Raw genomic sequence first — 55,155 nt, 5'->3', positions numbered from 1 at the left:
AGCGCCGGTTGGGGCCAGTTCCTCGACCACCTGGATCCGGAGGCCTTCGCCTACGCCTTCCCGGACTACCGCGGCTACGGCGAACGGCGAGACGTGGAGGGCGAGTTCACCCTCGCCGAGATCGCGTCGGACGCGCTCGCCCTGGCCGACCGGCTGGGCTGGGACGGCTTCTCCGTGGTCGGCCACTCGATGGGCGGAAAGGCGGCGCAGCGCGTCCTCGCCGAGGCGCCCGGCCGGGTGCGGAAGCTGGTCGGGGTGGCTCCGGTCCCGGCGAGCGCCTTCCCGCTGGAGGGCGATGCGTACGACCTCTTCCACGGTGCGGCCGAGCACCCGGCCAACCGGCGGGCCATCCTCGACCTGGTCACCGGGAACCGCGCCTGCGCGCGCTGGCTGGACGCGATGACGGCCCGCTCGGTGGCCGGCTCCCGCCCGGAGGCGGTGGCCGGCTACCTCCAGGACTGGACCACGCAGGACTTCGCGGCCAAGGTCGCCGGGAGCACCCTCCCGGTCAAGGTCTTCGTCGGCGAGCACGACCCGGCCCTGTCCGCCGAGGTGATGCGGCAGACCTGGCTGGCGCACTACCCGCAGGCGGAGCTGGAGGTCCTCACCAACTCCGGCCACTACCCGATGCACGAGGTGCCGGTGGCCTTCGCCACCGCGCTGGAGGCCTTCCTGAAGGCCTGAGCGGCCCCCTCCGCGACAGCCGCCGGGCGCGCCGCCGACCCGCCGCCTACGTCCGACCGCCGGGTCCGCCGACCCTCCGGGACGGCCGCCCGGCGGGCCGGCCCGCCCTCGCCCCTCCCGCCGGGCGGTTCGCAGGCGTACGGTGGCCACACGGTGACGCGCAGCCCGGCGGCGCGCCCGACCGGCCCGGTACGGCGGCGTCACCGCCCCGCCTTGGCACGCCCTGCCGGAGACCGCGATGGCTGATTCCATGGCCGACCGCATGGCCTTCTTCACCACGCCCCGCCGCGCGCGCGAGCGCCGGCCGCCGCAGGAGCGGCTGGGGGACTGGCACGAGGTCTACCGGGAGGGGGCGCTGCTGCCGGTCATCGGCGCCCAGGCCGCCCGCTGCATGGACTGCGGCCTGCCGTTCTGCCACCACGCCTGTCCGCTGGGCAACGTCATCCCCGACTGGAACACCCTGGTCGCCCATGACGACTGGGGCGCGGCCGCCGCGCGACTGCTGGCGACCAACAACTTCCCGGAGTTCACCGGACGGCTCTGCCCCGCCCCCTGCGAGAGCGCCTGCGTGCTGGCGATCGACGCCGAGGCCGTGACGATCAAGAACGTGGAGCTGGCGATCGCCGACCGGGCCTGGGAGGACGGCTACGACCGGCCGCAGCCGCCGGAGCGGATGAGCGGCCTGCGGGTGGCGGTGGTCGGTTCGGGGCCGGCCGGCCTGGCCGCCGCCCAGCAGCTGACCCGGGCGGGGCACACCACGACCGTGTACGAGCGCGCCGACCGGATCGGCGGGCTCCTGCGGTACGGCATCCCGCCGTTCCGGCTGGAGAAGCACCGACTGGACCGGCGGATCGACCAGATGGCGGCGGAGGGCACCCGGTTCCGCACCGGGGTGGCGGTCGGCCGGGACGTGTCCGCGGACGGCCTGCGCGCCCGGTGCGACGCGCTGGTGGTCGCGGTCGGCGCCACCGCCTGCCGGGACCTCCCGGTGCCCGGCCGCCGGCTGCCCGGGGTGCACCAGGCGATCACCTATCTGACCCTGGCCAACCGGGTCGACGAGGGCGACTGCCAGGCCTCCCCGCTGAGCGCCGAGGGGCGCAGCGTGGTGATCGTCGGCGGCGGCGACACCGCCGCCGACTGCCTGGGTACGGTGCTGCGCCAACGGGCCGCCGCCGTCACCCAGTTCGACATCAACCCGCGGCCGCCGGAGCGCCGCGCGCCGGGTCAGCCCTGGCCCGTCCACCCCAAGGTGTACCGGGTGACGACCTCGCACGAGGAGGCCGGGGGCTCGGCGGCCGAGCCGCGGGTGTTCGCGGCGGCCACGGTGGGGTTCGAGGCGGGCGCGGACGGTCGGCTGGCGGCGGTCCGCTTCGCCGAGGCGCTGCCCGGCGACCGCCGTCCCCGGCCGGGGACGGAGCGGACCCTCCCGGTCGAGCTGGCCCTGCTGGCCCTCGGCTTCAACGGCCCGGGGCGCAGGACCGGCCTGGCCCGCCAACTCGGCCTGGCCGCCGACCGGCAGGGCCGGCTCACCCGGGACGAGGGCTTCGCGGCCGGGACGGAGGGCGTGTTCGTCGCGGGCGACGCCGGGCGCGGGCAGTCGCTGATCGTCTGGGCGGTAGCCGAGGGCCGGGCGGTGGCCGCGGCCGTCGACCGCTACCTGCGTGGCAGTACCGACCTCCCGGCCCCGGTCGCCCCCTCGGACGGGCCGCTCACCGTCTGAGGGGGCGGAGCGGTCAGACCAGTTCGAGGACGAGCTTGCCGGTGTTCTCGCCGCGGAAGAGCATCTGCAGGGTCTGCGGGAAGTCGTCGACGGTGCCCTTGACCACGTGCTCCAGGACCTTGATCTGCCCGGAGGCGATCCAGCCGCCGATCTCCCGGGCGGCCTCGGTGAAGCGCGGCGCGTAGTCGAAGACCACGAAGCCCTCCATCCGGGCCCGGCACACCAGCAGCGACAGGTAGTTCGACGGGCCCTGGACGCCCGTGGTGGTGTTGTACTGGCTGATGGCGCCGCAGACCACCACCCGTGCGCGCATCGCCAGGTTGGCCAGGGCGGCGTCCAGGATCTCGCCGCCGACGTTGTCGAAGTAGACGTCGATGCCGTCCGGCGCATGGGTGCGCAGCGCCTTCTTGACGTTCTCGGTGCGGTAGTCGACGGCGGCGTCGAAGCCGAGTTCGTCGGTCAGCAGGGCGCACTTCTCGGCCCCGCCTGCGATGCCGACGACCCGGCAGCCCTTCGCCTTGGCGATCTGGCCGGCCATGGTACCGACGGCGCCCGCGGCGCCCGAGACCACGACCGTCTCGCCCTCCTTGAGTGCCCCGACGTCCAGCAGCCCGAAGTAGGCCGTCATGCCGGGCATGCCCAGCGCGCCCAGGAAGGTCGACGGCGAGGCGGCGGACGCGTCGATCTTCAGTGTGCCCTTGCCGTCGGAGACCACGTGCGACTGGACGCCGAAGGTGCCGGCGACCAGGTCGCCGATCCGGAAGCCCGGGTGGTTGGACTCGGTCACCTCGACCACCGAGCCGGCCCGCATCACCTCGCCGAGGCCGACCGGCGGCAGGTAGGAGGGGCGGTCGTCCAGCCAGCCGCGCATCGCCGGGTCGAGCGAGACGAACCTGGTCCGCCCGGCGAACTGCCCCTCGCCGGGCGCCGCGGCCGCCTCGGTGACGTGCTCCCAGTCCTCGGGCCCGACCTCGCCCACCGGGCGCCGGGCGAGGCGGATCTGACGGTTCTCTGCGGACAACATGGCGGCTCCCGATGGCTGGACGTACGACGGAGCCGATTCTAAGCAAGCGCTTAGTCAGTGCGCCAGGGGCAATCGTCAACCCCTACCGATCCATGACTGATTCCGGCCCGCCCGCGCGCCCGTACCGTCGTAGCCGAGCCGGAAACCGGAACTCGCAGCCGGGAACCCGGCACCCGCAGCCCATGGCCCACCGCCCCGGAGCGTGACGTCCGGGACCGCCCAGAGGAGCAGCAATGACCGCCTACGCGCTGGCCCAGGTCCACTCGGTCGAGTTCGGCCCGGACATCGTCGAATACCTGGAGCGCATCGACGCCACCCTCGACCTCTTCGACGGCCGCTTCCTCGCCCACGGGGGCGACGTCGAGACGGTCGAAGGGGCCTGGGGCCAGGGCCTCATCATCATCGAGTTCCCCGACCGCGAGCGGCTGCGCGCCTGGTACGACTCGCCCGCCTACCGGGAGATCCTGACGCTGCGCACCCGGCACATGGTGGCCGACGTGGTGTTCGCCCAGGGTGTGCCGGCGGGTTACCGGGGCGCGGACGCGTTGAAGCACTGAGCGCCGGGCCCGACCCGTGCGAGCCCCTCCGCGGCGCGCTTCCCGTCCCGTTTACTGTCCCGCTTCCCGCCTCGCCTTCCGGGGCACCGGCCGACCGGGTCGGCCCGGTGGGCGGTACGGGCGAGGCGCCACGGTCGGGCGGAGGCGGACGGCTACGTTCGGGCGGGGGCCGACCGAGCGACGTCCACGGGAGAGCCATGACTTCGAACCGGCCTGAGGGCGGCGTACGCGCCTGGCAGGTGCTGCGCAACCCCAAGGTCTGGATGGTGCCGACGATCATCACCGGCACGGTGGCGTTCCTGTTGTCGCTGCTCTACATGGGCGGCATCATCAACCCGCGCGCCGACCTGGACCGGCTGCCGATCGGCCTGGTCAACTCCGACGGGGGCGCCGTCGTGGGCGGGCAGCAGCAGAACCTCGGCGCGCAGATCACCGCCGGCATCGCCACCGCGCCGGACCCGAAGGGGCAGATCGACTGGCGGGTGCTCGACCGGGCCGGCGCCGACGAGCAGCTGTCCTCGGGCAAGCTCGCGGGCGCGCTGGAGGTCCCCGCCGGCTTCACCGCCGCCGTGGCGGCGATGGGTGCCCCGGCCGGGCCGCAGCCGCCGGCCCGCCCGACGATGACCGTCCTGACCAACCCCGGGGTGGGCAGTCTGGCCTCCTCGCTGGCCTCCTCGATCTCCCAGGCGGCCGCGCAGCAGGCCTCGGCGCAGCTCGGCAAGACCCTCACCGCGCAGGCCCAGGCGCAGGCCAAGGCCCAGCCACCGGGCCAGCCGCCCGCCCAGGGGGGCGCGGCGACCAACGCGGCGGCGCTCCAACTGGCGGACCCGGTGACGGTCGATGTCCAGGTCGGCCACCCCATCGGCCCGCACAGCGGCCTCGGCCTGACCGCGTTCTACTACACGCTGCTGCTCGTCCTCTGCGGCTTCCTGGGCGCGAACGTGATCAGCAACGGTGTCGACGTGGCCCTCGGCTACGCGGCCAGCGAGCTGGGCCCGCTGCGCACCCAGCGGCCGCTGGTGCGGATCAGCCGCACCCAGACGCTGGTCGTCACCAACGTGATGTCGGTCGGACTGGCCCTGCTGACGTCCAGCCTGGTGATGCTGGCGACGGTGGTGGTCCTCGGGATGGACGCCTCGCACCTGCCGCTGCTCTGGGTCTTCTCGGTCTGCGCCAGCGCGGCGGTGGGGCTCGGCGCGCAGGCGCTGATCGCCGCGTTCGGCGGGATCGGGCAGCTGATCAGCATGTTCGTCTTCATCGCGCTGTCGCTGCCGTCCTCCGGGGCGACCATTCCGCTGCAGGCGCTGCCGGACTTCTACCAGGGGCTGGCGGTGTTCGAGCCGATGCGCCAGCTCAGCGACGGCGTCCGGTCGATCCTGTACTTCGACGCGCGCGCCGACGCGGGGCTGGCCCGGGCCTGGATCATGATCGCGATCGGGACGGTGGCGGCGCTGGTCTTCGGCTTCGCGATGACCAGGTACTACGACCGCAAGGGCCTGCACCGCTTCCACCCCGAGGTGAGCTGAGCGGCACCCGGGATGTCCCTCCGGGACTCATGTCCCCGCGGGACATCCCGAGTGTACGGCGGGCGGCGTGAGCATCGAGACGGCCACGGCCACCGGGGAGGCCCCCGAGCGGCGGCGCGACCGCAAGGCCCGCCGGACCCGGGAGTCGCTGGCCGCCGGCGCCCTCCGACTGGTGCTGGAACGGGGCCTGGCCGCCGTCTCCGTCGAGGACATCACCGACCTCGCCGACGTCTCCCGGCGCACCTTCAGCCGGTACTTCCCCTCCCGGGAGGACGCCGTGCTGGACTGCCTGCGGGCCGACTTCGCCCGCATCAACGCCGCCCTGGCCGCCCGCCCCGCGGCCGAACCCCCGCTGACCGCGTACCGCGAGGCCCTTCACGCCTGGCTCCGGGACGACCGGGACCCGGCCTGGCACCGGCGTCCGGGCGTGCGGGAGCTGTTCGGCCTGATCGTCGAGGAGCCCACGCTGACCGCCGCCTACCGGCGGATCTGCGTCGACGAGGAGGAGGCGTCCATCCGGATCGCGGCCGCGCGGCTCGGCCTGGACGCCGACCGAGACCTGCGCCCCGCCGTCGCCGTCGGCCTCGGTGCCGCCGCCCTCCAGGCCGCCTCGCGCGCCTGGGTCCGGCACCCCGCGGCCGGCGCCGCCCCCGACCTTCCGGACCTCCTCGACCAGGCCTTCGACGTGCTCGCCGCCGAGCCGGTACCCGACGGCCGCGCCGCACCCCTCCCGGGCCCGGCCTGGGTGGGACCGCGGGAGGAGCGAGGCCGGTCGGGTGGTCCCGGAGACGGAGAAGGACTCCGTCCTGCGGGCGGATGGCGGGCCGCGCGGGGCGCCGTATCGTCGCTGTCATGAGCCGACCGCTGCACTTGGCCGCCTACCTGCTGGCCTTCGACACCCGGGCCCAGGCCCTCCAGGACCGCACCCGGGCCGGCTTCCTGCTGCGCGCGGCCGCCCTGGCCGAACTCGCCCACCGGGGCGACCTCGCCGAGGACAGGACCGGCCGGGTCCGGGTCGTGGCGACCGCCCCCGCGGAGGACCGCGTCCTCGACGCGGTGCTCGCCGAGCTGGACTCCCGCCCGCGCAGCTGGAAGTCGTGGATCAGACGGAGCCGGGACGAGACGCTGGAGGCCGTCGAGCAACAGCTCGCGGTGCTCGGCGTGCTGACGGTGCAGGACCGCAACCCCTACGGCGCGGTCGAGCCGCTGCGCCCGGTGGCCCTGGCGGATCCGCGCGAGGCCCAGGACCTCCAGCTGAGGGCGGCGGAGGTCGTCCGCGGCGGCGGCCCGGTCGGCGCGGTCCCGTTCGCCGACGCCGTGCTGGCGGCGCTGGCGGCACACGGGCACCTGCGGCTGGTCGTCTCCCGGCAGGACCGGCGGGACCACGCCGAGCGGGTCGCGGCGCTCACCGGCCGGCTGGCCGAGGAGGCACCGGGCCTGGCCCGGGCGGTGGCCGGCCTGGGGATGACGATGGTCGCCGCACAGGGCGGGATGGGGAGCGGCGGCTGACGGCCTCGCGCTGGCGGCCCCGCGCTGGCGGTCCCGCGCACCCGGGCCTGCCCGGCGATCAACCTCCAGCGGCGGACGGCACCGACGTCAGGGAGCGAGATCAGGGACTGGCCTCACCTCGGCCGGCCCGGGCCCGACGGACTTCGTCCAGGTGCCTCGCCTGCCGCCGCGCGAGCAGCTCGTCGACGGGCTCGAGCACGCGATCCCACGCCCGTTCAGCGTCCGCCGAGCCGACGGGCGTTCGCGCACACTCCCGGGCTGCGGTGATGGCCCGGTCGTAGAGGGCCTGGTCCTCCGGCGGCGCGGCCGACCGCTCGCGCCGGAACCACGTGATCAGCCACGGCATGTCCCGGGGCCAGTTCGGGTTCGCCAGCGAACGCACGCGCAGATACCCCAACCGGTCCCACCAGCGGCGGCTGTGCCACTTCCGCGAGTTCGCCGGCGGCAGGCCGTGAGGGAGGTCCTTCATGGACGCATCCTCTCCGGTGGCGGCGCCGTCGGGCTACGAGTTTTCCCGCTCGCCCAGGACGGCGGCCCCGGTGCCCGAGAGCGGGGGCCGGCGTGGCCGCGGGCCCTGTCGCCTGCGGCGTTGTCGGTACCGTCTGACAGGGTCTGCTCCGGCGGGACGACCGCCGATTCGCACACCACGAAGGGCCGGACGCATGGGCACGACTGCGGAAGCGACCGCCACCGACCTGCCGTCGATGACCTGGGCGCGGTTCTGGGAGCTGGTCGAGCTGCTCGGCGGCGAGGCCGGCACCGCGACCTGTGCAGGCATCGAGGCAGGTTGCGAGCGGCTGACCGAGGCGCTGGCCGCCGGAACGGTGGGTCAGATCATCGGCTTCGGCGAGCGCCTCGCGGAGGCGCTGTACCGGATCGACCAGGAGAGTTTCGGCACCCTGCCGGTCGCCGGGCTGGAGCTGCCCGGCGGCGAGCCCTTCCCGCAGTCGGACGACGGCTTCCTCTACGCGCGCGCCGCCGTGGTCGCCGCCGGCCGCCGTACGTACGAGAGCGTCTTCGGCGAGCCGGAGCGGTTCGCACCGTTCACCGGGCGGCACTGCGAGGAGCTGCTCTACGTGCACGAGGAGGCGTACGAGCGGGCGACGGGGGAGGAGTGGGACCGGCTCACCCGCTACGACTACGAGTCCTGCTCCAACCGCGACGGCTGGCCGGGGCGGGGCGACTGAGCGGGCCGGCCCCTGCACGGCCGGCCACCCGGAAACCCGCTCGTCGGCGCGGGTGCGGACCCGTAGACTCCGGTGCTCGTGACCGAGACCAGCACCCACCCGACCGCCGGCGTCCACCCGGCCGCCACCACCCGCCCTGCGGCCCCCGCCGGGGACGCCGAACTGGTCGGTGCCGCCGTGGCCGCCGCAGGCCGGGGCATGATCGACCGTGAGACGGTGGCCGAGGTCGTGACGCTCTGTGCGGTCGCCGGTGAACACCTGCTGGTCGTCGGAGCGCCGGGCACCGCCAAGTCCGAGGCGGTGCGGCGGGTCGCCGGGCAGCTGGGCGGCCGTTACTTCGAGTACCTCCTCGGCCGGTTCACCGAGCCCAACGAGCTGTTCGGGCCGGTCGACCTGCGCCGGCTCCGCGAGGGGCGGGTGGAGTTCGAGACCGCGGGGATGCTGCCCGAGGCCGACATCGCCTTCCTGGACGAGGTGTTCCTCGGCTCCACCGCCGTCCTCAACACGCTGCTCGGCCTGCTCAACGAGCGGGTGTTCCGCCGTGGCGGCACCGTCCTCGCCAGCCCGCTGCGGGTCTGCGTCGGCGCCGCCAACCACCTGCCGGACGATCCCGCGCTCGCCGCCTTCGCCGACCGCTTCCTGGCCCGGGTCTTCGTCGAGCCGGTCGCCGACGCCCGCCTGGAGGAGCTGCTGGAGGCCGGCAGGCGCCCGGCCGCCGCCCCGGCCCACCCCGGCGACCTGCTCGGCGCCGTGGAGCGGCTCGCCGCCGCCGCCCGCGCGTGCGACCTCGACGAGGTGACCCCACTGCTCGCCGCCGCGCTGCGCCGGCTGCGCGGGGCCGGGGTGCCGGTCAGCGACCGGCGGGCGGTGCGCTCGCAGAAGCTGGTCGCCGCGGCCGCCGTGCTCGACGGCCGGAGCTCCGCCTCCGCCCGCGACCTCTGGGTACTGCCGCTGATCGCCCCGACCGCCGACGCCCAGGCGCTGGCCCGGGACACCCTCGCCGACCTGATCGAGAAGGCCGCCAACCGCAGCCTGGTGCACGCCGCCGAGGAGCTGTCCCGCAGCACGGCGGCCCGGGCGGAGCGGCTCGCCCGCACCGGCACCGCGCTGCTCGCCGAGCACCGTGGCCTGCCCGGCGGTCGCGACTCGCGGCTGCGGCTGGAGGCGGCGCTGCGGGAGATCGACGCCGGCTTCGACCCGGCCGACCTGCCGGCCGCGCTGGCCGGCATACGCGCCGAGCTGGTTGCGGCGGTCGCGCCCTCGTGACCCAGGACCCGCCCGCCTTCCCGCTGCGGTGGGAGCGCCGTGAGCCCCCGCTGCCCGCCGCCGCCGTGCTCGCCCTGGGCGACGCGGTGCCCGCACTGGCCGCCGCCACCCGGGACCGGCTCCGCGACGGCGCCCGCCTCGGCGTCCTCGCCGACGGCCCGCCGCCCGCGAACGCCGTGCCGACCGCGGGCGGCCCAGTGGCCGCAGCTGGTGTGCTGTCCGACCCCGGTGCGGTCGCGCTGCTCGTGCTGGGCTCCGAGGCCGACCTGCCGTGGGCCGACGGCGCCCGCTACCTCGGCCGTGACGCCGGCCTGCTGGTCCCCACCACCGCCCGCCCCGGGCCGGCCGCCGCACTCTGGCGCCGCGCGCTCGGCGCCGGGGACGGCCAACTCTGCGTCCTCGTCCCGGGCCATGCCCTGGTCGCCGACCCGCCCCCGCCCGTGGCCTCCCCGGACGCGCTGGAGCCGTACACCCGGAGTGCGCACCGATGACGACCACCCGGCTGCCCGCCGCCCTCGCCCCCTGGGCCGCCACCCTCTCAGTGCTCAGCCCCGAACTCGCCGTCGCCCTCGGCCCGTTGCTGCGCCGCCTGGACACCCTGGTCGGGGCGCGCGAGCCCGTCGCCGACGTGCTCGGCGACCCGGACGGCCTCGGCGGCCTCACCCGCGCGGGCCGGCCGGACCGACTGCTGCCCTCCGAGTGGCTGCTCGCCGACGCCTACCCGGACGAGTTCCTGCGCCGCCTGGCGGACGGCGAACTCCTCCATCACGCAACGGAGTTCCGCACTCCGGCCGCCCGCGGCCGGATCGTCGCGCTGGTCGACACCGGCCCCACCCAGGCCGGGGCCGGCCGGCTGGTCCAGCTCGCCGCGCTGCTCGTCCTGCACCGCCGGGCGGCCGCGCGCGGCACCGAACTGGCGGTCGGCGTGCTCGGCGATCCGTTCGGCCGTCTGCTCACCGGCGACCTCGCCGAGCTGCTGCCGGCCTGGCTGGCCGCCCGCCGGCCCGCCGACCCCACCACCGAGGACGTCCGGCGGGCCCAGTCCGGCCTCGACGCCGAGGACCACGCCTGGCTGCTCACCTCGCCCCGGCTCGCCGGGCAACTCCCGGCCCGGGCCCGGGTGCTGGCGAGCGAACCGGCCCGCTGGTCCGCCGACGGAGCCACCCACGTCACCGTCCGCTTCGACGGCGCCGTCACCGAACTCCCGCTGCCCGCAGCGGAGATCGCCGTCCGCGCGCTGCGCGGCAGCGAGTTCCGACGCGCCGTCGCGCCGGCCGCCGTCGCGTTGCCGGACGGGGCGGCCGGGCCGGCCGGGGGCACCGGGCCAGCGCTGCCCGCCTTCACCACCGACGCCCGCACCCTGATCGCCCGGGGAAAGCGCGCCTCCACCCTGCTCGCCGTCAACCTGCCGAGCGGTGAGGACGGTCCCGTCACCGCGGTCCGGCCACGGCGCCACGAACTGCACGGCCCGGTGGTCGCCGCCGGGCGCATCGGCCGGCGGCTGATCGCCCTGTACGTGCGCGGCGACCGGCTGATCCCCTACGTCAGCGGCCGGCCGCTCTCCGGTCGCGGCGGCGAGCCCGGCGGGTTCACTGCCGAGGCGGCCGCGTTCGGGCTCGACCGGGCCCGGCTGGCCGAGCAGCTCACCCGCCCCGTCCTGCCGCTGCTGCGCAACGGGGACGATCTGGTGCTGCCGCTGGCCGGCCGCTGGTGGCGGATCGCGCCCGACGGTGCCGTGGCCGACGACGGCGAGGTCGGCCGGGGCGCGGAGGGGCGGCAGTATTTCAACCGCTTCCGCGAGCCGCGGCTGTACGACCGGAGCCTGCCGCGCGAGGCCGCCCGGGCCCCTCACCTCGTGCACAGCGGCGCCACCGTCGGCTGGTCGGAGGACGGCAGGACCTGGTACGTGCGGACGTGGCAGGGGGAGGAGCACCGGATCTCCTTCCGCGAGCCCGCCGAGGTGATCGGCCTGGTCCACCACGAGGCGGTGCCCGCGCTGGTCACCTGTACCCACAGCGGCCGTCTGGTGCGCACCGTCCGCGCGGACGGGGTCCGTACCCTGAGCCGCTTCTCCGGCGGCACCGCGCCGCCCGCCGTCCACCCGACGCTGCCGCTGATCGCCGCCGAGATCCGGCCGGGTCGGATCGTCGTCGGCCACGCACACACCGGCCGGATCCACCACCTGATCGGGAGCGACGAGTGACCGCCACCCCCGCCGCGGCGTTCCGCGCCACCGTCACCGCCGCCGGATTCCTCCTCGACGTGCCGGTGATCGGCGCAGCCGAGGCAGCCGTCCGCGTCCTGGCGCGCTGGCAGGATGGCGCCGAGCTGCGTGAACTACCGGACGGACGCTGGCTGTTCACGCTGGCCGCAGCCGTGGAGAGCCGGGCCGACCGGGCCCCCGGACTGCCGGTCGAGCGCGCGGAGAGTGGTGCGCTGGTCGCCGTCGGCACGGATCGGCAGGAGATTCGGACCGGGTGGCTCGCCTTCACCGCAGCCGGTCTGACGATCACCCACCGCATCTCCGAACTGCCGGAGTTGGACCCGTCGGACTGGCTCGACCCGACCGGCGTCGCCCTGCACCGCCCGCGACCGGTCGGTGCCGCCGCCGAGCCGGTGGCCGAACCGGTCGAGGAGGCCGTGCCGCAGCGACCGCAGCCCGACCTGCGGACCGCCGCCGGCATTCGTCCGTCGAGCGAACGGGCCCGCCGGCTCACCGGGGACGCCCCGGCCGGAGCCCGCCGACGGTCCTTCGTCCGGTCCGGGCCGGGCACCCTCGCGGCCAAGGTCGGACCAGCCGCGTACTGGCTCGCCCTGGCCCTGACGCTGGGCGCCATGCTCATGGCCGCGGCCAGCTTCGTGGGGATCGTGGCCGACCGAAGCTTCCGCCCCGGCGGGTTCCTCATCGCGCTCGCCGTCGGGCTGGCTGCTGCCCGCCGCCGCGTGGGAGCCACCGAGACCACTCCGGCGGCCGGCGCCGCAAGCCCCGCCGCACCGGCCCCCGGCCGGCCCCGGAGCGCCCGCCGCCCGCGGCTGGGCGGCCTGCTGGCTCGCCTGGCCATGCGCACCCCGGCGGCCCGACTGGTGCGCGGCCGCCACGCCCGCTACCTGCACGAACTCACCCGCGCCTTCGAACAGCGCCGCTGGGAGGACGCCCTGCGCGACGCCGTCCCGGTCGCCGGGGCCAAGCCGGCCGGCGGGAAGTCCTGGCTCTCCCTCGGCCTGCCCCGCCGCTACACGGGCGAGCTGCGCGCGACTCCGAAGGCCGCCGGCGCGGGTGGTGCGTCCCCGCTCTCCGGCCCCACCGTCCACGAGCACCTCGCCGGCCTCTACCGCCACGCCGCGGAGGCGCTGGAGCGCGAAGGCCGGGTCGACGAGGCGGCGTTCGTCCTCGCCGACCTGCTGAACGCGCCGGCCGAGGCGGTCGCCGTGCTGATCCGCAACGGCCGCACCGCACAGGCCGCCGAACTCGCCGAGGGCCGGGACCTGGCCGCCGACCTGGTGGTCCGGCTCTGGTGGCGGGCCGGCGAGCGCGAGCACGCCGTCCGGATCGCACACCGCCGGGGTGCCTTCGCCACCGCCGTCGAACGCCTCACCGCCACCTACCCGCAGGCCGCCCGCGAACTGCGTGCCGCCTGGGCCGCGCACTGCCGGGAGGCCGGCGACCGCCTCGGCGCCGTCGACGCCGCCTGGCCGGACGAGGCGCTGCGGCCCATGATCGCGGCCGACCTGCGTGACGCGGTCGCCCTCGGCGGCCCGGCCCGCGGCCGGGCGCTGCCGTACCTGCTGGCACTCGGCGCGGGGGAGGCCACTCGGGCGCTGGCCCTGGCCGTCCTCGACGGCGACGGCGACCCGCGCGCCACCGGCCGCTCGGCGCTGGCCGCGGCCCTGGCGGACCTGCCCGCCGCCGACCCGGCCGCCGACCGTGAACTCGCCACCGCCGCCATCCGGGCGGTCGTACGGGACGGAGGCTTCGGTGGCGTCCATGCCAGGAAGGACGAAAGCGCCCTCGCCGAGCGGCTGCTGAAGCGGGCCGACCCGCTGGCCGCCGCCGACCTGGCCCGGCCCCGGCAGCCCGTCCGTCCCGCCGGCGCCGCGCCCGCGTACACCGCCGCCGAGCGGCCCGGCACGCTGCCGGTGCTGGACGCGGCACTGCTCGGCTCCGGCGCCCTGCTGGTCGCCTGCGGCCAGGCGGGCGTGCGGCTGCTGACCGCCGACGGCCGGACCAAGGCCCGCTGGGACGTGCCCGCCGACCAACTGGTCCTCGCCGACCACGGCGGCAGCGCGCTCCTGGTGGCCGGCTACGGACGGGTACGCGAGATCGCCCGCCTCGACCTCGTCACCAGGGCCGTCCGGCCTTGGGCCACCCTGCGGGTCCGGCAGATCGCCCCGTCCTTCGACGGCCGCCACCTGATCACCGAGGACGAGGACGGCATCGCCGTCCTGGACACCCTGGCGCCACGACCCACCGTGGTCTGGCGCGAACTCGGCGACGGGCAGCGGCTGGTGGGCCGGATCGCCCGTACGGCCGGCAGCTGCGCGGCCGTCGTGGTCTCCGCCCTGCCCGACGGTTCGCCGCTCACCGAACTGTGGCGCTGGGACCTGCCCGGCTGGGAGTTGCGCTCCCGGCTCCGCCTGGACGAGGCCACCACCGACCTCGGCGTCTCGGTGGCGCTCGCCGCCGAGGGCCTGCTCACCGCACACGTGCAGGAGCACCCGGACCGGACCACCCTCGTCCGGACGGACGAGTCCGCCGGCCCCGCCACCGAGATGACCGTCGCCGGTCTCGCCCCGTACGGCCCCACCGCCGACGGCGACCACTGGGCGCTCACCGTCCCCCTGGCCGACGACACCGGCGCCCTCGTCCACCTGGGTGCCGCCCCGGCGGCCGAGCCCACCGCCACGGCCGTCTTCCCGCACGCCGACCCGCCGTACGTCGGCCTGCGCGGACACGCCGGCGCGGTCACCCACTGGCACCGCTCCGGCCGCGTCCTCGCCACCTCCGCCGACGGCGCCACGCTCCTCGCCAACCTGCGCGTCACCGCCGAGTGAGGAGCGCCCCCGCCCCCGGCCCCGGCTCCGCACGGGGCGCCGACGGGCGGGGCGGCCCCGGCGAGCCGGCGGCAACCCCGCCTCGGGGTACGCCACCGACCGCTTCGGCCCGGTACGGGTGCTGACGGCCGGCTGCCTCGTGCCGGCCGCCGGGCTCGCCGTACTGGCCCTGGCCCACCTGCTCGCCGCCGCCCGCCGGGCGGGCCGAGGCCGGCACGCAAGGTGTTCGGATTTCTCCGCGCCGGTTGTCACATCTGCGGGCTCGGCCCCGTCGAAAGAGATGACAGCACCACGGAACAGAGAGAAGGACACCGCTGTGAACGACGCCCGCATGGCCAACCCCGCCGTTGTCATCCCCGAGGCGCTGCCCGCGATCCTGGGCGTGATGAAGGCCGCGAAGAAGGGCGGCGTACCCGAGTCGACCCTCGAACTCGTCCACCTGCGCGCCAGCCAGATCAACGGCTGCAGCTACTGCGTCGTCAGCGGCGTGGCGAGCGCGAAGAGGAACGGCGAGACCGACGAGCGCCTGCACGCCGTCGCCGCGTGGCGGGAGGCGCCCTACTTCACCGACGCCGAGCGCGCGGCCCTGGAGCTGGCCGAGCACGTCACCCGCCTCGCCGACCGGGCCCTCGTACCGGACGACGTCTGGGGCGCGGCGGCCGCTCACTTCGACGAGCGGCAGCTGGCCTCGCTGGTCCTCTGGATCAGCCTGAGCAACTTCTTCAACCGCCTCAACGCCACCACCCGCCAGCCCGCCGGCGCCGCCTGGTGACACCGCCGCGCGGCCGACCCCCCGGAACCGAACGGCGCCGGGGCACGGGCCGCCGGCTACCGGCCGACGCCCACCACCGGGACGCCGTCCGGACGGCCGGCGAGCAGGGCGGCGAGGTGGTCCGCGCACCGCAGGGCGGCGGTGGCCATCGCGCCCCGTGTCATCCCGGCGACGTGCGGGGTGAGCAGGGCGTTCGGCAGGCCGAAGAGCGGCGAGGCGAAGGCGGCGTGCTCATGGGCGAAGGTGTCGACGGCGGCCGCCGCGAGCGGGTGCGCGGGGTCGCGGAGCGCATCCGCCAGCGCCTGTTCGTCGACGATGCCGCCGCGGGCGGTGTTCAGCAGGACCGACCCCGGCCGCATGAGTGCCAGCTCCGCCCGGCCGATCAGCCCGCGGGTCTGCGGGGTGAGCGGCAGGTGCAGGGAGACGACGTCGCTGGCGGCCAGGAGCGCGGCGAGGGTGGGGGCGCTGCGCACCGCGGCCTCGGCCGGGCCACGTGAGAGGGCCTGGACGTCCATGCCGAGGGCGGTCGCCCGTGCGGCGAGGGCCCGGCCGATCCGGCCCAGGCCGAGGATGCCAAGGGTCAGCTCCGACAGCTCCACCGCCGGTCCGGCAGGGGTGCGCCAACTGCCCCGGTGTGCGGCCTCGTTGTGGGCGGGCAGGTCGCGGGTCAGGGTGAGGAGCTGGGCCAGGGCGAACTCGGCGACCGCGTTCGCGTTGGAGCCCGGGGTGTGGGTGACGGTGACGCCGTGGCGGGCGGCGGCGGCCAGGTCGACGTGGTCGGTGCCGGCCCCAGCCCGGCCGACCGCCCGCAGCCGGTGGGCGAGCGCGGGGCCGGTCGCCGCGTCCAGGAATGCGGCACGCAGCGGCACCCCGCCCCGGGACTTGACGGCGTCGTGGCCGAGGCCTCCCCGGACGGTTTCGGCGATCAGGGCGGACTCGTCGAAGGCGTCGAAGTCGGTGAACCCGACCCGGCCCGCCCACGCGGCGCGCACCGCCGTGTGGTCGGCCACCCGGCGGAGGTTGAGGGTGACGGCCAGCCCGTGGCCGACCAACCGCGCCAGTTCCCGATCGAGCAGGTCGCCGGGGGCCGCGTCGAGCAGCAGGATCCGGGGCTGGTGCATGGGGTACTCCCTTCGGGGCATCCGGAGCCGAGCACCCCATGGTGTAAGGCGTGAATGATAGTGGTGGCTCTTACGAGATGTGCCCCGGGGGTGCCCGAGGTCGACGCCTTCCGCGCCCTCCGTACCGCCTCCGGCATGAGCGACCGCCCGGGCCGCGGCGGTGGCCGCCGGCCCGCGGCACACCTGGTACGGCGTCACCGTGTCCACGGGCGTGCGCCGGGAGTGCCCCGGGAGCCCGTCCGCCCGGGCCGGGCATGCCCCCGGGCGCGTCCGGGCGGCCGGGGTGCGGCTGATCAGTCGTTCCCAGCCAGGCCGCGGTCAGCCGATGAAGGGCTGGGGCCGAAGCGGCCCCACGCTACGAAACCGGCCAGTGGCGCGGGCGGGGGCGGTGCGGCGATCGGGTGGCCCCCGGGGCCTCGCACCGCCATACGAGGCCCGGGGGCCCGACTCATGGCCTGACCCGGGCGCAGCAGGCGGGGACGGCGATCGCCGACCCGAAGGCGTACCTGGCCACGTCGGTGACCAGACTGGGAATCAACCACCTGGGTTCGGCGCGGGTGCGGCGGGAGATCTACGTGGGCGACTGGCTGCCCGAGCCGGTCGTCGTGTCCGCCGACCGCCCGGGGCCGGCCGAGCACGCCGAGCTGGCCGACTCGCTGTCGATGGCGTTCCTCGTGCTCATGGAGGCCCTCCCGCCGGTGGAGTGGGCCGTGTTCATGCTGCGTGAGGCCTTCGGGTACGGCTACCCGGACGTGGCGAGGATCGTCGGCAAGTCCGAGGCGAACTGCCGGCAGATCTTCGCCCGTGCCAGAAAGTGGGCGCGGGCGCCCGTGCGCCGTCCCCGAACTTTTGGTTATCCCGGCGGCCCTCACGGATCTCCTGTCTGTCACCGCTCATCCATGCGCTCCTCGCGGCGCGCTGTCACGGGAAAGACCTGCTGATGCCCGCTCCTCATCGTTCGTTCTCCCGCGGCTGGGCGCTGGCGTCCTGTGTGCCGGTTCTGCTGTTCGTCGGGCTCGTCGCATGCGGTTCGTCGTCGCACTCCGGGCATGAGGGCATGCCGGCCACGGGCCACGGTGCGATGGCCATGACGCCCGGCGCGGCGGCCCCGGCCATGCCGGCCATGCAGGGGATGCAGGGGATGCCGGACATGCCCGCGACCGCCCGGGGCCTCGCCGCCGAACGGGACGGCTACCGCCTGGACCCCGAGGCGGCCGGCCTGCCCGCAGACCGGACCGTGGGCTACCGGTTCACCATCACCGGCCCGGACGGCCGGCCGGTCACCGACTTCGCCGTGCACCAGACGAAGAAGCTGCACTTCTACGCGATCCGCTCCGATCTCACCGGATTCCGGCATCTGCACCCGGTGATGGCCGCGGACGGCACCTGGACCGCGGACCTCGCGGCCCTCGCCCCGGGAGACTGGCGCCTGTACACGTCGTTCATCCCGGGCAGCGGCCCCCGCAAGGGCAGCGAACTCGTCCTCAGCCGCACCGTGACCGTGCCCGGCGCGGCCGCCGCGGTGCCGCTCCCCGCCCCGGTCGGCAGCACCGCGGTCGACGGCTACACCGTCACCCTCCGGAGCGAGCCGAAGGCCGGTGCCCACCAGCTCACCGCCACCGTCGGTAAGGACGGCGAGCCCGTCACCGACCTCCAGCCATACCTGGACAGCTACGCCCACCTCACCGCCTTCCACGAGGGCGACCAGGCGCTGGCCCATCTCCACCCGGCGAACGAGGTCGACGGCGACCACGGCGGTCCGACGCTGGTCTTCCAGGCCATGTTCGACGAGGCCGGGAGCTGGCGGGTGTTCCTGCAGTTCCAGACCGCCGGACAGCTGCACACTGCGGAGCTCACGCTGAACGTCACCTGACGCGACGCCGGCCGGGGAGGGCGAGGCCGGGGACGCAGGTGACGGGCGGACGGCCGACCGGCCCAGGCCGACCTGGGCCGACCTGGGCCGGGCGGGGCTACCCGGCCCGGCGGGCCGTCAGGGCCCGGGCGAGCACCTTGGCCCGGAACGGGTTCCGCGGCTCCAGCGCCTCCGCCACCGCGACCGCCTCGTCCAGCAAGGCCCGCCGGACCTGCGGCAGTTCGCGCACCGCGGGCGAGCCGGCCGCCTCGACCAGCACGTAGGCCAGCTTGGACCCGTACACCTCGGGCGCGACCGTCGTCAGCAGCCGGTACACCGACAGCGCGTTCGGCCCGCGCAGCACCCGCCGGTTGGTGGTGAGCAGCATCATCCGCGCCCGCAGCACCGCGTCCTGGTTCACACCGTTCATGCCCTGTTTCCCCCTCGATTCGCCGACTCCTCCCGGCGGCTGGGCAGCACGCCGCGCGCGACGGCGCCCGCGGACGGGTGCCGGCACGGGGGCCGGGGGAGTGGATGCGGACGAGTCTGCGGCCGGCGCCGTACCCGGGGCAAGGAGAATCGGACGTGTCCCGAGTCCTACCGAAACGGCCGCTGACCGGGCATGATTGAGCCTGACACGCTGCTGCGGACCTGACGGCGGTGGCCGGAAACCCTGTTGTGGCGGGTGGGCGGCCGGGGACAGGGTGAAGACGTCGAGGGCGAGCTGGGCACCGGTGAGCCCAAGGGCCCGTAAAGCCCCCGCTTCGGCTGTGACGGTTCGAATCCGTTCCTCGCCCACCTCGCGCGTGCCCGGGTGTCCGCCACCCGGGCACGCGGCCCGGGCGGTTCAGCCCTCGGTCTCCACGATCACCAGAGTGCCCCGGCTCCCCGCTGCGACCGCGTGCGGGACGCCCGCCGGGACGACGTACATCCCCCCGGGCCCCACCGGCACGGAGGCGCCGTCCACGAGCAGCTCCATCCGGCCGTCGAGGACGAGCAGCACCTCGGTCACGTCGTGCCGCTCCTCCGCGACCGGCAGCTCGTCCATCCGCAGCACCTTGACCGCCGTCGGGCCCACCCGGCCCAGGACGCGGGAGCTCCATGCCCGCGGCAGCGCCGCCGCGGCTCCGGGGACGTCGATCCTGCTCATGGCACACCTCTTCCTGCGCGGTCTGCCCGCGCCCGGTGGTCGTCGGGGACGCCGTGAACGCTAGCCGCGCGGCGGGCCCGGTTGGTCGACCGTTCGGTAAAATCCCGCAGTGCCAGGGTGGCTGACGGTGCCTCGGAACGGGCGGTTAGCCTGGGGCACATGTTCGTTCTGGATCTGACCTACACCGCGCCCCTGGACCGTATCGACGCCGTGCTCTCCGAGCACCTGGAGTGGCTGAAGGCGCACTACGCGGCCGGGGCCTTCCTCGCCTCCGGCCGCAAGGTGCCCCGCGAGGGGGGTGTCATCATCGCCGCGGGCGCCGACCGGGCGGCGATCGAGGAGATCACCGGCAGCGACCCCTTCGTCCTGGCGGGCCTGGCCGCGTACACGGTCACGGAGTTCGTGGCCACCAACACCGCCCCGGCCCTGGACTCCTTCCGCGAAACCCTGCCCGTCTGAGCCCTGCCGTTCGAGCCCTGCCCGTTCGAGCCCCGAGCCTGCCCGCCTGAGCCTGCCCGCGTGAGCCCGGAGCCTGCCCGCCGTGAGCCCGGAGCCTGAGCTCCGAGCCCTGAACTCCGAGCCCTGAGTTTCGATCGCCGGCCCCCCGGCCGCCCCTGTGAGCCGTACCCGGCGCCCGCCCGGGTACGGCCACCGGTCGTGTTCTGGTTACGATCGGTGAGCACAGGGCATGGAAGCGCCGGGCCGGCGGGCCGGCGTACGGACAGGGACTGGTGGGAGAGACGTATGGCACACGCACGGGCCGGTCAGCTTGCGCAGCCGGACGACCTGGTGGACGTGGCGCGGCTGGTGACGGCGTACTACGCGCTGCACCCGGACCCGGAGGAGCCGGGCCAGCGCGTGGCGTTCGGGACCTCGGGCCACCGCGGCTCCTCGCTCGACGCGGCCTTCAACGACGACCACATCGCCGCCACCACCCAGGCGATCTGCGAGTACCGAACCGCTCAGGGCATCACCGGCCCGCTGTTCCTGGGCGCGGACACCCATGCGCTCTCCGAGCCGGCCAAGGTCACCGCCGTCGAGGTGCTGGCGGCCAACGGCGTCACCGTCCTGCTGGACAGCGCCGACGGCTACACGCCCACCCCGGCCGTCTCGCACGCGATCCTGGCGCACAACCGCCGCCACCCGCAGGCGCTCGCCGACGGCATCGTGGTCACGCCCTCGCACAACCCGCCGCGCGACGGCGGCTTCAAGTACAACCCGCCGAGCGGCGGCCCGGCCGGTTCCGATGCCACCGGCTGGATCCAGGACCGGGCCAACGCGCTGATCCGGGACGGCCTGCGCGGCGTCAAGCGGGTCCCGTACGCCCGCGCGCTGACCGCCGCGACCACGGGCCGGCACGACTTCCTCACCGCCTACACCGAGGACCTGGTCTCCGTCCTGGACCTGGACGCGATCCGGGCGTCCGGCCTGCGGATCGGCGCGGACCCGCTGGGCGGGGCGTCCGTCGCCTACTGGGGGCGGATCGCCGAGGTGCACCGTCTCGACCTGACCGTCGTCAACCCGGTCACCGACCCGACCTGGCGCTTCATGACGCTGGACTGGGACGGCAAGATCCGGATGGACTGCTCCTCGCCCGCCGCCATGGCCTCGCTGATCGGCCGCCGGGGCGAGTACGCGATCGCCACCGGCAACGACGCCGACGCCGACCGGCACGGCATCGTCACCCCGGACGGCCTGATGAACCCCAACCACTACCTGGCGGTGGCGGTCGACTACCTCTACCGGCACCGCGCCGACTGGCCGGCCGACGCGGCGGTGGGCAAGACGCTGGTCTCCTCCTCGATGCTGGACCGGGTCGCGGCCGACCTCAAGCGCGAGCTGATCGAGGTGCCGGTCGGCTTCAAGTGGTTCGTCGACGGGCTGTTGGAGGGCTCGATCGCGTTCGGCGGCGAGGAGTCGGCCGGGGCGTCCTTCCTGCGGCGCGACGGCGGGGTCTGGACGACGGACAAGGACGGCATCCTGCTCGCCCTGCTGGCCTCCGAGATCACCGCGGCGACCGGCCGCACGCCCAGCGAGTACTACCGTGACCTCACCGACCGCCACGGCGCTCCCTCCTACGCCCGCGTGGACGCGCCGGCCGACCGGGAGCAGAAGGCGCTGCTGGGCCGCCTCTCGCCGGAGCAGGTCAAGGCCGGCGAGCTGGCCGGGGAGCCGATCACGGCCGTCCTCACCGAGGCGCCCGGCAACGGTGCGGCCATCGGCGGCATCAAGGTCTGCACCGAGAACGCCTGGTTCGCCGCCCGGCCGTCGGGCACCGAGGACGTCTACAAGATCTACGCCGAGTCCTTCCGGGGCGACGAGCACCTGGCCCGCGTCCAGGCCGAGGCCCGCGAGCTGGTCGGCGAGGTCCTGGCCGGCTGAGCCGACTGGGCCGCAGGGGCCGACCGGCCCGGTCCCTGCGGCCCGGTCCGGATCGGGGCGGACCGGGCCGGGGCCGATCACGCCCGGGCGAGCCCACCGCCGGCCGTCGGTGGGCTCGCCGCGGTCACCGCGGCCGTGGCCGGTGGGCGTACCAGAGGGTGATCGGCGCGTCGAGGGCCACCGAGGTGCCCTTCGGAGGGTCGGTACGGATGGCCAGACCCTCGGCGACGGTCGTGGTGTCCTCGCTGTAGACGGTCACGGCGGTGAAGTGGGCCGCGCGGAGGGCCTGCTCGGCGTCGGCCCGGCTCAGGCCGGCGACGTCGGGGATCCGCGCCCGGCCGTCCGAGACGTGCAGGGCCACCGTGCTGCCCGGGAGGACCTTGGCGCCCGCCGCCGGGTCGGTGCCGACCACCTGCTGCGCGGGTGTGCCACCTCCCTCCACGACCGTGGCGCGGGAGGCCAGCCCGAGTGCCTTGAGCTTCGCCGCGGCGGCCGCCTGGCCGAGACCGGCCAGATCCGGCAGAACGATCGCGCGCGCCGAGGGTGAAGGCGAAGTCGTGGGGGAGGCTGAACGGGTGGGCGAGGGCGAGGGTTTGCCCTTGTCGCCGCCGTCGGTCCGGGTGCTGCCCGGGGTGGTGGGTGACGGGACGGGTCGTGCCGAGGTGGCGGGCGGGACGGGCGGGTCGCCGCCCCCGTCGGTCTGGCGGCCGAGGCCGAGGACGACCGCCACCGCAGCCACGATCACCACGAGCACGAGCACGAGCACGGCGACGGCCGCGGGCCCGCAGCCGCCGGCGCTCCGGGACGGCGGCCGGGGCTCGGGGACGCGCTGCCGCCCGGGCCGCCCCGGCCGGCCCGGAGCCGTTCGGCGGCCGGGACCGTCCTGACGGCCGGGGCCCGACGGCGGGTCCGGGCGCCCGCCGTCCTGGCCCCGGGAAGGCCCGTCGTCGTCCCTGCCGAGGTCGAGGTCGATCGCGCCCGGGACGTCCACCGCGAACGCGGCACAGGCGGCCCCCTGGTGGGCCGAGGTCGCGACCACCCGGAGCGCGACCCCGAACCGTTCCCACCGGGCGCCGTGCACCTGGCCGGCCAGGTCCGCCCCGGGCACCCCGAACCGCGAGGCGATGTCCAGCCCGGTGCCGAGGTGGTCCGCCGGGAGCGCGTACCGCAGCTCCACCCGGCGGGTGCGGCCGGGCGGCAGCGACGCCTCGACCTCCCGCCGGTCGAAGTCCAGTCGCCCGTCGAGGGGTTCGACCGGTTCGAGGTGGAAGCCGGTGGCCCGGGGGCCGGCGTTGCGGACGACCAGCTCCACCGTGACCGTGCCGCCCGCCTGCCCGTACCGGCGGGGCGGTTCGCACCAGGCCTGGACGCCGGCGTCGGGACCGGCGCGGAGGTCGGTGCCGCAGTACTCGCCCGGGCAGTAGGCACCGAGCCGTTCGGCACCGTCGGTCCGGGTGCCGCACAGGCGGCAGAAGAGCCTCATGGTCCCCCCACGGCTGGTCTGACACAAGCCCTCGCGCCGGCCCGTCCCCGGGGGGCCGCGGTCTCCGCTGCGGGGGTACCCGGCCGGCGAGCGGGGAAACCACCGCTGGCCCACCGCGACCCGGCCGTGACCGATCGACCCCGTACTCGTCATCTCGCCCACGGTCGAGTGCATATGACGATCAGTCAAAGGAGCGAGGCGGACCGGAGATTCGATCCCCGGTCCGGCGGGCCGGTCCACCCGTCCCGGCCGGTCAGCTGCTCGCCCGGGCCGCCCGCCCCCGCCGGGCCGGGCCTCGCCCGGACCCAGGGGCGGTCGGGGCTCAGCCCGCCGGGGCCGGGGCCGGCTGTTCGGCGTCGCCGAAGCGCGCCAGGGTGAGCGCCCCGGTCACCGCGGCCGCGAAGCCGGCGACGGCGAGCGGCGTCGCGTCGTGCCGCGTGTGGTCCCCGAGCACGAGCACTCCGACGACGGCCGGGCCCAGCGTCTCGCCGAGCACCATCGCCGCCGTGGCCGCCGTCACCGAGCCGCTCTGCATCGCCCAGGTCAGTGCGGCGAACCCGCCCAGCCCGGCCACGGCGACCGCGTACGCCGAGGGCTCGACGAGGAGCTCCGGGAGCCGCGGCTCGGGCAGGACCCGCACCGCGACGCCGACCACCCCGAACTGGAGGCCCGCCACCAGCCCGAGCAGCGGGGCGCGGCGGGCCCCGGCGAACCGCACGACCACCCAGCCCGCGCCCGTCAGGACCACCGCGACCAGCAGTACGCCCAGGCGCAGCGCGGTGTCACCCGTGCCCTTGCCGTCCCGCCCGGCCGTGAGGGCGAGCACGCAGAGCCCGGCGCAGACCGCGGCCACCCCGGCCCACTCGCTGCGCCGCAGCCGGACCCGCAGGACGCGGGAGGCCCCGACGGCGGTCACGGCGAGTGCCGAGGCCAGCGCTGCCTCCACCTCGTAGAGCGGCAGCCGTTCCAGGGCGACGAGTTCGGCGGCGAAGCCGAGCATGTCCATGCCGACGCCCACCTGGAAGGGCCACTGCCGGAGCGCGCCGGTCAGCGCGGCGGCCTCGCCCGGGCGGTGGCCGGTGGCGGCCCGGCGGGCGCCGACGGCCTGGAGGACGGTGGCGGTGCCGGTGAGCAGCGCGGCCAGAAGGGCCGAGAGCAGGCCGAGGGGCATGGGCCGACGGTACGGCGCCGTGGTGTGCGGGGTGGTCTGGCGCGCCGTCAGGGCGGTCATCCTGCCGGGTCGTCCTGCCGATCGGCGGGGGCCGATCGACGGGTGTGATTCCGGCCCGGTGACTGATTGTCATGCGCAGTTTAGAGAACAAGTTACTTTTCGGTAATCTCAGGTCGTCTCACGGGTGAACCACCCGTCACTTCCTGAAGGAACCACACGTGCACCTCCCCTGGTCCCGCCGGTCCGGCCGCCTCGTGCGGTCGGCCCTGGCCGCCGCCGCAGCCACCACCGTGCTCGCCGTCGCCTCGCCCCTGCCCGCCCACGCGGAGTCCGCGGCCGGCACCACCACCGCCGGCGAGGGCGGCACCACCCACCTCGACGCGGTCGAGCGCGCCCTGCGCGAGGTGGCGCCCGGCCTGGCGGGCACCGTCTGGCAGCGCACGGAGGGCAACAGCCTGAACGCCTCCGCCGACGACCCGGCCGGCTGGCTGCTCCAGACGCCGGGCTGCTGGGGCGACGCGGCCTGCGCCGACCGCCCGGGCACCCGCGCGCTGCTCGCCCGGATGAAGGCGGACGTCGCGGCCGCCACCCGGACGGTCGACGTCTCCACCCTCGCGCCGTTCCCCAACGGCGGTTTCCAGGACGCCCTGGTCGAGGGCCTCAAGGCCTCGGTGGCGGCCGGCCACCGCCTCCAGGTGCGCATCATGGTCGGCGCCGCGCCGGTCTACAACGCCAACGTGCTGCCGTCCCGCTACCGGGACGAGCTGATCGCCAAGCTCGGCCCCGCCGCCGGCTCGGTCACCCTCAACGTGGCGTCGATGACCACCTCCCGCACCGCGTTCTCCTGGAACCACTCGAAGCTGCTGGTGGTCGACGGCCACAGTGTCGTCGCCGGCGGCATCAACGGCTGGAAGGACGACTACCTCGACACCGCCCACCCCGTCTCCGACGTCGACCTCGCGCTGACCGGGCCCGCCGCCGGCTCCGCCGCGAGCTACCTCGACACCCTCTGGGAGTGGACCTGCGGCCGGACCGGTGTGTTCGACAACGCCTGGTTCGCCTCCTCCAACGGTGGCGCCTGCAGCCCCTCGATGGAGCGGGACCTCAACCCCTCCCCGGCCGCCACCGGTACCGTCCCGGTGATCGCCGTCGGCGGCCTCGGCGTCGGCATCAAGGCCAACGACCCGGCCTCCGCCTACCGGCCCGGCCCCGTCCCCTCCGTCTCCGACACCAAGTGCGGCCCGCTCGCCCTGCACGACAACACCAACGCCGACCGGGACTACGAGACGGTCAACCCCGAGGAGAACGCGCTGCGCGCGCTCGTCTCCAGCGCCACCAGCCACATAGAGATCTCCCAGCAGGACATGAACGGCACCTGCCCGCCGCTGCCCCGCTACGACTCCCGGCTGTACGAGGCGCTGGCCGCCAAGCTCGCCGCCGGCGTCAAGGTGCGGATCGTCGTCAGCGACCCGGCCAACCGCGGCGCCGTCGGCAGCGGCGGCTACTCGCAGATCAAGTCCCTCGCCGAGATCAGCGACGTCCTCAAGGCCCGGCTGACCGCCCTCACCGGCGACCAGGCCAAGGCCGGCGCCGCGCTCTGCAGCAACCTCCAGCTCGCCACGTTCCGCGCGGCCCCCGCCGCCACCTGGGCGGACGGCCACCCGTACGCGCTGCACCACAAGCTGGTCGCGGTCGACGGCTCGGCCTTCTACATCGGGTCGAAGAACCTCTACCCGGCCTGGCTGCAGGACTTCGGCTACGTGGTCGAGGACAAGACGGCCGCCGCCCAGCTCGACCGCGACCTGCTGGCGCCGGAGTGGAAGTACTCGCAGGCCACCGCGACCGTCGACTGGAGCACCGGCACCTGCAAGGCCTGACGCCCGACCGCCCCGAACGGTCCCGGGCCGCCGCACGCCTCGGCATGCGGCGGCCCGGCGCCGTCGGGCTCAGCCCTTCACGTCGCGGCCCGCGCTGCCCCTGACGGCCACGTTCCAGCTGATGACGCGTTCGGGGTGCACCCGCAGGATCTCGTGGTCGAAGAAGGACGGGTCCACCGGCGGGACGTCCACGGTCAGGGGCTCGGCCCGGCCACGGATCTCCACACCGCGGCCCCAGCCCGGCGCCGGCGCGTCGGGGTCGTCGGCCGGTGTGAGGTCGTCGACGAGGAAGGAGACCCGTGGATCACGCACCGCGTTGCGGTACTTCTGGCTGGCTGTCATCCCCGGCCCGCCGATGTCGATCGTCCCGTCCTCGTTGAGCCGGAAGCCCACCGGCCGGGTCTGCGGGGCGCCCTGCGGGCCGGAGGTGGCCAGCCGGCCGATCCGCTGGGTGGTGAGGTAGGCGCGCTCCTCGGGGGTGAACACCATGACTGCTGCGCTCCGTTCGGGCATCGGGTGGTAGCCGGACGAGGATGACCGTAGAAGGTGAAGCGGACTTCACGTCAAGCCCCGCAGGAGCCGCCCGGGCGCGTGCCGCCGACCGGAGCCGGACGGCGCCCCGGTGTCGTGGGCCGATCGGCAACGCCCTTTCGCCGTCGGGGTCCTGGGCGACGGCGAGGGTACCGCCGGGCTTTCCCCACGCCGCTCCGGCCGGTCGCTCAACCGGACCCGAGCACGGCCGCCTCCTGTCGGATCAGCTCGCGCAGGGCGGCGAGCCGGGGCCGCTCGTCGTCCAGCCGCCATTGCATCTCCAGCGGCAGGGTGGCCCGGTCGGCGAGCCGGACGGTGACCACGTCCTCGGTCAGGTGGCCCGCCATCGAGGCGGGGACAAGCGAGAACGCGCGGTTGTGCGCGAGCAGGTAGAGCCGCGAGCCGACGATCCGCGGCGGGCTGACCAGCACCGGCGGCTCGACGCCGCGGGCCGAGCAGAGGCCGAGCACATGGTCGTAGTACCGCGGGTGCTGTTCCCGGGACCAGAGCAGCAGCGGCAGGTCGCGCAGCTCATGCAGGTGGACGGCGTGCCGCCGGGCGAGCGGGTGGCGGCGGCTGAGCGCCACCTGCACCGGCTCGTCGGCGAGCTTCTCCCGCCGGTAGCCGGGCACCTCCTCCAGGAAGCGGCCGAGGCCGATGTCGGCGAGCTCGGAGGCGAGCGTAGCCGAGACGTGGCCGGTGTCCACGGCCAGCTCCGCCGGCTCCAGCGCCGGCAGCTCCTGCTCGGCACGGCTGACCACGGCGGGCAGCAGCCGGTTCATGACGCTGGGGGAGGCGACGATCCGGGCCGTCCCCCTCCGTGACTCCTCGTGCAGCCGCACCCGGGCGAGCAGCGAGCCGGCCTGTTCGAGCAGCCGGGCCGACTCCGTGGCCATCACCTCGCCGGCCGGGGTCAGCCGCACCGCCCGCCGGCTGCGGTCGAACAGCTCCACGCCCACCGTCCGCTCCAGCCGGGCCACCTCCTGGCTGACCGTCGGCTGGGAGATGTGCAGGCGCTCGGCGGCACGGCCGAAGTGCAGCGTGCCGGCCACCGCGAGGAAGACTTCGAGCTGACGCAAGGTGAAACCCATAGGCTGAAGCCTATGGGAAGGCCCAGGACTCATTCTGGATGCCGATGCGTACGCTCTCTAGGCTGAGCGCGAGTTGCCACACCGTGGTGGCATCGCAGAGAGAGCTCGTGCCATGACCGGACTGCCCATCCGTATCTCCGACGACGTCGCCCGGGCCGTTGCCGCCGGCGCCCCCGTCGTCGCGCTGGAATCGACCATCTTCACGCACGGACTGCCCCGGCCGCGCAACCTGGAGGTCGCGCTGGAGGCGGAGGAGCAGCTGCGGGCCGCCGGGGTCGTCCCGGCCACGATCGGCGTCTACGCCGGGGTGCCCACGGTCGGGCTCGGAGCGGAGCAGATCAAGGAGCTGTCCGAGGCGGACGACCTCGACAAGGCGAGCCTGCGCGACCTGCCGGTGGTCGCGGCGCTCGGCCGGCACGGCGGGACGACCGTTGCCGCCACCGCCTTCCTCGCCCACCGCGCGGGCATCCCGGTCTTCTCCACCGGCGGCCTCGGCGGTGTGCACTTCGGGGCGTCCGAGAGCTTCGACGAGTCGGCCGACATGACGACGCTGGCCGTCACGCCCGTCACCGTGATCAGCGCGGGCGTGAAGTCGATCCTCGACATCCGGGCGACCCTGGAGCGGTTCGAGACGCTCAACATCCCCGTCATCGGCTACCGGACCCGCCAGTACCCCGGCTTCTACGTCACCGACTCGGGCCACCGGATCAACTACCGCGTCGACTCGCCCGAGGAGGCGGCCCGGGTGATCGCCGCCCGGGACGGCCTCGAACTGACCCAGGCCGTACTGATCGCCAACCCGGTCGACCCCGCCAAGCAGCTGCCGCCGCAGGAGCTCGACGCCCTGCTGGCCCGCGCCTGGGCGGAGGCCGAGCGCCAGGGCGTCACCGGCAACGCCTCGACGCCGTTCCTGCTCGACTTCATCCAGCGCGACACCCAGGGCCGCAGCCTGGACGTCAACGTCGAGGTCTACCGGGGCAACGTGCGGCTCGGCGGGCAGATCGCCACCGCGCTCGCCGCCCTGCGGAACGAGGCGTAGGCGCATGCTCGGAGTACTCGGCGACCTCGTCGAAGACATCGTCGTCTGGGTCGACGGCCCGCTCCGGCACGGCACCGACACCAGCGCCAAGGTCTTCCGGCGGCGCGGTGGCAGCGCGGCCAACGTCGCGAGCTTCGCCGCCGGCCAGTGCCCCGTGCGCTTCCTCGGCTGCGTCGGCGACGACCCGGCCGGGGACGGCCTCGTCGCCGAACTCACCGGCCACGGCGTCGATGTGAGGGTCGCACGGAAGGGCCAGACCGGCTCCATCGTCGTCCTGATCGACCAGGCCGGCGAGCGGACCATGCTCCCCGACCGCGGCGCGGCCACGCTGCTCGACATCGTCCCGGACACCTGGCTGGAAGGCCTGAGCCACCTGCACGTGCCCGCCTACTCCTTCGACGGGGAACCGGTCGGCACCGCCGCCGCCGACGCCCTCCGGCGGGCCCGCCGTGCGGGCTGCACCACCTCGCTCGACGCCTCCTCGACCGGCATGCTCGGCCAGTTCGGCCGCGAGCGGTTCCTCGCCCTCGCCACCGAGCTGGCCCCCACCCTGCTGTTCGCCAACCGGGAGGAGTCCGCGTTCCTCGGCCTGTGGGCCGACGGCAGCCCGGGCCCCGAGCGCGCGCGGCTGGCGGCCACCACCGTCGTCACCAAGTCCGGTGCGGAGGCGACCGTGGTGGACGCCCCCGGGCAGGCGCCGTTCACCCTGCCCGTCCCGCCGGTCGGCGAGGTCCGCGACCTCACCGGCGCCGGCGACGCGTTCGCCGCCGGCTTCCTGGCCGGCTACCTCGCCGACGGCGACCTGCGGGCGGCCGCCGCCCGCGGGCATGCGCGCGCGGCGAAGGTCCTGGCCTCGCCGGGGGCGACCTGCGGCGAGGGGTGACCCCACGGCTCCGGTGGGGCGCGGGGGGACTACTCCCCGTCCCAGGGGGTGGCGGCCAGGACGGCGCCGCCGGCCCGGCGGGCGTAGCGGCAGGTGACGGGAAGTCCGAAGTCGACGCGGGCGGGGCCGGTGACCGCCCGCAGGTCGGCGAGCAGGGCGTCCCCGGGCAGGCCGGCGGCGGCCTCCCGGAGGACGGGGTCGGTTGCGGCCCGGGCCTCGGGCACGGTGACGGTGTCCACCGTCGGGGGGCGGTCGTCCAGGGCCAGCCAGTGTTCGGCGAGGCGGTTGCCGAAGGCCCGGGTGGCGGCGGGGGTGGCGACGCCGTCCGGCCCGGTCTCGATGCCGCCCCCGGCTCCGGATTCGGCTCCGGCCTCGGCTCCTGCTGCGGTGCCGGCTCCCGCCGGGGTCTCGGCTCCGGCCTCGGCGAGGGCCCGGAACGCGCAGTCGGCGACCTGGTGGAGCCAGGCCGGCAGGGACGGTGCGACGCGGGCGGTGTCGGTGGCGTCCCAGAACCGGAAGAGCGGTCCCCACGCCCCCGTGTCACCGTCCACGTCGACGTAGACGTGGCCGTCACCGTGGTCGGTGTAGACGAACCAGTGGCTCCCGGCGCCGCCGGCGTGGTCCACGTACCAGCTCACGTCGGAACCGTGGTAGCGCCCCTCGTTGTACGGGTGCGCGAAGTCGAGGTGCTCGTGGGAGGTGTGGCCGTTCACCGCGGAGCGCGTGACGGCGAACCGCACGCCCCCGACCGACCGGAACAGCACCCGGATCTCCTCGGGCACCGGGACGGGCCAGGCGTCCATCTGCGCGTCGCTGATCCCCGGGTCGAGGGAGACCAGCCCGGAGGAGGCCTCCGCCAGCCGGTGCAGCAGCAGTGCCGTCCCTGCGGTGTCGAAATCGGTCATGGCTGCCCCCGGGGTGCTCGTGTCGTGGCTTGCGGGCCGACCCTATCGCCGAGGTGGGACAAACCCGGTGACAGGGGCTGACGCGGACGGTGGTCGCGCCGTTATGGTGAGTGACGGTCGAATCGGCTGGCGGGAGGTCGGAGCTGTGGCGGTCACCGAGGTCAAGGTCCACCAGGACAACGTGCGGCTCCATGCGACGAAGCGCTGTGGAGGGGCGTTCGAGCCGGTCGCCTCGGTGGAGCTGCCGGAGCAGGTCGAGGTCTACCGGACCAAGGGCAACTGGGGCGAGGCGGTGGCCTGTTCCGAGGCCGAGCGCGAGCAGTGGAGCGAGGCGGCGAGCACCTTCCTGGCCGCCGTGTCCCGTGCGCTGGAGGAGCTCTACCGCGCCCACGGGGGCCGTGGCGGGGCGTTCGACCTGGAGCAGGGCACCGGGGCCTGGCGCATCATCCCCGCCCCGCGTCACTGGCCCGGCTGGAAGCAGCGGGCCGTCGAACGGTCGGAGGCCGCCCAGCGTGCGTTCCTGACAGAGGTGCAGCGCGCGACCGAGGCCTACCGGCCGGTCCGGGAGGAGATCGACCGGCGCCTCGCGGAGCAGCGCGCGGTCCGGGAGGAGGCCGAGCGGGCCCGGGCACGGGAGGCGCAGCAGCGCCGCGCCGTTCTGGTGGAGGTGGCCGCCCGGCGGGTGTGGCTGTACGAGGTGGGCGAGGCGGCGGGGGAGGAGGAGGCGGGCGAGGGCGACGGCGCAGTCCGGGTCCGGGTCTTCCGGACCGACCTCCCGCCGATCGCCGCGGACCAGGCCGATCCGCCCCGGGAGTCGCTGACGGCGAGGGAGTTGGAGAAGGACCTGTACGCGCTGGCGCGTGCCCAGGAGGCCGGCGGGATCGCCCTGCGGTGGGACGAGGCCGCCCAGGCCGCCGTCGAGGAGGAGTGCCTGGCGCGGGGCGTCTCCGTCGCCTTCGCCCAGTGGTGGCGCGAGATGGCCCTGCACAGCTGGTCGGTGAAAGAGGACGGCCCGCAGCCGGTGCGGCCGAGTCCGCCGGGCTCCGGCCCCCGTCCCAGCTTCGGCGGCACCGGCATGGGCGGCACCGGCGGCTTCACGGGCGGGCACAGCTACGGCGGTTTCGGCGGCTACTGACCGCGCCGGGGCGACGGCCGGCCCGCCCTTCCAGCCCCGCCGCGGGCCTGCCGCCCGTCGCGCCGCTCGCCCGACCCACCGTCGGCCTGCCGCCCGCCCGGCCCGGCGGGACGTCCTGCCGCCCGTGCCGTCACCCGGCCCGGCGGACTGTCGGTCCGGGAGCCTACGATGCGGTCCATGTCAGTCAACATCGATCTTCACCTGAGTATCGGCAACCTCGGCAGCCGGGAGGAGGCCGAGCGGGCTCTGCACGCCATAGTCGGCCTGTTGCGGGAGGAGGGCATCGAGGACGAGGTGCCCATCGGCTGGGTGGAGGACGGGGGTGAGTTCTTCGTGACGGGCGAGAGCAGCTATCCACTGATCATCACTCGGTTCTACCGCTGGCGGCCGATGTTCGAGGAGGCCGTGGCCCGCGTCGTCGGCGAGGCCGCTCCGGCCGCGAAGGCCACCGTGACCTGGGGCTACCCCGACGAGGAGGTCTGAACGGCACCGCCGGACCGCTGACACGCCCACGGACGGCGGAGCGTCCGCCGCCGTGAACCGCCCGTCCGGTAGGGATGGCTCGTCCATCGCCTACCCGGAGGGTCCGTCATGTCCCCGAACGCGCCTAAGTCGCTGAAGTCCGCCGCCCGCGCGGCCTGTTCCGTCCTGCTGCTCGCCGCCCCGCTCCTGCTCGCCCAGCCGGCCGTGGCCAACAACGGGCCGAAGACGCCCGAGGAGTCCGCCGCCTGCCAGGGCGTCCTGAACACGCTGCTCGGCGGCTCGCTGTTCGGCGCGGGGGGCGTCAGCGCGGTCTGCGCCGTCCAGCCGGCCGACGAGCCGGGCCAATCCGCCTCCTCCGGCCCGTCCACCCGCGGCGCCGTCACCTACGACCTTCCGAAGATGCGGCAGGAGGTCGCCGACCTGCGGAGCAAGGCCGTCGCTCTGGACCGGCTCGGCGAGCACGAGGCCGCCCGCAAGGCCCGCGCCGAGGCCGACGCCCTCCAGCGCCGGATCGACGAGATCGTCCGGGCCGAGGAGAACAACTGACCCTCGCGGTGCCGCCTGCCCCGGACGTGTCCGGGCGGGCGGCTCACCCGGCCGCCGGCTCCCCGCCGGGGATCAACGGCTCCTCCAAGGCCGCGAGTTCGGCCGGTTCGAGGACGAGATCGCCGGCCGTGGCGGAGTCGCGGATGGTGGCGGGCCGGCGGGCTCCCGGGATCGGGACGACGGCGGGGGAGCGGGCCAGCAGCCACGCCAGGCCGACCTGCTGGGGCGAGACACCGCGGCCGGCGGCGATCCGGTGGAAGGCACTGCGCTCGACGGCGGTGTCGTCGGGGTCGTCCAGCACGCTGCGCGACAGGCCCCCGAGCGGGCTCCACGGCAGGAAGGCCAGGCCGAGGCGTTCGCTGAGCCGCAGCTCCCGCTCGGCGGCGCGGACGGCCGGGAGAACCGGTTCTGCACCGCGACCAGGCCCGGGCCGAGGATCTCCCGGGCCGTCAGGATCTGCTGCTCGTCGACGTTGGAGAGGCCGGCCGCGCGGATCTTCCCGGCGTCCAGCAGCTCGCGCAGGGCGCCCACCGACTCGGCCCACGGCACCCGCGGGTCGGGCTTGTGCAGTTGGTAGAGGCCGATCGCCTCCACCCCGAGCCGCCGCAGCGAGCCCTCGCAGGCCCGCCGGAGGTGCTCCGGCCGTCCGTCGACCGTCCAGGAGCCGTCACCTGGCCGGCCGCGGCCGCCCTTGGTGGCGACCAGCACGGCCGCCCGCTCGGCGGCCGGCCGGGCGGCCAGCGCACGTGCCACCAGCCGCTCGTTGTGGCCGAGTTCGCCGGCGTGCCAGTGGTACGAGTCGGCGGTGTCCAGCAGGGTGACGCCGGCGTCGAGGGCGGCGTGCAGGGTGGCGAGGGCCGCGTCCTCGTCCGGGCGGCCCTCGACCGAGAGCGGCATCGCGCCGAGGCCGATCGCGCCGACGGTGACGCCGCCGATGGTCCGCTCTCGCATGTCAGGCCGCCTTTCCGGGGAGAGCCGCGTCGGAGACCTCGGAGACCTCGGAGACCTCGGAGCCCTCGGTGGCCTCGGCGACGGCGCCGGGCAGCCACCGGGCCGTCGGTGAGAAGCGCAGGCCGAGCTCGGCCGCCCGCCGGCCCGCCATCGGGTACCAGCGGTCGAAGGAGAACGGCGAGGCGTCCGCGCCGTCCGTGAACCGGTAGCGGGCGGTGGTGCCCAGCCGTTCGGCGACCAGCTCGCTGAGGGCGACCACGTCGAGCGCCCCCTCGGAACCGGCGTTGACCGGGCCGACCGCCGCCCCGGCGGCCACCTGCACCAGGGCGGCGGCGATCTCCTCGTGGTGGACGAAGGAGGTCGGCTGCGGCTGCGCGTGCACGGCGACCGGCCGACCGGCCGCGATCAGCTCGGTGTAGTGGGCCAGCCGGCCGGTGAAGTCCCGTGCGCCGCCGCCCAGGACGTGTGCGCTGCGCACGCTCGCCCAGGAGAACGGAGGGTCCCCGGCGAGCACCGCCTCCGCCTGCCGCTTGCCCTCCGCGTAGCCGGTCGCCTCGTCGAAGTGCCGGGCGAGCGCCGCCGGATCGTGCCACGGCAGCGTGAGGTCCACCGGCCAGTTCGCGGGGTCGACGGCCTCCTCGGGCACCGGCACGCCCGACACGGTGCGCACCAGTGGCGAGGTCGCCGGGTCGTATACCTCCATGGTGGAGGTCATCACGTACCGGCCGGTGCGGCCGGCGAAGACCCGGCGGGCCACCGCCGCCTGGGCCGGGGTGTACAGCACCTGGTCGATCACCGCGTCGAAGGTCCGGTCGCCGAGCGCGGTGGCCAGTGCGGCCTCGTCGGACCGGTCGGCGACCACGTGGTCGACGCCGGGCGGCGGCGGGGTGGCACCGCGGTTGACGACGGTGACGCGGGTACCGGCCTCCCGCAGCAGGGTGACCAGGTGGAGACCGAAGTACCGGCTGCCGCCGATGACGCAGACGCTGTGCAGTCGGTTGCGCGTGATGTTTTGCATAACCCCCACTCTGCTGCCGTATCGTCCCCAGCAGAACTACCGACCTGCTGAACGCGTCATCAGCAGAACTGTTGACTGGGGAGCGCGATGATCGACGTCCGACGGCTGAGCATGCTCCAGGCGGTAGCCGAGCACGGCAGCTTCAACCGGGCGGCAGCCGCGCTGCTGCTCACCCCGTCCGCCGTCTCCCAGCAGATCGCCGCCCTCGAACGGGGCCTGGGCACGGCGGTGGTGGAGCGTTCGACCCGCGGGGTGCGGCTTACCGAGGCCGGGCGGCTGCTGGTGGAGGCGGCCGGCGCGATCGACGCCGAACTGCGCAACGCCCGCGAACAGATCGGCCGGCTCGGCGCCGACCGGCCCCGGCTCACCCTCGCCACCTTCACCAGCGGCGGCCGGCGCCTGCTGCCCGCCGTCCTGGCCCGGTTCGCGGCCGACCACCCGGAGGCCGAACTGCGCATCCTGGAACGGGAACCCGAGGACAGCCTGCCGATGGTCCGCGAGGGCACCGCCGACCTCGCCCTCGCCTACCACTTCGACGGCCCGCTGCCCGTCCTCCCCGGTGACCGCTCCGGCCTCGACTGGACGCCGCTGATGGACGACCCGCTCTCGGTGGTGCTGCCGGACGGGCACCCGCTGGCCGACCGGGACGCCGTCGACCTGGCCGAACTCGCCGGGGAGCGCTGGGTGCTGGGCTGCCTCAAGACCGAGGACTTCCTGCGCCGGCACGCCGCACTGGCCGGCTTCGAACTCCGGGTGGCCGGCTCCACCACCGACTACTTCTTCGCCCGCTCGCTGGTCGCCGCCGGCGTGGGGGTCTCGCTCGTCCCGTACGTCGCCCTCGAACCGGCGCAGCCCGGCACCCGGGTGGTCCCGGTGAAGCCCCCGCGCCCCGCCCGTCACTTCGGCGTCGCGCTCGCCCGGCGCCGCCGCCCCAACCCGTACGCCGAGGCACTGGCCGGGCTGCTCCGCGAGCACGTGGCCGGTCCGCCGTCCGGGTCCCGTCCGCGCTCATCCGCGCTCATCCGCGCTCATCCGCGCTGATCTGCGCTGATCCGCGCTGATCCGCCACGATCGACCGGCCAGGACCTAGGGTGAACGGATGACCTCCCCCTACCCCCACGTCCCGGTGCGGACGGCCACCTCCGCGGACATCGACGCCGTCGTCACCACGCTGACCAGCGCGTTCTTCCACGACCCGCTCTGGGGCCCGGCCTTCCCCGACGTCGAGCGGCGCGCCGAGCAGGCGGCCGCGATGTGGCGGCTCTACGTGACCTCGGCGCTGCGCTACCCCTGGCTGCTGGTGACGCCGGGTGTCGAGGCCGCCGCCGTCTGGATCCCGCCGGGCGGGCGCGAGCTCACCGAGGAGGAGGAGAGCGGCCTCGAAGGCCTGCTGGCCAGGACCACCGACACGGAGACGGCCGGGGCGATCCTGGCGATCTACGACCAGCTCTACGCGGTCGCCCCCGAGGAGCCCTGCTTCTACCTCACCCTGCTCGGCACCCACGACGACCACCGCGGCAAGGGGCTCGGCATGGGGCTGCTCGCCGAGAGCCTGGCCCGGATCGACGCGCTCGGCGCCCCCGCCTACCTGGAGTCGTCCAACCCCGCCAACCTGGACCGCTACCGGAGCCTCGGCTTCAGCCCCCGCGACGAGCTCACCACCGCCACCGGCCACGTCGTCACCACCATGTGGCGCCCGGCCCGCTGAGGACTTACCGGTGCCGCGTCAGGCGACGTTCGCCCTGACTGCCCGCCACCCGGACCGGCTCACCGGGTGCTCGGCTACCGGCCGGCCTCCTTCGCCTTGCGACTCCGGTAGGAGCGCATGGCGACCTGGGCTCCGCAGCGGTTCGGACTGCAGTAGGCGGCGGAGGAGTTGCGCGTACGGTCGTAGAACCCGAGGTGGCACGGTGGGTTCCGGCAGGCCTTGAGGCGCATCCAGGAGCCGCGAAGAGCGACGTCGGACGCTGCCGCGAGCATCCCGGCGAGCGCACCCGGCACCCCGCTCCGGACGGGCGTGAGCCGGACGCCGGAGGCGGTGATCACAGGGGCCAGGGGGTACAGCTCCGCACCCCGGCGCAGGTACTCCTCGGCTTCGGCCCGGCCCGGCTCGTCCTGCTCGCCCGCGTGCGCGAGCAGCACCAGGACCAGAGCGTCCCTCAGTTCACGGGCGGCGGCGGCATCGGCGTCCGTGACCAGCGCGGCGGAGTCGATCAGACCCTCCTGTCGCAGCCACCGGGAGAAGGCGGCACCGTCGCGGAGCTCCTCCCGACTGCCGTCGATCGCACGGGTGTTGACGAACGTGAGGACGGTCTCAGCCGCCGCCGAAGGGGAGAGCATCGACCCGCTCGCATCCATGGCCATGAGGTCCACAGTACCCGATGCGGGAGAGGCGTCACCTCTGACACTCATAGACATCAGCGCGAACCCGGGCTTGTAAGTTAGTAGCTATCTGCCTATGGTCATAACCATGACGAACAGCGGCAACACCACGGACACGCCCCGCACCTGGTTCATCACCGGCTCCTCCCAGGGCCTCGGCCGCGCACTCGCGCTGGCCGCACTCGACCGGGGCGAGCACGTCGCGGCCACCGCCCGCCACAAGGAATCGGTCGCCGACCTCGTCGACCGCTACCCCGGCCGGGCCGTCGCGCTCGAACTCGACGTCCGCGACGAGGGCGCGGCCCACCGCGCCGTCGAGCAGACCCTCGCCGCCTTCGGCCGCATCGACGTGGTCGCCAACATCGCCGGCTACGGACTCTTCGGGGCTGTCGAGGAGGCGACGGACGCGCAGGCCAGAGCCGTCTTCGACACCAACCTCTTCGGGCCGCTGAACGTGCTCCGCGCGGTGCTGCCCGTGCTGCGTGGGCAGCGTTCGGGCCATGTCATCCAGGGATCCTCGCTCTACGGGCAGTCCGCACACCCCGGCGTCGGCCTGCTCTCGGCGAGCAAGTACGCGCTCGAAGGGCTCTCCGACGCCCTGGCCGCGGAGCTCGCCCCACTCGACATCAAGCTCACCCTGATCGAGCCGGGCTACCTGGGGACCGGCTTCCTCTCCCACCTCGTCTTCGCCGAACCCACCGCCGACTACGACCCGACCGTACGCACCGTCCAGAGCTCGCTCGGCGGGCTTCCCCCCGAGGCCTTCATCGATCCCGCCCGAGTCGCCGCGGCCGTCCTGACCGCCGTCGACGCCGCACGCCCGCCGCTTCGCCTGGCCCTGGGGCGCGCGGCGGAGGACGGCCTCCGGGAGGCGCTGACCGCACGTCTCCAGGAGCTGGACGACTGGGTCGCCGTCACGCGCGGCGTGGACAGCGCTCCCCAGCCGGTCTGACCCGCCGGGGGCCCTTCACCAGCCGGCGGCCGCAGCCGGCCGGCCGGCCGGCCCACCGGCCGGCCGGCCTGGCGTCAGGCCGTCGTCATCGCCCGGCGGGACATGAGCTTGCCCGCCTCCCACAGGAGCAGGAAGTGCGATGGGGGCCAGCAGGGCCCAGCCGAACTGGGCGAGGGTGATCTCGGTGGTGCCGAGGATGCGGCGGAAGGCGTCCATCTGGGTCACCAGGACCGCAAGGACGAACTCGGACAGCGCTGCCAGGTTCATCGGCCTGCTGTCGAAGGTGCTGGTGGTCAGCACGGTGGCGCGTTCGCTGCGGCATTCGTAGGCCGCCACGATCAGGCAGCGTACGAAGGCGGTGAAGGCGATCGAGCTGCCGGTCTTCAGGCTGCCGTAGTGGTGCTCGCCCAGCTCGATCAGCAGGAGCAGGGCCACGGTGACGGCCAGTCCGCTGAGCCCGACGGACCTGGTCAGCAGCGATTCGCCGCGCGGGCGCGGGGTGCGCCGCATCAGGCCGGGGCTCGCCAGGTCGAAGCCGAGGGCGAAGCCGAACGGCGCGTTGACCATGAAGTGGATCCACAGCACCTGTGGCGGGGTGAACGGCTCGCCGGCGGCGATGTTGAAGACCGTCGCGCCGAGGAAGGTCAGGACGAAGGTGACCAGCAGCATCAGGACGAACCGGACGTTCTTGGTGAGGTTGTCGTAGAGCTTCCGCCCCTCCTCGACGGCGTACACGATGGTGGCGAAGTCGTCGTCGGAGAGGATCATCCGGCCGGCGTTCTTGGCCACGTCGGTGCCGCTGCCCATGGCGATGCCGATGTCGGCGGCCTTGATGGCGGGTGCGCCGTTGACGCCGTCGCCGGTCATCGCCACGACGTCGCCCTTCTTGGCCCCTGCGGTGCTCAGCCACGGTGCCCGTTGCGGTGCTGGTGCTCCGCTGCGTACGGGTCGCGGGCGGCGCCCTGGGGGGCGTCCTGCTCCAGCAGGCGCTTTGCGGCGCGCAGCTGTTTGCGGGCCTTCTTGCCGACGACCGGGTACCGGGGGTCGATCTCCATCAGCGTGTGCACGAGCACCGCGGCGGCGCAGATGCGTGCGAACCACTTGCGGTCGGCCGGCACGACGTACCACGGTGCCCACGGGGTGCTCGTGGCCGAGAGCATCTCGGAGAAGGCCTGCTGGTACTCGTCCCACCTCTCGCGCTCGCGAAGGTCCGCGGCCGAGAACTTCCAGTTCTTCTCCGGACGGTCGATCCGTTTCAGGAAGCGAATGCGCTGCTCTTCCTCGGAGAGGTTCAGGAAGATCTTCACCACCCTGAACCCGTTGTCGCAGAGGTAGTGCTCCCAGTCGTTGATCTCCCGGTAGCGGCGCGCCCAGACGTCCCGGCCCTTCGCCTCCTCGGGCAGTCGTTGGCGGTCGAGGTTCTCGGGATGCACCCGTACGACGAGGACTTCCTCGTAGTGCGACCGGTTGAAGATCGCGATGTTCCCGCGGGCCGGCAGGCGCCAGGCGTAGCGCCACAGGTAGTCGTGGTCGAGCTCCTCGGCGGAGGGCACCTTGAAGCTGCTGACGTGAACGCCCTGCGGGTTGACCCCGCTCATGACGTGACGGATCGTCCCGTCCTTGCCGCCCGCGTCGATCGCCTGGAGGCAGAGGAGCACACCGTAGGTGTCCTGGGCGGCCAGCTTCGCCTGGTACTCGGCGAGCAGGGCGACACCGGTGCGCAGCAGTTCCGCGCCGTCCCGTTTCTTGATCCGGGCCTTGTAGCGGGGGTCGAAGTCCTCGGCGAGGTCCACCCGTGAGCCCGGCTCCACGCGCAGCGGCTCGATGAGCTTCGCGATCCGTCTGGCCTGCTTGTCCGCCATCGCCGGCAACGCTTCCTCTCGGTCCGCGACCGCTGTGGCTCACCCGCCCGGTCCCTGCCGTCGTCATCGCCCCGGCCGCCGGGGGGCGCGGCCAGCCGGGGCGGTCGGGTCCGGTGCCCGGCGCGCGGCCGCTCCCGCTGCTGCGGTGACCCGGCCCACCGTGCGGTGGGCGTCGGTACCTGTCACCCTCCGACCGGCCGTCGGGCCCGTCCAACCGGACGCCGCCGTCCGGGTGGCCGCGCGGCTCACCGCCGGGACGGGCAGGTTCAGAACGCCGCGCGCACCGCCGGCAGCAGCGTGTCCTGGGCCCAGTCGATGAACGCGGGCTGGCTGTCGCCGCCGACCTGCACGAGGGCGACCTCGCCGAAACCCGCCTCGACGAACGGTCTGACAGCCTCGACGAAGTCCTCGACCCGTTCGCCGCAGGGGATGGCCTCGGCGACGTCGTCGGGGCGGACGAACCGGCTCGCGGCGGCGAAACCCGCCGTCCCGGGCAGTTCGGCGTTGACCTTCCAGCCGCCGCCGAACCAGCGGAACTGCTCGTGGGCCCGGCGTACGGCCGCGTCCCGGTCGGCGTCCCAACACACCGGCAACTGGCCCACCGCCGGTTTCCCGGCTCCGCCGTGCTCGGCGAACCCGGCGATCAGCTCCCGGTCGGGCTCCACGGCGATCACGAGATCGGCCAGCCGGCCGGCCAGTTCGCAGGAGCCCGGCCCGGACACCGCGACCCCGATCGGCGGCGGCCGCTCGGGAAGGTCCCACAACCGCGCGCCCTCGACGTCGAAGTACCGGCCGTGACGGGTCACGTACCCGCCGTCGAACAGGGCACGGATGATCTTCACCGCCTCGTCGAGCATCTCCTGGCGCACCGGCGCCGCCGGCCAGCCGCCGCCGACCACGTGCTCGTTGAGGTTCTCACCGCTGCCCAGGCCGAGCCGGAAGCGGCCCTCGGAGAGCAACTGCACCGTGGCGGCCTTCTGCGCCACCACCACGGGGTGGTAGCGGAAGGTCGGGCAGGTCACGTAGGTCATGAGCGGGATCCGGGAGGTGGCCTGCGCGGCTGCGCCGAGCACCGCCCACGCGTAGGACGCGTGGCCCTGCTCGTCCAACCAGGGGAAGGAGTGGTCCGAGATCACCGAGAAGTCGAAACCGGCCCGCTCGGCACCCACCACGTCCGCGACCAGGTCACGCGGGCCTCGCTGCTCGGTCATCATCGTGTATCCGATTCTCACCATGACCCGCGCCTGCCCAGTTCGCCGCTGGTGACGCCCTGAGGTTCGGCGTCGAGGAGGAGAACGGCGCTTCGCGCCGGAGCGGCACGGCTGGACACGACCGTGGACCTACCCTCGCCGGATCGCTCGGCCACCTCTGCGGACACCGAGCGCACCGGATGCGGCTCCCTGAGCGGAACTCCACAGCGCGCCTTGCGGCCCGCTGCCGGGGCCCCGGCGTTCCGGGGTCCCGGCGTCGACCGCCGCCGAGGCTGAAAGCACCGGTCGGGAAGTGATCGCCGTGGACCCCCGCAACACCTCCCGGACCTGCCCCCAGTGCGCGCATATCTCGGCGGAGAACCGGCCCACTCAGAGCTTCCACTGCGTCGCCTGCGACCACCGCGCGCACGCCGACACGGTGGGAGCCAGCAAGGTTCTACGGGCCGGGCTGGTCCGTCGCGAGGCCAACCCGGCTTAGCGAGAAGCCCCCGGATTCATCCGGGGGAGGAGTCACGAGCCCGCTCCCAACCCGGCACACTGCGACCGGACAGCCGTCGGCTCGTGCGCGGTGTGCCCGCCTCAGGTGATGGGTTCGGGGGCTGGCCCCGGCCCCGGCCCCGGCCCCGGCAGCGGCCCCGGCCCCGTGGCGGGCGGCGGCAGCGGGTCGGGCTCGGGCTGCGGTGGTGCGGGCGGTACGGGGTCGGGCCCGCCCGGCGCGGGCACCGGCCCCGGCACCGGGCCGGGCTGCGGTCCCGGACCGGGACCGGGAGCCGGCGTCGGACTGGGAGGTACGGGATCATTGGGAGGGGTGCCCATGACGCCTTCTTTCATCGGGGTCCAGGAGGGCGCAGGTTTCATCGAGGCGGCTACCCGTATGCGGCCGGGTGAAGCCGCTCGCAGGGCGGTGGTGTGTCGGGCCGGCCGGTCGGGAGCGAGGACGGTGCGGTGGACCACACGGTCCCCGGAGGCCCGGTGCTGCGGCACCCGGTTGTGGGGGACGCGCCCGTGAGGCGCCGCCGCCAGCCACCCCGGTGTACGGGCTGCGCGCCGGCGTCGAAGCCGTGCCCGGGCGCTCGCGGAGGTCTCCCCGGAGCGCCCAGAAAGCGTGGTGCCCCTGCGGATCATCGGGCGCCCGGTTGCGGATGAGGCGCCCGTGGTCAGGTCGATTCGGCGTCGCCGCTCGACCTGACCGTTCGGCTACTCCTCAGGCGGGATTCCGTCCAGCAGAGGAACGCCGTGGCTCAGCATCGCCTCAGTGACAGCGCGCCATTCGTCGTTGTCCTCCACCAGAAGGAGCGTGCGGGTGACCCGGTTGAAGATCGTCGGGATATCGACGATCTTGCTCCGGCAGAGATCCAACCGGGCTTTCGGATCAGCGGGCGGCCAGGTGCCGTGCGAAGAACCCACGCACCGCGTGGCGGACCTTCGGAACCGAGACGGTCGGGTCGATGTCGCCGATCACCTTGTCCCTCCCCACCGCCGTCATCAACCCCGCCGCCTGGAGCTGGGGGAGCATCGCGGCGTAGTCGGTGAAGACCCAGTGGTTGGCGTCGGCGATGCGCATGCTGCGGACCCACCGACCCGAGCGGGCGGCTACGGCCGACCAGGAGCGATCCAGCTCCGGTCGGCGGTCGAACTCATCGGTGCCGAGCAGCAGCAGCGGACGGCCCACTCCGTCCACTGTGACCGGGAACGGTTCGGCGCTGCCGTCGGGTGTGGCGGGCGGGTAGTCCAGGTAGCCCTCCAGGTTGATCCCGGCGCGCACCCGCCGGTTCTCGTACATCACCTCGGCGACGGCGCTCCCGCCCGCCGAGTGTCCGTACACGCCGACGCGGCGCAGGTCGAGCGCCTCGGCGAGCCCGGGCGGCAGTGGCAGGTCGGCCGGCCGCCCGAGCCGGTCGAGGACGAAGTGCACGTCGGCGATGCGCGCGTCGATCATGGTGCGGGCGACGGCCGGCTGGTCCCGCGGGTCGCCGCGGAAGACCGTCGTCCGCGTCTGCTCGTCCCGGAAGGTCGTCACGCCCGGGAACTCGACCGCGGCGGCGTCGCCGGGGTGGTCGACCGAGACGACCACGGCTCCGTGGCTGGCCAGGTCCTCAGCCAGGAACGTCCCCAGGCCGCGCGGGTCGCCGCCGCCCGGGCTGTGCACCAGCACCGGACGCCTGCCCGGCAGCGCCGCGGCGCCCGGATGCGAGTGGGACAGGGTGGCGCCCCAGTCCACGCCGGCGGCGGGCAGGTGGAGGGGGCTGCGCGGAGTGACCTGTCCGAACACGCTCGCGGCCTGCGGCGGCAGCTGCGGAGCCGGGGGTAGGCCAGTGACCTCGCGGGCCGGGTAGAAGACCGTCAGCATCAGCTCCCGCACCGGGATCGCGGGATCCCACGGGTCACGTCGGGAACCGTCGACGAGGTACACCGACTGACACCCCACCGGGTGGCGGCCGGTCGGCGCGGGCAGGGTGAGCACGGCGTCGCCCGGGACCGAATCCGCAGTAGCGGGACGGTCCGCCGCCGTGGGACGGGAGTCGGCGTGGGCACGGCGGCTGCCGACGCCCAACACCAGCGCGGCGGAGCCCAGCATCGCGGACCTGGTGACGGTGCGTCGGCTGATCGAGAAGTCGTAGGTCATGTCGTGCATGCTGTCCCGCCGGGCCCGGCGCGGGCGATCATTTAGGCTCGGGGCTCAAGGATGGCGCCCTGGACGCTGTCAGGCCGATACGCAGGGGGCGTCGTGCTCCGGATCCACTTCACGCCGGACGACTTCGCCCGGGTCAGCCTCGCGCCCCGGCCAGCCCCGCTCCAGGAACTCAACGTGGCGCTGGCGATGATGTGCCGCCGGGATGGCGACCTGCTCCACGGCCCTTGGCGGCGCAGAGTGCTGCGTGCCCTGCCGAAGGCGGTCGACCCGCTCGCGGACCTCGTCCCGGCCGGGCGGGCGCCGAGCTTCCTGGACGTGGTGGCGGACTCCCTCCCGGAGGCCCTGGAACAGATCCGCTCGACCCCGGCCGAGGTGGTCAGCGCCGAACTGGAACGCGTCCATGCACCCACGCGAACGCCCACGCCGGCGTGGATCCACGACCTGCACCGAGGTGACGCCGATGCCTGGCGCCTTATCCACCGCGCGCAGCACGCGGCATTCGAGGCGCTGCTTGGCCCGGTCTGGGCGCAGGTGCAGGACCTGCACCACGCCGAGTTCGTGCGCCGGGCTGTGCAACTCGCCGAAGGCGGCGTCGGCTTGCTGCTGGCCGGGCTGCTGCCGGGCGCCCGTCTGCACGGCGGAATCTGGGAACTCCCAGGCCGGCCGCAGGAGGTCCACCTCGGCGGGCGCGGGCTGCTTCTGCTGCCCAGCTTCCACTGGTCCGGCGGGCCGCTGCTGTCCAACCTCCCGGACCGCCCGGTCGCGCTCACTTACCCGGCCGGTCCTGGCTTCCCGCCGCAGCCCGGCGGCTCCACCGGCCCGCAGGCGCTGATCAAGGTGATCGGGACCACCCGCACCGAGCTGCTGCACCTACTGGCCGAAGACCGCACCACGACCGACCTCGCCCGACACCTCCATGTCAGCGCCGCGACGGTCTCCGCCCACACAGCGGCCCTTCGCGGCGCCGGGCTCATCTCCACGACGCGCGCCGGGAAGGCGGTTCTGCACCGGCGCACCACGCTCGGCAGCCTGCTGCTGCGGCAGTGCGCCTAGAGTGAACCGCCCTGACATCGGTAAGCAGTGTCTTCGCCGACGTATCCGTTGCGGCTGTTACCCGAAAAACACCGAAGCAATTGTCAAGAGTTGCGAATTGGGTGATGTGTGATCAGGCTGCGGCGACCTCCTCGTCGCGCTCGACCAGGACGCCGTTCTCGAAGCGGGCTCCCGCTCGGACTAGGGCGACCAGGTGGGCGCCGGTGATCGCGCGCCATCGGGACTGGGCGGACTCGACTAGCTTGAATACCATCGCCAGCGCGGCGGCGGGGCTGCCGGCGCCGCGGGTGACCTTGGTGCGGAGCTTGACCGTGGAGAACGTGGACTCGATGGGATTCGTGGTGCGCAGGTGGATCCAGTGCTGGGCCGGGAAGTCGTAGATCGCCAGCAGCTCCCCGCGGTCCTCGGTGATCTTCGCGACCGGCTTGGGCCACTTGGCGCCGTAGGTGCGCGCGAACGCCTCGATCGCCTTCTCGGCGTGAGCACCTCGGAGATCTTCGGCGACTTGCGGCACCACGGCGGCAGGATCTTCGAGGAGAAGCGCTTGCGCTCGCCGGTCTCCTCGTCGACGCGGCGGTCGTTCACCCGCGGGGCCCCGACCTCGACCGGCCCGGCGGCGGTGACCACGGCCCGGGGCCGGTGGTGGCCGTTGCGGACCACCAGGCGAGGGCCTCGCTCGTCCGTCTCCGCCGCCAATTCGGCTATGTACTGGTTGACTTCGGCTTCCAGCGCGGCGGCGAGCATCCTGCGGGCGCCCTCGCGCACGATCTCGTCGATCAGGGAGCCGGACTGAGTGGAGCCATCGGGAGGTGACTACGCTGAGCACAGGCGTGCCTTCCCGACCTCCGGGTCGGCGCCGTGCGCCGAGTCCCTGCCCCGGTGGCAGATCTGCTGCTGCCAGGCGGGCAGCGCGTCGATTCAGGCGTCGACGCGCGGATCGGTCGCGTAGGCGGCCATGGCGGTCCTCCTCGGGCGGTGCTGCGGACGGGAGCTCACTTCGGACGATTGTGCTCCTGCTCCACGGGGACGGCGGCGAACACCGCGCCGCCGGCGGCCCGTTCGAGGCGGTACCGCCTGAGCACCCGGTCGAACCGGGCCCGGCTGCCCGGCGGGGCCCCGCGAAGGTCGGCTATCAAGGCGTCGTCCGGTACCCGGCCGGCGAGTTCGGCGACCACCCGGTCCGTGCCGGGGCTCCGCAGTTCCGCCGCCGGGTACAGCGGCAGCGTGGGGCCGGTCAGGTTCAGGAGGTCCCAGAAATCGTCGGCGTACGGCTGAATGCCGTCCTCGAAGCCCGTCTCGTCGACCAGCTCCTCCGCGGTGCCGATCACCCGGTCCAGCCAGTCGGGCAGGGAGTCGGCCTCGATGAAGAGTCCGCCCTCGCGGTACTGCATCAGCACCTGGCCCCAACGGCCGTCGGTCTCGATGTCGATCCAGGTGACGCCGCCACCGCCGTCGTCGGTGACCAGCCAGTGCGGGTGCGGGAGGCCGTGCTCATGGGACTGGCGGGGGTGGCCGGTCAGCGTGAACTCCACCGGCGGCACCGAGAAGCCGCCCAGGCGGCGCAGCAGTTCGCGGGCCTCGGACGGCACCGGGACGGGCCAGCCGTCGACGTCGTCGGCCGTTGCTCCGGGGCGGACCGCGAGGTCGAACGGAACGCGGGCGGCCAGCGCGCGCAGCCGTGTCGTGAGGACGTCAGCGAAGATCACGCGTACACGCTAGCCGAGCGGTCGGACACCCCTCGTGGTGCCCGGACCTCCTGGCGCCCGGACCGTCCCTGCCTCGCTGCCCGGGTCAGCCCCGCGCGGTGTGTGCATGGCGGTGGTTCCCTCCGATTGGTCGGGGACAGCCTGGCACGCCCCGCCGTCCGGAGGGCACCTTGCCGTCCGGCGGCCGTCGCCCCCGGGTAACGGAAAGGTCTCGGGGTGGCGGTCGGCCGCACAGAGGGCTTGACGGGGCCACGAGGGTAAGCGTTTGCTGTCTCCCACCCCACAGGCCTGTTTGGTTCTGCTCGGTTTTGGGGATTTGAACGTTCAAATTCGGGAGGGATCTCATGCCGGTGCGCTCTGTCCCGGAGTACCTGCGGCAGTTCGGCGAACCGGCCGGGTATCTGGACTTCGCGCGGTTCGGGCCGGTGTCGGTCGCGGTGCACGAGGTGCTGGTCCGGTCGGCCACGCAGATCAGTCACTTGGGCTGGGAGGCGCTGGACTCCCTGGACGTGGTGGGGGAGGAGGCGGCGCGGACGGCGGCCGAGCTCCTCGGGTGCGCGCGGCACGAGATCGCGTTCGTCGGCTCGACCTCGCACGGCATGTTCGCCGCGGCCCACGCCTTCGCCACCGCGCCGCCGGGGGGCACCGTCCTGGTCGGCCGGTCGGACTTCCCCGGCGCGCTCTACCCCTGGCTGCGGGCCGCCGGCAACGGCGGCCTGACGGTGCGGCTGCTGGATAACCCGGTCACCGCCGACACCGTGCGGGAGCACCTGGACGAGCGGGTCCGCGCCGTCTCGGTCTGTGCGGTGGACGGCGCCACCGGGTTCCGTGCGCCGCTGGCCGCGATCAAGGAGGCGATCGGCCCGGGGCGGGTCCTGGTGGTGGACGCGGTGCAGGCGCTGGGGGCGGTGGAGTTCGCCGCCGACGCCGCGGACGTCCTCGCCTCCGGCGGCCAGAAGTGGCTCCGGTCCGGCTGGGGCGCGGCTCTCCTGATGGTCCGTGACCGGGTGGCCGGGCTGCTCGCCCCCGGGCTCGGCGGCTGGTCGGGCGTGGTCGACCCGATCGACGCGCCCGACCACCCGCGCCCCGCCAGGACGGGCGCCGTCGCGCACACGCTCACCAACCCGGACGGCCCGGCCGTCGCCGCGCTGGGCGCCGGCCTCGGGCTGGTCCGGGACGTCGGCGTCGGGCGGATCAACGCCCGGATCGGCGAGGTGCTCGGCGTGCTGCTGGACGCCGCCCGGGCCGCCGGCGCCGAGACCGCCGGCGGCCCGGAGACCGGCGGCGGAGCGGCCGTCAGCGGGATCGCCCGGCTGCGGCTGCCCGGCGCAGACCCGCAGGCCGTCCACGACGTGCTGACCCGGGCGGGCCTGGCCACCACCCGGCGCGCCGACTGGATCCGGCTGTCGCCGCACGCCAGCACCGACCCGCACGCCGCCGAGCGGCTGGCCGAGGCGCTCAAGCGCGCCGCCACCACCTGACCGGCACGCACGGACCGGCGCACAGCCGCACGCCTCCCGCCCTCGCGCGAAACCCGCCGTCGCGCACCCCTCGCAGCCGCACGCCTCGCCACCTTTAAGCCCCCCGGTCGCAAGCCCCCTGAGCCGCAAGACCCCTGTGACCAAAAGCCCCCGTGGCCCCAAGCCCCCGTAGTCGCAAGCCCCCCGCAGGACCGGGCCCGCCCCCTGAATCGGGCCACCCCTCAGAGAGGAATGCAATGTCACACCTTTCCCGCCGCGATCTGCTGCGCGCCTCCGGAGCCGGCCTGCTGGCCCTGGCCGCCGGTGGTGCGATGTCCGCCTGCTCCGGCTCGGGCGGCGACGTCGCCTCGGGCGGAGACGCCGCCACCGGTACCGTCACCGTCTGGTCCTGGGCCACCGCGGCCGAGGCGCTGCGTGGCGTGGTTCCGGCCTTCGAGAAGGACAACCCCGGGATCAAGATCGACGTCCAGGACGTCGGCGAACCGGCGATCTGGGACAAGATCACCGTCAGCATGGCGGCCGGCGGCCAGGGCCTGGCCGACGTCCTGCACATCGGCTGCGACTACCTGCCCGGCTACATGGAGAAGTTCCCCGGCGGCCTGGCCGACCTCTCCGCGCTGGGCGCCGACGCCCACAAGGACAAGTTCGCCCAGGGGCTCTGGCCCGTCGTCACCGGCAAGGACGGCCGCGTCCACGCGCTGCCCTGGGAGGTCAACCCGCTCGGCTTCTTCTACCGCAAGGACATGTTCGACAAGGCCGGAGTCGATCCGACGACGTTCCAGACCTGGGACGACGTGCTCGCCATCGCCGACCGGTTCAAGGCCGCCAACCCCGGCAAGGCCCTGATCGGCCTCAACAAGCCCGCCACCCCCGGCGCCGACCTCGACTTCCTGCAGGCGCTGATGCAGCTCCAGGGTGCCTTCTACTTCGACCTGAAGGGCGACATCACCCTCGGCTCCCCGGAGGCGGTGCGGGCGCTCACCATCATCAAGCGCCTCGACGAGGCCGGGCTGGTCGCCGACGCCGCCGGCGACCACGGCTGGCGCAACCTGATGAAGGCCGGGACGCTCGCCACCGGCCCGCTGCCCGCCTGGGCCGCGCACTACCTGGAGGCCAAGTTCCCCGACCAGAGCGGCAACTGGCGCCTCACCCGGCCGCCGGCGGTCACCCCCGGCGGCCGGCGCACCGCGATCGTCAACTCCACCTACCTGGCCGTCGCCGGCTCCAGCCCGCGCCGCGTGGCCGCCTGGAAGTTCGTCGAGTACGCGCTCACCCGGCCCGCCTCGGTCAACGCCATGTTCACCTCCGGCGGCGTCTTCCCCGCCCTGACCGCCGCCCACGCGGACCCGATGTACTCCGCGCCCAGCGACTACTACGGCGGACAGCCCGTCCTGAGGCCCTTCGCCGACCTGCTCGCCGAAGGCGCCGAGGCTACCAACTACTCCGCCGACTTCGCCCGCGCCCTCAAGCTCGCCAGCGACGCCCAGGTGAAGGTGTTCCTCAAGGGCGGCGACCCGGCCACCGTGCTCCAGGAGGCCGCCAAGCAGCTCGGCCAGCAGACCGGGCGTGCGGTCCGGTGACCGCGATCGCCCCACCCGCCGCCACGGTCCGGGCGGAGTCGCCGCCGGCCCGCCGCCGGGCCGTGCTGCGCCGCCGGGCGCTGCCGTACCTGCTGCTCGCCCCCGCCCTGGTCACCTTCGCGGTGTTCAAGGCCTATCCGATCGTCTCCTCGCTGCTGCTGTCGCTGACCACCGGCTCCGGTGCGGCCACCCACGGCGCCGGCGCGGCCAACTACCGGCGCCTGCTCCACGACCCGCTGTTCTGGACCGCCCTGGGCAACACCGCCCGGATCCTCGTCGTCCAGGTCCCGCTGATGCTCGCGCTCGCGCTCGGCCTGGCCGTCGGCATCAACTCGGCCGTCGTCCGCTGGCGCACCGTCTGGCGCCTGGGCGTCTTCATGCCCGCCGTCACCGGCCTGGTCGCCACCGGCGTGGTGTTCGCCTTCCTCCTCAACACCCGCCAGGGCGCCGTCAACCACGTCCTCGAACAGCTCGGCCTGCCCGGCGTCGACTGGCTCGGCAGCCCGTTCTGGTCCCGGATGGCCGTCGTCCTCGTCCTCACCTGGCACTACACCGGCTACAACGCGGTGATCTACCTGGCCGGTCTGCAGGGCATCCCCAAGGAGCTGTACGAGGCCGCGATGATGGACGGCGCCGGGCCGCTGCGCCGGTTCGCCTCCGTCACCCTGCCCGCCCTGCGCCCGGTCCTGCTGTTCACCGTCGTGCTCTCCACCATCGGCACCCTCCAGCTCTTCGACGAGCCCTACGTGCTGACCCGCGGCGGCCCGGACAACGCCACCCTCACCGTGTCGATGTACCTGTACGACAACGGCTTCCGCTACTTCGACTTCGGCTACGCCTCGGCCATCGCCTACGCGCTGACCCTGCTGGTGTCGGTGCTCGGCGCGGCCCAGATGCGTCTGATGGGAGAACGCCCATGAGCACCGCGAGGTCCGCGCGGCTGCGCGGCTGGCCCCTGACCCTCGTCCTGGCCGGTGTCGCCGGCCTCTCCGTCGGCCCGTTCTACTGGCTGGTGGTGGCCGCGACCCGGTCGGACTCCGAGATCTTCGACTGGCCGCCGAACCTGCTGCCCGGCGGCCACCTCGGCGAGAACCTCGACCACCTCCAGGCCAAGATCGGCCTCGGCCGGGTCGTCCTCAACTCCCTGGCCATCGCCGGCCTGCAGACCACCGGCGCGCTGGTAGTCGCCCTGCTCGCCGGGTACGCCTTCGCCAAGTTCCGCTTCCGCGGGCGCACCGTGCTGTTCGCGCTGCTGCTCTCCACCCTGGTGGTGCCCGAACAGGTCATGCTGGTGCCCCTGTTCAAGATGATGATGTCGCTCGGCCTGCTCGACAGCTACCAGGCCGTGGTGCTGCCCGGCCTCTGCGTGCCGTTCGCGATCTTCCTGATGCGCCAGGCCCTGAGCAGCATGCCGGACGAACTCCTGGACGCCGCCCGGGTCGACGGCGCCGGCGAGCTGCGGGTGCTGTGGAGCGTGGTCGTCCCCGTCATGCGCCCGGCCCTGGCCGCGCTGGCGATCTTCCTCTTCCTCGGGTCCTGGAACCAGTTCGTCTGGCCGCTGATCGCCCTGCGCAGCCCCGAGATGCACACCCTGCCGGTGGCGCTGGCCACCCTCCACGCGAGCGAGAGCACCACCGACTACGGCGCGATCCTCGCCGGGACCGCAGTTTCCACCCTGCCGATGATGGTCCTCTTCCTGGCCCTCCAACGGCAGTTCATCTCCGGCCTGCTGGCCGGCGCCACGAAAGGCTGACCCATGGACGACATCTGGGAGCCGCACGCCCCCACCGCCGGCGGACTCCGGCCGCTGCCCGCCGAGGGCCTTGACCTGCGGGTGAGCGGTGAGGCCACGGTCCGCCCGGTCACCGAGGGCGTGACCGAGGTGACCGCCGAGAGCGAGGGCGAGACCCGGATCGAGTGGCGCGTCCCCTGCGTCGACGCCACCGCCTTCTGGACCCCCGAACCCCGCGGCACCGGCTGGCTGCCCGCCGCCTGGAGCGCCCCGCGCCGCACCGGCCTCGCCAAGGGCGCGCCGGTCGCCGCCCTGATCGGCACCGGCGACGTCGCGCTCTGCGCCTTCGCCGCCGACCGCACGGACGTCCTGGCCGGCGCGGGAGTCGTCGAGGAGAACGGCGAGTTCCGCTTCTGGGCCCAGGCCACCGGCCGCCTCACCGTCCGGATCGACACCTCCCGCCGGCACTTCGCCCGCAGTCTGGCCGACCTCGCCCGGTGGTGGGGGAGCGGCCGGACGGCCCACGTCCCCGACGCGGCCCGCCGGCCCGCCTACTCCACCTGGTACACGCTCCAGCAGAACGTCACCCCCCGGACCGTGGAGACCCAGGCCACCCTCGGCAAGGCCCTCGGCCTCGACACGATCATCGTCGACGACGGCTGGATGACCCGTGACCGCACCCGCGGCTACGCCCACTGCGGCGACTGGGAACCGCTCTCGCTGCCCGACACCGCCGCCCACGTCCGCCGCGTCCACGACCTCGGCGTCCGGTACCTGCTCTGGTACGCCCTGCCGTTCATCGGCAAGGAGAGCGCCGCCTGGGATCGGCTCGGCCGCTACGCGCTCGCGGACGCCGCACACATGGGCGCCGTCGTCGCCGACCCCCGGTATCCGGCCGTCCGCGAGCACCTCACCGACCGGCTGGCCCGGGCCGTCGAGGAGTGGGGGATGGACGGGCTGAAGATCGACTTCATCGACTGGTTCGCCGTCCCGGATCCGCCGGCGCCCGGCCCGGAGGCGGACTGCTCCACCGTCGACGAGGGCGTCGAACGGCTGCTCGCCGCCATCCACCGCCGGATCACCGCCGCACAGCCCGAGGCGATGACCGAGCACCGCCAGCCCTACACCAGCCCCGGTCTCTGGCCGTACACCACCATGGTCCGCGCCACCGACTGCCCGCTCAGCCCGCAGGAGAACCGTCAGCGCACCATCGACCTGCGGCTGGTCGCCGGGCCGGTCGCGGTCCACGCCGACATGCTCATGTGGCATCCGGCCGAGCCGGCCGAGCAGGTCGCCTGCCACCTGATCAACGTCCTCTTCGCCGTCCCGCAGATCTCCGTCGACCTGGCGGCCCAGAGCCCGGAGCAGCGCGAGGCCCTCGCGTTCTGGCTCGGCGTCGTCCGCGAGCACCTGCCCACCCTGCAGCTCGGCGAACTCCTCCCGGCCCGGCCCGACCTGGGCTACCCGATGGTGACCGCCACCGGCGACGGGACGGTGGCGGTCGCCCGCTACGCCCCGCTGCCCGTGCGGGCCGGTAGCGGCCCGTGGCACACCCTGCTCGTCGCCAACGCCGACGACGACCCCGAGGTACGCGTGCTGGGCGTTGGCGGCCCGGCCGCGGTCACCGTCCACGACGCCCGCGGGCGTATCGTCCGTAGCGACACCGCAGACCTGGCCGGCGACGGCGTCGTCACCGTTCCCCGCGGGGGGCTGCTGACCCTGCGCCGACCGCAGGCGTAGCCGCCGGGCCGCCTGACACCTTACGGAGCACCGATGACCCAGGGAGCACGCCCGCCGCGCCGCGCCACCACCATCGCGGAGGTGGCCAACGCGGCGGGCGTCTCCCGTCAGACGGTCTCCAACACCCTCAACGCCCCCCACCGCGTCCACCCCGACACCCTGGCCCGGGTCACCGCGGCCATCGAGGAGCTCGGCTACCGGCCCGACCAGTCGGCCCGCTCGCTGCGCACCGGCGAGCGGCGCACGATCGGCTACCTCGCCCCGGTGGACGACCCGTTCGACCCGAACCCGCTGATGGCGGGCTTCCTGGAGGCCCTGGTGGACGCGGCCGGCGCGGAGGGGCACCGCGTCCTGCTGGTCCGCCCGGCGCCGGGCGAGGCGGCGGCCCGGGCGGCGATCGACGAGCTCGTGGCGGCCCGTCAGGTGGACGGCCTGGTCTTCGCGGACGTGCTGCACGACGACGCCCGGGTGGCCCGGGCGGCCCGGGCCGGCGTCCCGTTCGCCGCCTTCGGCCGCACCACGGCCGACCTGCCGCAACACTGGGTGGACATCGACAACGGCGCGGCGATGGCCGACGTGGTCCGGCACCTGGCGGCGCGCGGTCACCGCAGGGTCGGCTTCGCGGCCTCGGCCGCGGACCTGCCGTGGATGGCGGCGCGGCGCGAGGGCTTCCACACCGAGGCCCGCCGGCTGGGCCTGGACGTGGTGCAGCCCCCGCCGGGCGTGCCCGGGGCGCCCGGGGTGGCCGCACTCAGCGCCCTGCTGCGAGGCCCAGACCGGCCGACGGCGGTGGCGGCCGAGAGCGACCTGTCGGCCCTGGACGTCTACGAGGCGATCCGCGCCGAGGGCCTGGCCGTCGGGCGCGACGTCGCCGTGACCGGCTTCCACGACACCCCGCTCTGCCGGCACCTGCACCCCGCGCTGACCTCCGTGCGGCTGCCCCTGCGGGCCATCGCCTCCGCCCTGGTGCGGCTGCTGCTCGCCCAGGTCCGCGGCCAGACGGTGCCCGCCGCCGGCCAGGTGCTGGCCACCGAGCTCGTCGTCCGGACCAGCTCGGAGTAGTCGGGAGCAGCTCGGCCGGCTGGGACCGGCCCGGCACGGCTCGGCCCTGGCACGGACCGGCCCGGCAGCCCTTCGGCCACCGTTCGTACCCTCGGGCCCGCGTGTCGTCCATGCGGACCGTCCTGTGGGCTTCCGGCTTCCCTGTTGAGTAATGTTCGATAATGTTTGCTCCTGGTTTACTCCCGTCGCCGTGCAAGGAAGACGAAGAACACATGGCCGAGACCGCCGCCGCACCGACCGTCAGGACCGTGACCAGGCTGGCCGACGGGCGCGAGCTGATCTACTACGACCGTGGTCCGGCGCCCGGCCGGGACACCGCCGACCGCCGTCCGCTGGACCGGCCCTCCGGTGGCTCCGAGATCCGCCTGGACGCGGCCACCGGCGCCTGGGTCACCATCGCGGCGCACCGCCAGGCCCGGATCTACCACCCGCCGGCCGACGAGTGCCCGCTCTGCCCCTCCCGGGGCGGCCGGCTGAGCGAGATCCCGGCCGAGGAGTACCAGGTCGCCGTCTTCGAGAACCGCTTCCCCTCCCTGGCCGGCCTGCCCGACCCCGACCTCCCGGCCGGCGAGGACCCGCTGCGCACGTCACGGCCGGCGGCCGGCCGGTGCGAGGTGGTCTGCTTCACCGCCGACCACGACGCCTCCTTCGCCGACCTGGACGAGGAGCGTGCGCGGCTGGTGCTGGACGCCTGGACCGACCGCACCGCCGAGCTCGCCGCGATGCCCGGTGTCCGGCAGGTCTACTGCTTCGAGAACCGCGGCGCCGAGATCGGCGTCACCCTCGCCCACCCGCACGGCCAGATCTACGCGCTGCCCTTCACCACCCCGCGTACCAGCCGCAT

General features: G+C 74.6%; 51 protein-coding genes, 1 tRNA gene and 3 pseudogenes (2 of these 55 running past the window's edge). 35 read left to right on the top strand and 20 right to left on the bottom strand.

Annotated elements, in window-relative coordinates:
• Together ACZ3YO_RS26855 and ACZ3YO_RS26850 are read left to right on the top strand one after the other, a co-directional pair.
• A protein-coding gene (locus ACZ3YO_RS26855; RefSeq protein WP_465573929.1) for an alpha/beta fold hydrolase crosses the window boundary here: on the top strand, positions 1-684 show its 3' portion. The gene continues 72 nt to the left of window position 1, outside the view; only the last 684 of its 756 coding nucleotides appear in the window; its start codon lies off the left edge, out of view; the stop codon is at positions 682-684.
• Between the two features lie 250 nt (positions 685-934).
• Positions 935-2,404, top strand: a complete 1,470-nt coding sequence (locus ACZ3YO_RS26850; RefSeq protein WP_465573992.1) for a glutamate synthase subunit beta — start codon at positions 935-937, stop codon at positions 2,402-2,404.
• A gap of 13 nt (positions 2,405-2,417) precedes the next feature.
• On the opposite strand, the gene ACZ3YO_RS26845 is transcribed toward ACZ3YO_RS26850, so the two are convergent.
• On the bottom strand, positions 2,418-3,428 hold the full coding sequence (locus ACZ3YO_RS26845; protein WP_465573927.1) for an NADP-dependent oxidoreductase: 1,011 nt from the start codon (positions 3,426-3,428) through the stop codon (positions 2,418-2,420).
• 233 nt (positions 3,429-3,661) lie between these two features.
• Here ACZ3YO_RS26845 and ACZ3YO_RS26840 point away from each other — a divergent pair, with 233 nt between their 5' ends.
• The 4 genes from ACZ3YO_RS26840 to ACZ3YO_RS26825 all read left to right on the top strand — a co-directional run bounded on the left by ACZ3YO_RS26840 (position 3,662) and on the right by ACZ3YO_RS26825 (position 7,020).
• Positions 3,662-3,985, top strand: coding sequence for a DUF1330 domain-containing protein (locus ACZ3YO_RS26840; RefSeq protein ID WP_465573925.1), 324 nt, complete (start codon positions 3,662-3,664; stop codon positions 3,983-3,985).
• A gap of 197 nt (positions 3,986-4,182) precedes the next feature.
• Complete coding sequence (locus ACZ3YO_RS26835; protein WP_465573923.1) at positions 4,183-5,511, top strand: YhgE/Pip domain-containing protein; 1,329 nt, start codon at positions 4,183-4,185, stop codon at positions 5,509-5,511.
• Positions 5,512-5,578: 67 nt separating this feature from the next.
• Entirely contained in the window at positions 5,579-6,367 is a 789-nt protein-coding gene (locus ACZ3YO_RS26830; protein WP_465573921.1) for an acyl-CoA-like ligand-binding transcription factor, read from the top strand.
• The gene (locus ACZ3YO_RS26825; protein WP_465573919.1) at positions 6,364-7,020 is read left to right on the top strand and encodes a GPP34 family phosphoprotein; all 657 of its coding nucleotides are present in this window, start codon (positions 6,364-6,366) and stop codon (positions 7,018-7,020) included. The genes ACZ3YO_RS26830 and ACZ3YO_RS26825 overlap by 4 nt, the downstream gene beginning before the upstream one ends.
• A gap of 100 nt (positions 7,021-7,120) precedes the next feature.
• Here ACZ3YO_RS26825 and ACZ3YO_RS26820 read toward each other — a convergent pair whose 3' ends face one another.
• The gene (locus ACZ3YO_RS26820; protein ID WP_465573917.1) at positions 7,121-7,489 is read right to left on the bottom strand and encodes a hypothetical protein; all 369 of its coding nucleotides are present in this window, start codon (positions 7,487-7,489) and stop codon (positions 7,121-7,123) included.
• A gap of 193 nt (positions 7,490-7,682) precedes the next feature.
• Between ACZ3YO_RS26820 and ACZ3YO_RS26815 the strand changes: the two genes are divergently transcribed.
• The 6 genes from ACZ3YO_RS26815 to ACZ3YO_RS26790 all read left to right on the top strand — a co-directional run bounded on the left by ACZ3YO_RS26815 (position 7,683) and on the right by ACZ3YO_RS26790 (position 15,297).
• Positions 7,683-8,207: a DUF4240 domain-containing protein gene (locus ACZ3YO_RS26815; RefSeq protein WP_465573915.1), complete on the top strand. Its 525-nt coding sequence runs from the start codon at positions 7,683-7,685 to the stop codon at positions 8,205-8,207.
• A 78-nt stretch (positions 8,208-8,285) separates the two neighbouring features.
• Positions 8,286-9,473: an AAA family ATPase gene (locus ACZ3YO_RS26810; protein ID WP_465573913.1), complete on the top strand. Its 1,188-nt coding sequence runs from the start codon at positions 8,286-8,288 to the stop codon at positions 9,471-9,473.
• On the top strand, positions 9,470-9,964 hold the full coding sequence (locus tag ACZ3YO_RS26805; protein WP_465573911.1) for a bpX5 domain-containing protein: 495 nt from the start codon (positions 9,470-9,472) through the stop codon (positions 9,962-9,964). The genes ACZ3YO_RS26810 and ACZ3YO_RS26805 overlap by 4 nt, the downstream gene beginning before the upstream one ends.
• Entirely contained in the window at positions 9,961-11,676 is a 1,716-nt protein-coding gene (locus ACZ3YO_RS26800; protein WP_465573909.1) for a hypothetical protein, read from the top strand. The genes ACZ3YO_RS26805 and ACZ3YO_RS26800 overlap by 4 nt, the downstream gene beginning before the upstream one ends.
• Complete coding sequence (locus ACZ3YO_RS26795; RefSeq protein WP_465573907.1) at positions 11,673-14,525, top strand: bpX6 domain-containing protein; 2,853 nt, start codon at positions 11,673-11,675, stop codon at positions 14,523-14,525. Before ACZ3YO_RS26800 ends, ACZ3YO_RS26795 begins: the two co-directional genes overlap by 4 nt.
• Before the next feature lie 331 nt (positions 14,526-14,856).
• Positions 14,857-15,297 carry a carboxymuconolactone decarboxylase family protein gene (locus ACZ3YO_RS26790; protein ID WP_465573990.1) on the top strand — a complete coding sequence of 147 codons (441 nt, stop codon included), beginning with the start codon at positions 14,857-14,859 and terminating at the stop codon, positions 15,295-15,297.
• Positions 15,298-15,353: 56 nt separating this feature from the next.
• On the opposite strand, the gene ACZ3YO_RS26785 is transcribed toward ACZ3YO_RS26790, so the two are convergent.
• Complete coding sequence (locus ACZ3YO_RS26785) at positions 15,354-16,418, bottom strand: NAD(P)-dependent oxidoreductase (protein ID WP_465573905.1); 1,065 nt, start codon at positions 16,416-16,418, stop codon at positions 15,354-15,356.
• Positions 16,419-16,993: 575 nt separating this feature from the next.
• Here ACZ3YO_RS26785 and ACZ3YO_RS26780 point away from each other — a divergent pair.
• On the top strand, positions 16,994-17,359 hold the full coding sequence (locus ACZ3YO_RS26780; protein WP_465573903.1) for a sigma factor-like helix-turn-helix DNA-binding protein: 366 nt from the start codon (positions 16,994-16,996) through the stop codon (positions 17,357-17,359).
• On the top strand, positions 17,359-18,291 hold the full coding sequence (locus ACZ3YO_RS26775; protein ID WP_465573901.1) for a hypothetical protein: 933 nt from the start codon (positions 17,359-17,361) through the stop codon (positions 18,289-18,291). The genes ACZ3YO_RS26780 and ACZ3YO_RS26775 overlap by 1 nt, the downstream gene beginning before the upstream one ends.
• A gap of 97 nt (positions 18,292-18,388) precedes the next feature.
• On the opposite strand, the gene ACZ3YO_RS26770 is transcribed toward ACZ3YO_RS26775, so the two are convergent.
• Positions 18,389-18,700: a hypothetical protein gene (locus ACZ3YO_RS26770; protein ID WP_465573899.1), complete on the bottom strand. Its 312-nt coding sequence runs from the start codon at positions 18,698-18,700 to the stop codon at positions 18,389-18,391.
• A 287-nt stretch (positions 18,701-18,987) separates the two neighbouring features.
• Between ACZ3YO_RS26770 and ACZ3YO_RS26765 the strand changes: the two genes are divergently transcribed.
• Positions 18,988-19,068: transfer RNA gene (locus ACZ3YO_RS26765), tRNA-Tyr, on the top strand.
• Between the two features lie 49 nt (positions 19,069-19,117).
• Here ACZ3YO_RS26765 and ACZ3YO_RS26760 read toward each other — a convergent pair.
• Complete coding sequence (locus ACZ3YO_RS26760) at positions 19,118-19,420, bottom strand: cupin domain-containing protein (RefSeq protein ID WP_465573896.1); 303 nt, start codon at positions 19,418-19,420, stop codon at positions 19,118-19,120.
• A gap of 159 nt (positions 19,421-19,579) precedes the next feature.
• Between ACZ3YO_RS26760 and ACZ3YO_RS26755 the strand changes: the two genes are divergently transcribed.
• The gene (locus tag ACZ3YO_RS26755) at positions 19,580-19,879 is read left to right on the top strand and encodes a YciI family protein (RefSeq protein ID WP_465573894.1); all 300 of its coding nucleotides are present in this window, start codon (positions 19,580-19,582) and stop codon (positions 19,877-19,879) included.
• A 285-nt stretch (positions 19,880-20,164) separates the two neighbouring features.
• The gene (gene pgm, locus ACZ3YO_RS26750; protein ID WP_465573892.1) at positions 20,165-21,802 is read left to right on the top strand and encodes a phosphoglucomutase (alpha-D-glucose-1,6-bisphosphate-dependent); all 1,638 of its coding nucleotides are present in this window, start codon (positions 20,165-20,167) and stop codon (positions 21,800-21,802) included.
• A 124-nt stretch (positions 21,803-21,926) separates the two neighbouring features.
• Here the strand turns inward: pgm and ACZ3YO_RS26745 are convergent, their stop codons facing one another.
• Positions 21,927-23,285, bottom strand: coding sequence for a PASTA domain-containing protein (locus ACZ3YO_RS26745; protein ID WP_465573889.1), 1,359 nt, complete (start codon positions 23,283-23,285; stop codon positions 21,927-21,929).
• 322 nt (positions 23,286-23,607) lie between these two features.
• Positions 23,608-24,516, bottom strand: coding sequence for a hypothetical protein (locus ACZ3YO_RS26740; protein WP_465573887.1), 909 nt, complete (start codon positions 24,514-24,516; stop codon positions 23,608-23,610).
• A gap of 158 nt (positions 24,517-24,674) precedes the next feature.
• On the opposite strand from ACZ3YO_RS26740, the gene ACZ3YO_RS26735 reads away from it, so the two are divergent.
• Positions 24,675-26,333: a phospholipase D-like domain-containing protein gene (locus ACZ3YO_RS26735; RefSeq protein ID WP_465573884.1), complete on the top strand. Its 1,659-nt coding sequence runs from the start codon at positions 24,675-24,677 to the stop codon at positions 26,331-26,333.
• A gap of 69 nt (positions 26,334-26,402) precedes the next feature.
• On the opposite strand, the gene ACZ3YO_RS26730 is transcribed toward ACZ3YO_RS26735, so the two are convergent.
• Both ACZ3YO_RS26730 and ACZ3YO_RS26725 read right to left on the bottom strand, forming a co-directional pair.
• The gene (locus ACZ3YO_RS26730) at positions 26,403-26,822 is read right to left on the bottom strand and encodes a PPOX class F420-dependent oxidoreductase (protein WP_396322366.1); all 420 of its coding nucleotides are present in this window, start codon (positions 26,820-26,822) and stop codon (positions 26,403-26,405) included.
• 230 nt (positions 26,823-27,052) lie between these two features.
• Positions 27,053-27,955 carry a LysR family transcriptional regulator gene (locus ACZ3YO_RS26725; protein WP_465573878.1) on the bottom strand — a complete coding sequence of 301 codons (903 nt, stop codon included), beginning with the start codon at positions 27,953-27,955 and terminating at the stop codon, positions 27,053-27,055.
• Positions 27,956-28,067: 112 nt separating this feature from the next.
• Here ACZ3YO_RS26725 and ACZ3YO_RS26720 point away from each other — a divergent pair, with 112 nt between their 5' ends.
• A complete protein-coding gene (locus tag ACZ3YO_RS26720) occupies positions 28,068-28,994 on the top strand; it encodes a pseudouridine-5'-phosphate glycosidase (RefSeq protein ID WP_465573876.1) in 927 nt (308 codons plus the stop codon).
• 4 nt (positions 28,995-28,998) lie between these two features.
• A complete protein-coding gene (locus ACZ3YO_RS26715) occupies positions 28,999-29,877 on the top strand; it encodes a carbohydrate kinase family protein (protein ID WP_465573873.1) in 879 nt (292 codons plus the stop codon).
• Positions 29,878-29,906: 29 nt separating this feature from the next.
• Here ACZ3YO_RS26715 and ACZ3YO_RS26710 read toward each other — a convergent pair whose 3' ends face one another.
• Positions 29,907-30,782: an SMI1/KNR4 family protein gene (locus ACZ3YO_RS26710; RefSeq protein ID WP_465573870.1), complete on the bottom strand. Its 876-nt coding sequence runs from the start codon at positions 30,780-30,782 to the stop codon at positions 29,907-29,909.
• Between the two features lie 145 nt (positions 30,783-30,927).
• Here ACZ3YO_RS26710 and ACZ3YO_RS26705 point away from each other — a divergent pair, with 145 nt between their 5' ends.
• The 3 genes from ACZ3YO_RS26705 to ACZ3YO_RS26695 all read left to right on the top strand — a co-directional run bounded on the left by ACZ3YO_RS26705 (position 30,928) and on the right by ACZ3YO_RS26695 (position 32,946).
• Positions 30,928-31,917 (top strand): hypothetical protein, encoded by a 990-nt coding sequence (locus ACZ3YO_RS26705; RefSeq protein ID WP_465573868.1) that lies wholly within the window; start codon positions 30,928-30,930, stop codon positions 31,915-31,917.
• A 177-nt stretch (positions 31,918-32,094) separates the two neighbouring features.
• Positions 32,095-32,400, top strand: a complete 306-nt coding sequence (locus ACZ3YO_RS26700) for a hypothetical protein (RefSeq protein WP_465573865.1) — start codon at positions 32,095-32,097, stop codon at positions 32,398-32,400.
• A 108-nt stretch (positions 32,401-32,508) separates the two neighbouring features.
• Positions 32,509-32,946 (top strand): hypothetical protein, encoded by a 438-nt coding sequence (locus ACZ3YO_RS26695; protein WP_465573862.1) that lies wholly within the window; start codon positions 32,509-32,511, stop codon positions 32,944-32,946.
• A gap of 43 nt (positions 32,947-32,989) precedes the next feature.
• Here ACZ3YO_RS26695 and ACZ3YO_RS26690 read toward each other — a convergent pair.
• Together ACZ3YO_RS26690 and ACZ3YO_RS26685 are read right to left on the bottom strand one after the other, a co-directional pair.
• Positions 32,990-33,897: pseudogene (locus ACZ3YO_RS26690) on the bottom strand (aldo/keto reductase).
• Between the two features lies 1 nt (position 33,898).
• Positions 33,899-34,915 (bottom strand): NAD-dependent epimerase/dehydratase family protein, encoded by a 1,017-nt coding sequence (locus tag ACZ3YO_RS26685; protein WP_465573860.1) that lies wholly within the window; start codon positions 34,913-34,915, stop codon positions 33,899-33,901.
• A gap of 87 nt (positions 34,916-35,002) precedes the next feature.
• Here ACZ3YO_RS26685 and ACZ3YO_RS26680 point away from each other — a divergent pair, with 87 nt between their 5' ends.
• Both ACZ3YO_RS26680 and ACZ3YO_RS26675 read left to right on the top strand, forming a co-directional pair.
• Positions 35,003-35,956, top strand: a complete 954-nt coding sequence (locus tag ACZ3YO_RS26680; protein ID WP_465573857.1) for a LysR family transcriptional regulator — start codon at positions 35,003-35,005, stop codon at positions 35,954-35,956.
• Between the two features lie 58 nt (positions 35,957-36,014).
• Positions 36,015-36,623 carry a GNAT family N-acetyltransferase gene (locus ACZ3YO_RS26675; protein ID WP_465573855.1) on the top strand — a complete coding sequence of 203 codons (609 nt, stop codon included), beginning with the start codon at positions 36,015-36,017 and terminating at the stop codon, positions 36,621-36,623.
• A 74-nt stretch (positions 36,624-36,697) separates the two neighbouring features.
• Here the strand turns inward: ACZ3YO_RS26675 and ACZ3YO_RS26670 are convergent, their stop codons facing one another.
• On the bottom strand, positions 36,698-37,279 hold the full coding sequence (locus ACZ3YO_RS26670) for a CGNR zinc finger domain-containing protein (protein ID WP_465573854.1): 582 nt from the start codon (positions 37,277-37,279) through the stop codon (positions 36,698-36,700).
• Positions 37,280-37,385: 106 nt separating this feature from the next.
• Here ACZ3YO_RS26670 and ACZ3YO_RS26665 point away from each other — a divergent pair, with 106 nt between their 5' ends.
• Entirely contained in the window at positions 37,386-38,249 is an 864-nt protein-coding gene (locus tag ACZ3YO_RS26665; RefSeq protein WP_465573853.1) for an SDR family NAD(P)-dependent oxidoreductase, read from the top strand.
• A gap of 15 nt (positions 38,250-38,264) precedes the next feature.
• On the opposite strand, the gene ACZ3YO_RS26660 is transcribed toward ACZ3YO_RS26665, so the two are convergent.
• The 3 genes from ACZ3YO_RS26660 to ACZ3YO_RS26650 form a co-directional block, all read right to left on the bottom strand.
• Complete coding sequence (locus ACZ3YO_RS26660; protein WP_465573987.1) at positions 38,265-39,116, bottom strand: cation transporting ATPase C-terminal domain-containing protein; 852 nt, start codon at positions 39,114-39,116, stop codon at positions 38,265-38,267.
• Between the two features lie 35 nt (positions 39,117-39,151).
• Positions 39,152-40,111 (bottom strand): polyphosphate kinase 2 family protein, encoded by a 960-nt coding sequence (locus tag ACZ3YO_RS26655; RefSeq protein WP_465573851.1) that lies wholly within the window; start codon positions 40,109-40,111, stop codon positions 39,152-39,154.
• A gap of 266 nt (positions 40,112-40,377) precedes the next feature.
• Positions 40,378-41,346: an LLM class F420-dependent oxidoreductase gene (locus ACZ3YO_RS26650; protein WP_465573850.1), complete on the bottom strand. Its 969-nt coding sequence runs from the start codon at positions 41,344-41,346 to the stop codon at positions 40,378-40,380.
• Between the two features lie 241 nt (positions 41,347-41,587).
• Here ACZ3YO_RS26650 and ACZ3YO_RS26645 point away from each other — a divergent pair.
• Positions 41,588-41,800, top strand: a pseudogene (locus ACZ3YO_RS26645) (zinc ribbon domain-containing protein); the annotation flags it as partial.
• Between the two features lie 719 nt (positions 41,801-42,519).
• Here the strand turns inward: ACZ3YO_RS26645 and ACZ3YO_RS26640 are convergent.
• Positions 42,520-42,729, bottom strand: a complete 210-nt coding sequence (locus ACZ3YO_RS26640; protein ID WP_465573849.1) for a hypothetical protein — start codon at positions 42,727-42,729, stop codon at positions 42,520-42,522.
• Positions 42,695-43,948: an alpha/beta hydrolase family protein gene (locus tag ACZ3YO_RS26635; protein ID WP_465573847.1), complete on the bottom strand. Its 1,254-nt coding sequence runs from the start codon at positions 43,946-43,948 to the stop codon at positions 42,695-42,697. Before ACZ3YO_RS26635 ends, ACZ3YO_RS26640 begins: the two co-directional genes overlap by 35 nt.
• Positions 43,949-44,050: 102 nt before the next feature.
• On the opposite strand from ACZ3YO_RS26635, the gene ACZ3YO_RS26630 reads away from it, so the two are divergent.
• Positions 44,051-45,010, top strand: coding sequence for an ArsR/SmtB family transcription factor (locus ACZ3YO_RS26630; protein WP_465573846.1), 960 nt, complete (start codon positions 44,051-44,053; stop codon positions 45,008-45,010).
• Positions 45,011-45,122: 112 nt separating this feature from the next.
• On the opposite strand, the pseudogene ACZ3YO_RS26625 reads toward ACZ3YO_RS26630, so the two are convergent.
• A pseudogene (locus ACZ3YO_RS26625) lies at positions 45,123-45,790 on the bottom strand (transposase).
• A 212-nt stretch (positions 45,791-46,002) separates the two neighbouring features.
• Positions 46,003-46,716 (bottom strand): SMI1/KNR4 family protein, encoded by a 714-nt coding sequence (locus ACZ3YO_RS26620; RefSeq protein ID WP_465573844.1) that lies wholly within the window; start codon positions 46,714-46,716, stop codon positions 46,003-46,005.
• A gap of 344 nt (positions 46,717-47,060) precedes the next feature.
• On the opposite strand from ACZ3YO_RS26620, the gene ACZ3YO_RS26615 reads away from it, so the two are divergent.
• From ACZ3YO_RS26615 to galT, 7 genes are all read left to right on the top strand, one after another.
• Complete coding sequence (locus ACZ3YO_RS26615) at positions 47,061-48,197, top strand: aminotransferase class V-fold PLP-dependent enzyme (RefSeq protein WP_465573842.1); 1,137 nt, start codon at positions 47,061-47,063, stop codon at positions 48,195-48,197.
• A 236-nt stretch (positions 48,198-48,433) separates the two neighbouring features.
• Entirely contained in the window at positions 48,434-49,777 is a 1,344-nt protein-coding gene (locus ACZ3YO_RS26610; protein WP_396322382.1) for an ABC transporter substrate-binding protein, read from the top strand.
• A gap of 5 nt (positions 49,778-49,782) precedes the next feature.
• Entirely contained in the window at positions 49,783-50,697 is a 915-nt protein-coding gene (locus ACZ3YO_RS26605; protein WP_396322398.1) for a carbohydrate ABC transporter permease, read from the top strand.
• The gene (locus tag ACZ3YO_RS26600; RefSeq protein ID WP_465573840.1) at positions 50,694-51,530 is read left to right on the top strand and encodes a carbohydrate ABC transporter permease; all 837 of its coding nucleotides are present in this window, start codon (positions 50,694-50,696) and stop codon (positions 51,528-51,530) included. The genes ACZ3YO_RS26605 and ACZ3YO_RS26600 overlap by 4 nt, the downstream gene beginning before the upstream one ends.
• Before the next feature lie 3 nt (positions 51,531-51,533).
• Entirely contained in the window at positions 51,534-53,249 is a 1,716-nt protein-coding gene (locus tag ACZ3YO_RS26595; RefSeq protein ID WP_465573838.1) for a glycoside hydrolase family 36 protein, read from the top strand.
• 33 nt (positions 53,250-53,282) lie between these two features.
• On the top strand, positions 53,283-54,311 hold the full coding sequence (locus ACZ3YO_RS26590) for a LacI family DNA-binding transcriptional regulator (protein ID WP_465573835.1): 1,029 nt from the start codon (positions 53,283-53,285) through the stop codon (positions 54,309-54,311).
• 212 nt (positions 54,312-54,523) lie between these two features.
• A protein-coding gene (gene galT, locus ACZ3YO_RS26585; RefSeq protein ID WP_465573832.1) for a galactose-1-phosphate uridylyltransferase crosses the window boundary here: on the top strand, positions 54,524-55,155 show its 5' portion. 487 nt of this gene lie beyond the right edge of the window; 632 of the gene's 1,119 nt are visible here — the first part of the coding sequence; the start codon lies at positions 54,524-54,526; its stop codon lies off the right edge, out of view.

The sequence above is a fragment of the Kitasatospora sp. NPDC022785 genome, assembly GCF_055561295.1.
This window is presented reverse-complemented; position numbering and strand designations above follow the sequence as displayed.

Coding starts and splice junctions, on each gene's coding strand:
- ACZ3YO_RS26845 (WP_465573927.1), bottom strand. CDS start 3,428: ATGTTGTCCGCAGAGAACCGTCAGATCCGCCTCGCCCGGCGCCCGGTG.
- ACZ3YO_RS26715 (WP_465573873.1), top strand. CDS start 28,999: ATGCTCGGAGTACTCGGCGACCTCGTCGAAGACATCGTCGTCTGGGTC.
- ACZ3YO_RS26800 (WP_465573909.1), top strand. CDS start 9,961: ATGACGACCACCCGGCTGCCCGCCGCCCTCGCCCCCTGGGCCGCCACC.
- ACZ3YO_RS26770 (WP_465573899.1), bottom strand. CDS start 18,700: ATGAACGGTGTGAACCAGGACGCGGTGCTGCGGGCGCGGATGATGCTG.
- ACZ3YO_RS26600 (WP_465573840.1), top strand. CDS start 50,694: ATGAGCACCGCGAGGTCCGCGCGGCTGCGCGGCTGGCCCCTGACCCTC.
- ACZ3YO_RS26785 (WP_465573905.1), bottom strand. CDS start 16,418: ATGCACCAGCCCCGGATCCTGCTGCTCGACGCGGCCCCCGGCGACCTG.
- ACZ3YO_RS26675 (WP_465573855.1), top strand. CDS start 36,015: ATGACCTCCCCCTACCCCCACGTCCCGGTGCGGACGGCCACCTCCGCG.
- ACZ3YO_RS26835 (WP_465573923.1), top strand. CDS start 4,183: ATGACTTCGAACCGGCCTGAGGGCGGCGTACGCGCCTGGCAGGTGCTG.
- ACZ3YO_RS26745 (WP_465573889.1), bottom strand. CDS start 23,285: ATGAGGCTCTTCTGCCGCCTGTGCGGCACCCGGACCGACGGTGCCGAA.
- ACZ3YO_RS26695 (WP_465573862.1), top strand. CDS start 32,509: ATGTCCCCGAACGCGCCTAAGTCGCTGAAGTCCGCCGCCCGCGCGGCC.
- ACZ3YO_RS26775 (WP_465573901.1), top strand. CDS start 17,359: ATGCCCGCTCCTCATCGTTCGTTCTCCCGCGGCTGGGCGCTGGCGTCC.
- ACZ3YO_RS26815 (WP_465573915.1), top strand. CDS start 7,683: ATGGGCACGACTGCGGAAGCGACCGCCACCGACCTGCCGTCGATGACC.
- ACZ3YO_RS26825 (WP_465573919.1), top strand. CDS start 6,364: ATGAGCCGACCGCTGCACTTGGCCGCCTACCTGCTGGCCTTCGACACC.
- ACZ3YO_RS26755 (WP_465573894.1), top strand. CDS start 19,580: ATGTTCGTTCTGGATCTGACCTACACCGCGCCCCTGGACCGTATCGAC.
- ACZ3YO_RS26610 (WP_396322382.1), top strand. CDS start 48,434: ATGTCACACCTTTCCCGCCGCGATCTGCTGCGCGCCTCCGGAGCCGGC.
- ACZ3YO_RS26730 (WP_396322366.1), bottom strand. CDS start 26,822: ATGGTGTTCACCCCCGAGGAGCGCGCCTACCTCACCACCCAGCGGATC.
- ACZ3YO_RS26760 (WP_465573896.1), bottom strand. CDS start 19,420: ATGAGCAGGATCGACGTCCCCGGAGCCGCGGCGGCGCTGCCGCGGGCA.
- ACZ3YO_RS26710 (WP_465573870.1), bottom strand. CDS start 30,782: ATGACCGATTTCGACACCGCAGGGACGGCACTGCTGCTGCACCGGCTG.
- ACZ3YO_RS26670 (WP_465573854.1), bottom strand. CDS start 37,279: ATGGCCATGGATGCGAGCGGGTCGATGCTCTCCCCTTCGGCGGCGGCT.
- pgm (WP_465573892.1), top strand. CDS start 20,165: ATGGCACACGCACGGGCCGGTCAGCTTGCGCAGCCGGACGACCTGGTG.
- ACZ3YO_RS26660 (WP_465573987.1), bottom strand. CDS start 39,116: ATGACCGGCGACGGCGTCAACGGCGCACCCGCCATCAAGGCCGCCGAC.
- ACZ3YO_RS26685 (WP_465573860.1), bottom strand. CDS start 34,915: ATGCAAAACATCACGCGCAACCGACTGCACAGCGTCTGCGTCATCGGC.
- ACZ3YO_RS26650 (WP_465573850.1), bottom strand. CDS start 41,346: ATGGTGAGAATCGGATACACGATGATGACCGAGCAGCGAGGCCCGCGT.
- ACZ3YO_RS26635 (WP_465573847.1), bottom strand. CDS start 43,948: ATGACCTACGACTTCTCGATCAGCCGACGCACCGTCACCAGGTCCGCG.
- ACZ3YO_RS26790 (WP_465573990.1), top strand. CDS start 14,857: ATGGCCAACCCCGCCGTTGTCATCCCCGAGGCGCTGCCCGCGATCCTG.
- ACZ3YO_RS26850 (WP_465573992.1), top strand. CDS start 935: ATGGCCGACCGCATGGCCTTCTTCACCACGCCCCGCCGCGCGCGCGAG.
- ACZ3YO_RS26595 (WP_465573838.1), top strand. CDS start 51,534: ATGGACGACATCTGGGAGCCGCACGCCCCCACCGCCGGCGGACTCCGG.
- ACZ3YO_RS26820 (WP_465573917.1), bottom strand. CDS start 7,489: ATGAAGGACCTCCCTCACGGCCTGCCGCCGGCGAACTCGCGGAAGTGG.
- ACZ3YO_RS26700 (WP_465573865.1), top strand. CDS start 32,095: ATGTCAGTCAACATCGATCTTCACCTGAGTATCGGCAACCTCGGCAGC.
- ACZ3YO_RS26665 (WP_465573853.1), top strand. CDS start 37,386: ATGACGAACAGCGGCAACACCACGGACACGCCCCGCACCTGGTTCATC.
- ACZ3YO_RS26720 (WP_465573876.1), top strand. CDS start 28,068: ATGACCGGACTGCCCATCCGTATCTCCGACGACGTCGCCCGGGCCGTT.
- ACZ3YO_RS26740 (WP_465573887.1), bottom strand. CDS start 24,516: ATGACCGCCCTGACGGCGCGCCAGACCACCCCGCACACCACGGCGCCG.
- ACZ3YO_RS26680 (WP_465573857.1), top strand. CDS start 35,003: ATGATCGACGTCCGACGGCTGAGCATGCTCCAGGCGGTAGCCGAGCAC.
- ACZ3YO_RS26655 (WP_465573851.1), bottom strand. CDS start 40,111: ATGGCGGACAAGCAGGCCAGACGGATCGCGAAGCTCATCGAGCCGCTG.
- ACZ3YO_RS26590 (WP_465573835.1), top strand. CDS start 53,283: ATGACCCAGGGAGCACGCCCGCCGCGCCGCGCCACCACCATCGCGGAG.
- ACZ3YO_RS26725 (WP_465573878.1), bottom strand. CDS start 27,955: ATGGGTTTCACCTTGCGTCAGCTCGAAGTCTTCCTCGCGGTGGCCGGC.
- ACZ3YO_RS26615 (WP_465573842.1), top strand. CDS start 47,061: ATGCCGGTGCGCTCTGTCCCGGAGTACCTGCGGCAGTTCGGCGAACCG.
- ACZ3YO_RS26840 (WP_465573925.1), top strand. CDS start 3,662: ATGACCGCCTACGCGCTGGCCCAGGTCCACTCGGTCGAGTTCGGCCCG.